Source organism: Ancylobacter amanitiformis (assembly GCF_030814815.1).
Taxonomy (GTDB): Bacteria; Pseudomonadota; Alphaproteobacteria; order Rhizobiales; family Xanthobacteraceae; genus Ancylobacter; species Ancylobacter amanitiformis.
Genome location: NZ_JAUSVR010000001.1, coordinates 514792 through 572462 on the forward strand (window position 1 = coordinate 514792; position 57671 = coordinate 572462).

Below are 57671 nucleotides of genomic sequence, written 5' to 3' on the forward strand. Positions count from 1 at the left end.
CGGATTTCCTGCCCGTCGTGATGGGGCGCGAGACGATCGCCAGCCTGGAGGATGATGCCGGCGCACCGGACGGCATGGATGCCAGCGAGGCGGCTCCCGTGCAGCGCGATCTCGTCGCCGACGCCCTTCTGCCGCCCAGGCTGCAGGAGCGCTTTGCGCGCGGGATTTTCGCCGCGGAAGCTCATAGTCGCGATGCCTATGTGCTCGACAAGAATACCTATCTGGTGGTCGACCCCTCCCTCAAAACAGCCCTCGACCTCATCCGTCGAAAGCGCGCCGCGCCGAAGGCCGAACGGCTCGCCTTCCTGAAGAACCCGCGCGCCGCGATTTCCGAGGCCCTCGGCGACGGCCAGAGCGGCGAGGCCGCGCCTTCGCTGCTGGTGGAAACCTGGCAATATTCCGATCGCGTTCTCGGGCTCGGCATCTGGGAACCGCCGCCCATGCCGTGGCTGAAGAACCGGGCCGGCCAATGGCTGCCCGAGCACTTTCCCCTGCGCATCGGCACGGACATCGTCGAACTGAACCAGCCGCTTTTCCAGAGCCTCAGGGAAGACGTCGTCCGCGCCTGCGAGGAAAACCGCCCCGAGGTGGTGGTCGACGATCTCCGGCTGCGGGTGGAGGACGTGCAGGAAGCGTTCGGACAGCTCGGGCTGGATCAGTTCGGCAATCCTCCCGCAGTATCGGGCAACGAGGAGGCGGCACCACAGGACGCGGCGCTGGCGGACGCGACACCGGCGGACGCGGCTCCCGGGACCGCCGACGACGCCGGCGACGAGCGTCTGGTCATTCACCAGAACCTCGAGGGCGAGGAATTCTCCATCACCTATCAGCCGCGCGCGATCGCCATCGAGCCGCGCTTTCCCGGCCAGCCGCTGGTTGTCACCCCGCCCAAGCCGCATCAGATCATCGGTTTCGACTGGCTGGTCGCCTGCTATCGCAGCGGCTGGCCCGGCGCGCTGCTCGCCGACGACATGGGCCTTGGCAAGACGTTTCAGGCGCTGGCCTTCCTCGCCTGGGTGCGCCGGAACCGGGACGCTCTCGGCCTCGCGCGGGGCGCGCGCAACCGGCCCATCCTCATCGTCGCGCCCACCGCGCTCCTGCGCAACTGGGCGGAGGAGGCCGAACGGCATCTGGCGCCCGGAGCGCTTGGCACGCGGGTCGATGCCTTCGGCTCCTCCCTGCGCAAGCTCAAGATGGCGCGTGACGAGCATTGGTCGCCCGACACCGCCCTTGATGTGGCCCATCTGCGCGCGGCGGATTGGGTGCTGACCACCTATGAGACGCTTGCGGACAATCACCGCGCCTTTGCCCGCGTCGCCTTCAGCGTCGCCATCTTCGACGAGGCGCAGAAGATCAAGTCGCCGGGCGCCATCAACACCCAATCGGCAAAGGCCATGAATGCCGATTTCGTGCTCGGCCTGACCGGCACGCCGATCGAAAACCGGCTGGCCGATCTGTGGTGCATCATGGATCGCGTGGTGCCGGGCTATCTGGGAGACCTCAGGGCCTTCACGCGCACCTATGAGGATGGCGGCGAGGAGGAGTTGAAGCGCCTCAAGTCCCAGCTCGATGCGCCTCGGAACGACCAGTCGCCCCCTGTCCTGCTGCGCCGCATGAAAAGCGAGATTCTCGAAGGACTGCCCGCTCGCCAGATCCGTCGCGAGCGCGTCACCATGCCCGCGGAACAGGCGGAGGCCTATCATCAGGCGGTTCTGGGCGCGCAGACGGGAGGGCTTGGGCAGGCCGACATGCTGCGCGCGCTCCACGCGTTTCGCAGCATCTCGCTGCACCCGCGCGGCGCCAACGATTGCGATCCCCTCGACCGTGGCTCGGTCGACGCCTGGCTCGCCCAGTCGGCACGCCTGATCTATGCGGTGGATGTGCTCCAGACTATCCAGTCGCGCGGCGAGAAGGCGCTGGTCTTCATCGAGGATCTCGCCGTGCAGGCGCTGTTCGCGACCGCGATCGCCACGCGGTTCGGGCTCGACCGCCAACCCGCCATCATAAATGGCAGCATTGCCGGCGAGCGGCGGCTGGAAATCGTCGAGCGCTTCCAGTCATCGTCCCGACCCTTCGATCTTCTCGTGCTCTCGCCCAAGGCGGCGGGAATCGGCCTGACGATCACCGCGGCCAATCATGTCCTGCACCTGTCGCGCTGGTGGAATCCCGCCGTCGAGGACCAGTGCAACGACCGATGCTATCGGATCGGCCAGCACAAGCCCGTCACCGTGCACAACCCCATCGCGGTCCACCCCGACTATGGCGACGCCTCCTTCGACGTGCGCCTCGATGCGTTGCTGGAGAGCAAGCGCAAGCTGTCGCGCGACATGCTGCTGCCGCCCGTGGGGGACGGCGACGTGTCGTCGCTTTTCGGGCAGACCGTTCGCGAGGGCCCCGGCGCCTGAAGGGGCGGCGCGCGCGCTCAGGGAAGAGCGGCTTCGGCCAGGAAGGGCGAGGGGATCGTCACCTGGTCGCCGATGCGGTGCGACGATGTCAGGATCAAGCGCTTCTTCGCCCGGGTCATGGCGACGTAAAACAGCCGCCGCTCGCCCTCGATCGCCCGTTCGGATTTGGCGGCCCGCAGCGGCCAGATGCCGTCGACCACGTCGAGCATGGCGACGGTGTCGAATTCGCGCCCCTTGGCCCGCAATGCCGTCATGAGATGAACCGGCTTCTTCCACAACGCGTCCGCGCTGTCATCGGCATCCATGCCGGGCAGCTTCACCAGCGTATCCTTGGCCTTTTCCAGATCCTCGACGAAACCCTGAAAATCCTGTCCGTAGCTCTCGGAGAACTCCGCGAGATAGGCAAAGGGCGGATCGGCCAGAAAGATATCTTCGACGCCGCGCCCGTAATCCTTCTTGAAGCCGGAATAGAGCGTCTGCAGGGCTTCGATGGCGGCACGCACGGAGGGCGCGTGAATGAGCCGCCGCAGCTTGCTGGCGAAATCGGCGGCGGTCGCGCCCTCGTCCACCTGCCCGCGAATGGTTCCGTCATAGGTCTCCAGCCGGTCGATGGCCGCGTCATAGGATTTCGGCCGCGCGGAGCGGATATGCCGCGCCATGGCATCGGCCTCCACCTTGCGCAGCGGAAAGCGCTGTACCGAATGGCATAGCGCCATCACGTCATCGACAATGGTGGGCACCGCCACGCCGAGCCCCGCCATGGTCCGCGTTCGCAGCGCGCCCAGCAGGCGATCGAACGTGTCCGACAGGAACAGATGCAGGTCTTCCGCCGCGCAGAAGGGAATGTCCTCGCGCGCCAGCAGGATCTGGTAGGGAATGAGTTGCGCCCGTTTGCGCGACAGCAGCGCCATGCGCGCACCGGGCGTCTTTCTTTCGACGAAATGGCGAATTTCGGCCAGCACGTTCTGCACCGAATCCAGAAAGGTGGCGCCGGGATAGATCGCGATCTCCGCATCGACCGTGGAGACGGGATGCATCGCCTTGTCGACGCGGCGGATATTGTGGCCGATCAGCCGCGCGGATTTCTGCACGATATTGCGCGGGCAGCGGTAGTTCTTCTCCAGAACATAGGTGGCAAAGCGACGCCCCAGATGGCGATCCGGCTCAAGGATGAAGTCCGGCGCGGCGCCGCGCCACTCGAAGATCGCCTGGTCGTCGTCGCCGACAATCGTGAGCGCGGACTGGTTGAGCTGGGCGACCTGCAGGATCAGCGCGAGGTCGAGCGGATTGATGTCCTGGAACTCGTCGACCAGGATATCGGTGATCCTGTCCGCGCCCGGGGACGGAGCACCGGCCGCGGATTGCCGCCGCTGATCGAGCCAGGCGGCGTATTTCTGATCCTCGAGCGTGAACGAACCGGTGGCGAATTGCTGGGCGCAGGCCGCGTTGAAGAAGGGCAGCGCAACTTCGAGGAACGGCTCCCACCGGCGGTTGGCCAGCACGTCGAGCTGGTGAAGGCGCAGCATGAAGTCTTCGAGCAGCGGCAACAGACCCAGTTGCTCCAGCATTTCCAGCCGGTCGTCCGCCATTCCCAGGGAGCCGTCCTCGTGATCGAAGCCCAGCGTCTTCATCATGTCGAGCAGCCCGGCCAGAAGCTGGGGCAGCTTGAAGGGCTGGCGCTTCATGCCCGTTTCCAGAGCCGGAATCGCCGACCAGGCGGGCGCGAGAATGGACTTCACCATTGTCGCGCGCTCGAACTCGGAAACATGGAGGCGGGGCTGCGCATGCATCGCCTTCAGGCGACGGTGGCCCCAGCCATTGAGCGTGACGACATCCGCCCGCGCCGCGAAGCCGGCGAAGGCGTCGTCGGTCAGCCGCGCCCGCAATTCGTCGCGCGCGGCGCGCGTGAACGACACGATGAGGAAGGACGCCTTGTCTCCGGAGCGACGATCAAGCTCGGCGCAGCGATACAGGAGCGACATGGTCTTGCCGCTCCCCGCAGGTGCCAGCAGGCGGATATCCCTCTCCGCGGCGTTGATGAACGCCAGTTGCGTTTCGTCCATCCTGCGCGCGCCGGAAATCCGCCCCTCCCCTTCCAAGCCAAGGCTCCCGTCCGTCATCTGCATCCGACGTCAACCTGTCGTCGAAGCCGGATGCTAGAGGATCCCGCGCCCGTTGCGTAAGCAAAACGCCGCCTTTGCCCACATCTCCACCGCGAACGCGCGCGGCTCAGGGCTTCACGGGTTGGCCCGCCCTCTCGCCCGGCCCCAAGCGTGCGGACCATTCGGCGAAGGTCGGTGTCGGCATGTCGAAGCGATCGCGTATCGTCGCGCAGGTGCTGCCGCCGAGGCGGGCAATGGCGTCGAGCCTGGCCGGATCCACCCGCAATCGCTGCGGGTCCACGACATCGGCGCGATAATGCGCATAGAGAATCTCGCCAAGCACAATCTGGCGCGACTTGCCGAGTTCCAGCGTCATATGGCGCCGGCATTCGAAGGCGGCGGGCGCCTCGCGGATCCACGGCGACGCGACCTTGACGCCCGGCGCCGCCGTGAACCCCGCGGCCGCCAGTTCGTCCTCCCCGGGTGGAAAGTCGGCGGCGCACAGATGCATGCCCTCGGCGAGGGCGTGCGAGACGATGTTGACCGTGAAGACCTCGGTCAGGCGGATATTCGACGCGGTGTCCTTGAAGGACATGTCCGCGTGGTTCTCGACCCCCAGCGCCAGGATCGGCGGATCGGCCGAGAGGCAATTGAAGAAGCTGAACGGCGCGGCATTCACCCGCCCCTGCGGGTCGACCGTCGTCACCAGCGCGATGGGACGCGGCACGATGGTGCCGATCATCAGCTTGTAGCGCTCGCGCTCGCCAAGCTCGCGGAAATCGAAGGCGACGGAACCGGTATCCGGCTCAAGGATGCGGCTCATGATCCGAGCCCCCTTATGCGCGCGGCATAGGGCGCGAGCACATCGCGAATGTCGCGTTCGGCCTTCTCCTGCAGCAGCGCGCGGCTGGCGACGGCGGCGAGATGATGATCCATCAGTTCGCAGGCCCGGCCGGCATTGCCGGCGATCAGCGCATCGACGATCTCGCCATGCTCGCTCACGCCGCAATCGGAGGAGTGCGGGCGGCCATACATGGCGAGGATCAGCGAACAGCGCGACACGACCTCGGTCACGTAGCGCACCAGCACCTGATTGCCGGTGAGGCGCGCGAGCAGCAGGTGGAACTCTCCCGCAAGGCGGATGGATTCGACCTCGTTATGGCCGGAAACGGCCAGCTCGCGGGCGACATGGTCGCGCAGCACCGCGATCTCGCCGGGCTTGAGCCGGCCAGCCAGGCACTCGGTCACGATCCGCTCGAGCCCGCGGCGGACGACGAACACGTCGCGCCCCTCGTCGAGGGTCGGGTTGGCGACGAAGGCGCCACGATTGGGTTTCAATTCGACCAGTCCTTCCACCGCGAGGCGGCCGAGCGCTTCGCGCGCGATGGTGCGGCTGGTGCCGAAGGCGTCGCCGATCGCGTCCTCGGGAAGCTTCGCCCCAGGCTGCAGTCGCTGCTCGATGATGGCCTGCCGAAGCGCGTCCTGCACCGCCTCGGTACGGGAGATGGTGGCGGCTTCCCCGCTCGCGGGCGGACCCTTGCCCTTCGCGGTCGGGTCGTTGACCGAGCGCGAGGCTCCGCTTTTGGCGCGTGAAATGTTCATGCGAAGTCTCTTTCTTTCGTATGCACTGAATCAGCCGCCCGAGGCGGTGGCAGACTTGCGCGCTTTGACCCAGCTGTCGAGGATGGCCACGGCATCCGCGTCCATCGCCTGCTGCGAGGGCATGGCGCGGTCTTCGATGCGGGCGCCGGCGGCCGCACGCACGGCATCGACGTCGATCGGATGCCGCTCGCTGGCCGTCAGCGAGGCAAAGGCGGCGCCCGCCTGCTCCATCGAAGCGGCGTAGTACAGCTTCGAGATGCCCGCCACTTCCATGGTCGCCACGCACATCGCGCACGGCTCGCACGAGGTGTAGAGTTCGCAGCCGGTGAGGTCGACGCATTCCAGCCGGCGGCAGGCATCGCGGATCGCCTCCACCTCGCCATGCGAGGTCGGGTCGAAATGCGCGCGGGAATGGTTCAATCCCTCGCCGACGATCGCCCCGTCCCTGACGATGACGCAGCCGAACGGCTCGGTTCCCGGCAGATCGAGCGCCTGCCGCGAAATCTCGACGGCGCGGCGCATGAAATATTCCTGATACATGTCGTCCTCCTCCTGAAAAGCCTCATCCCGCAAAGACCGCATGCCGCAAAAGCCTTACGCCGCCTGCGGCAGCAGCCAGGCGTGGCGCGGATCCCAGCTGAGCGTGACCCGCCGGCCCGGCACCAGGTCCAGCGCCTCGATCTCGTGTTGCTGCTTCTGCACGCGGAACTCCGCGCCCCCCTCGGTCTCGATGAAGACGGTCTGCGTCGAGCCGACGAATTCGAGCCCGAGTACCGTGCCGGAAATGCCGGGCCCGTCCGCGCCGCGGGCAAGGGTGATCCGATCCGCGGCGATGACGAAATCGCCGCGGGCGCCTGCGGGAAGCGGCGTTTCGGCCGGCACCTGAAACGTGCCCAGCGCGCTGCCGATCTCCAGCAGCCCGCCGGAGCCACCCCTCACCTCGCCACGGACCAGGTTGTTCATGCCCATGAATTCGGCGACGAAGGCGTTGGCGGGCGCGCGGTAGACATCCTGCGGGCGCCCGACCTGCTGGATGCGCCCCTCGCTCATGATGACGATGCGGTCGGCGAGGGCGAAGGCCTCGGACTGCGCGTGGGTGACATAGACGAAGGTGATGCCGAGCTCGCGATGCAGCCGCGACAGTTCGGTCTGCATGCGCACGCGCAGATGCGCGTCGAGCGCGGAAAGCGGTTCGTCGAGCAGCAGCACGGATGGCTCCGTCACCAGCGCGCGGGCGATCGCCACCCGCTGGCGCTGGCCGCCGGAGAGCTGCGCGATGTTGCGCTCCGCCATGCCGGCGAGGCCCAGCCGGTCGAGCCATTCCAGCGCGCGCGCGCGGCGCCGGGCGGCACCCACCTTCTGCATGCGCAGAGGGAAGGCGACATTCTCGACGACGCTGAGGAAGGGGAACAGCGCCAGGCTCTGCCACACCATCGGCGTGTTGCGCTGGAAGGCGGGCACGCCGCGCATGCTGTCGCCGCCGATGCGGATATCGCCGCCGGTCGGCGCGTCCAGCCCGGCGATGAGACGCAGCGTCGTCGACTTGCCGCAGCCGGACGGGCCCATGATGGCGATGAACTCGCCGGCTTCGATATCGAGATCGATGGACTTCACGGCGTGATGATCGGAATAGCGCTTGTCGAGCTTGTCGAGCGCGATGAAGGGCGTCGGCATGTCACTCTCCGGAACGGGGTTTGGGGCGACGTCCGGCGCGCACGCCGGTGAAGCGCTGGGCGAGCAGCACCAGTGCCACGCTGATCACCAGCACCACCGTGCCGATGGCATTGATCTTCGGATTCACCTGCCCCTGCAGCAGGTTGAGGATGCGCACCGGCAGCGTCTCATGCACGCCACCGACAAACCAGGCGATCAGGAACTCATCGAACGACACCGCCGCCGACAGGAAGAAGGAGGCGATCAGCGCCGGCCGGCAGAAGGGAATGACCACATGCAGCAGCGCGGACAGGGGCGAGGCCCCGAGGTTCCACGCGGCGGGTTCGAGATCGCGGCTGAGATCGTTCAGCCGCAGCCGGATGATCGCCATGGCGAAGGAGGTGGCGATGGCGACATGGCAGGCCATCACCGTCTCCAGCCGGCCGAACAGGCCGATGCGGGAGAGGAAGGCGAGCATCGCCATGCCCAGGATGGTGGCCGGCACGGCGGGCGGCACCGCCACCAGCAGGATGAAGGGCAGCTTGAAGCGAAAGCGGTGGCGGAAGTCGAGATAGGCCGCGGCAAAGCCGAGCGCGGTGGCCAGCGCCGCCGTGCCAAGGCCAACCAGCACGCTGTTGAGAAAGGCGTCCCGGATCATCGGGTCGGCGAGGATGGCACGGTGCCATTCCAGACTGAAGCCGCCCCAGGGAATGGTGGGGAAGCGGTTGGCATCGAAGGAGAACACCACGATCACCAGCATGGGCGTGGCGAGGAAGACAAAGAGCGCGCCGAGCAGACCGTATTGGGCGAGGCGCGACAGGCGGGTGGCGAGCGTGCCGTTCATCGCGCGGCCTCCTTGCGCGCCGCGCGGCCGCGCGACAGCCATTGGCCGAGGCCCAGAACCAGCGCCAGCATCAGCAGCATCGACACGCCAATGACCGAGGCGCGCGGCCATTGCGAACCGGATTTCACCGTGTCGACGATCAGGATGGAGAGCGTCGGCGGCTTGGAGCCGGTCATGAAGAGCGGGCTGATATAATCGCCGAAGGCGAGCAGGAAGCTCGTCGTCGCCGTCAATGCGATGGCCGGCCGCAGCGAGGGGAGGATGACATGCGCGATCACCCGCGCGCGCCGGCAGCCGAGATTTTCCGCCGCCTCGATGAGCGTGCGGTCGATGCCGGCCATGGCGAAAACCAGGATCAGCACCGCGATCGGCAGGGTGAGGGTGAGGAGCCCGACCTGCAGCGAGACGGCGCCGCCCAGCAGTGGCAGCGGGCCGATGCCGACGGCCCCGACCACGGCGTTGATGATGCCTTCGGGGCTCAGCACGATCTGCCACGCATAGATGCGCAGCATGTAGCTGGAGAAAACCGGCACCACGAGGAAGGCGACGGCGAGGTCCCGCGCCCGCGCGCTCAGGCGGAAGGCAATGGTGTAGGCAGCGGGAAAAGCGAAGGCGGTGGCCAGCAATGTCGTCGTGCCGGCCACCGCGATCGTATGCACAAGCGCCCGCTGGAAGGTCGTGGAGAACAGGATGCGGCTCCAGTTGTCCAGCACGAAGGCCGGTTCCAGCCGGAACGCCTTCACCTGCCAGAACGTCACGATGACAAGGAAGACCAGCGGCGCCGCGAAGAACACCGCCTGCCACAGCAGCACGGGCAGGCCGAGAACCGCCGGCAGCACCTTGGGCGAACCCGCCATGCGCGCGCGCGGCATCTCCAACCAGCGCCGCCGGGCGCTGGCACGCGTCGTCACAGAGGCAGCCGTCATGGCGTGGCTCCTTGGTTCGCGGGGGATCAGAGGCTCTTGAATTCGCTCCAGGCGTCGTTCCAGTCGGCGATGTCCTGCTGCTTGGGCAGCTGGCGGAACTGGATCTTCTTCGCCTTGTACTCGTCCATCACATTCGGGCCGGTCAGCGTCATGCGCAGGATCTCGGCTTCCTTCGGCATGGTCTCGTTCAGGAGCTTCCAGCCGGGAATCGAGGGGATCGACTTCTTGTTGTCGACCTTCGTGGCCATCTTCACCTGCCCCTCGGGTGAAGTGGTGTACTGGATGAACTTGCGGGCGAGGTCACGCTTGGGGGTGCCCTTCACGATGGAGAGCGACTCCGTCCACTGCAGGCCGCCTTCCTCCGGAATGATCGTATCCACCGGCACGCCGTTCATGCGCAGGCCGAGCGTGATCCACTCGCCGATGCCGGGCACCAGCTGCGCGCGGCCATTGGTGAGCGAGGAGAAGATATCGGCAATGGTGTAGAAGCCCGAGGCCTGTGGCTTCAGCGAAAACATCTTCTCCTTGACGGCGGCGAAATGCGCCGCGTCGATGTCGAAGGGCGGCCGGTTGCCGTTGGACAGGCTGATCGAGCCCATGGACGGCAGGTACCAGTCGAAGAAGCCGACCTTTCCCCTGGCCTTGTCGCTCCACATCGCGGCATAGGAGGCAACCTCCTTGGGCGTGAATTCCTTGGTGTTATAGGACAGGCCGAGATAGCCGAAATCCGTCATCACCCCATAGAGCTTGCCGTCGAACCAGTGCAGCGGGAATTTCTGGAACTCCGGCCAGTAGTCCTTCAGAGGATAGTCGGCCGGGTCGAGTTCCTCGATGAAATCGGCCTCGTGCAGCAGATGCATGTACTCGGCATCCGCGAGGACCACGTCGAAGGAGCCGGGCGGCGACTGGTTGATCACGGCCAGCATCTGATCGCCGCCGACATATTCCTTGATGCGGATCTTGACGCCGTTTTCCTTCTCGAACCGCTCGACCAGATAGGGGTCGGCATTGCCGGGCCAGGAAAGATAGTTCAGCACCTTGGGATCGTCCGCCTGCGCGGCGGACCAGCGGGACGTGGCGGCGAGGGCACCGGCGGCAATGCCGGCCTTCAGCAAGGAGCGGCGACTGACGTCGCCTGCGAAATCGGGAGTGCGCATCGAGGTCTGTTCCTGCATCTGGATTGTTATCGTATGCATCAAGTGCATGCGATAACAAAAGCAAGGCGCATGCCAAACCTTCCCGTCGCTGCTTCTTCTGGTTTATCAATGACTTGGCAAAAAGTGGGGCGAGGCGGCCGAACGGGCCGCTGCTGACTCCGGAAGCTCCGTGACTATTTTGCGTGCACTAAGTGCGTGCAATGCTGAGCGGAAATGTCGGGAAAAGCTCCGTGTCGGGCCGCCGCGTTCGGATGCAGGGACGGCTCGCCATCCATGCCCGCGATGGAGTGCTGAAGGCAGGGCCATCCGGAGCGCCCAACCTGCTCGTCAACGCCCTATGTGCCGACCTGGCGGAAAGACCTGTGGATGGCGGACGCAATGACGGACGCAGCACCGCCATCGCACGCTGAAATTGTACAGGCATAATACATTATATACACCAAGCAAGTCACAACGCCTTGCGAAACATCCTGCGTTTCCTGACGCCTTGACTGCCGATTTTTGAATTATCCATCAATCAATATTGGATCTTTTCACCGAGGTCGATGCGACACAACGCTACAGTGATTTAATACGGCAGGCCTCCACCCTCCGCCGCCGCGGAAACTTTTAGGGGCACGCGCCCGCACCTTGACAAGAGCTTGCAAACGCGCGCGCTGCATAACGGATGAGCACACTGCGACGGTATTATGAACTTGGATGGCAGCCCGCGAATCACCGAAGCTCCCACCATGAAACCGCTTCAGATCGTTAGAAAAAGACTTGTCAGGCACGGCGATGCCTGGCGTGTCGCGCCGGATGATGGCCCGCCGGCGACGAGCGTATGGCCGGGAACGTTCGTCTACATTCCCGGCCCGCTTCGGGAAACGCGCGCCCGGATCGATGCCGTGCGCACCTTTGGCACCGCGGCCCTGTATCCTGCGGAGGGTGGCGCGTGGGTTCAGGCACCGATGCCCGACCTGGAACGCATCGTCCGCGCCATCACGCCTGCCTGACGCCTCTACCAGCCTCGATCGAAGGCCTGCCCTCGCGCCCAAAACCCCCGCGCCCTGCCCTCGCGCCCAAAGATTGCGGATTCAGGACACGGCCGATGCCGCGTTCCGCTGCGGAATATCGCATATCCGAAACCTCCCGTTCTTCGAAAGACCGAGACGCTCAAGCGCTTTCGAGCGAAGTGGCTTCCGGTTCGCGTGAAGAAAGCGCGCCGATCCAAGAACCTGAAGCATTTCCGGTGAAGCGGAATTCACTGGACGTGCTCCAGGGAAGGTTCGACGTCATCCGACCCCCGGCCCGGTTTTTCCGTGGCATCGGATGCATCTTGCCACCACGCGACAGACCATCCGGACCGATCGCGCAAAGCTTTGCCGGATATGTTTTTCCGCCAATGCGCCGTCGCAGGCCGTGGCGAGCCCCCGTGATCGTTGACACCGGCTCCAGCCGGCGCGAACGGCGCGCGCAACTATTTTTGGATTCTTTCGCTGCGTGAGCAAATCTGCTCAGAACTCATCCCGCGAAGTCCATAGCATCTCATCTACGGGATGCACTCTATTCCCTTGAGCGTTTGCTCCATGTCCACCGTAACCCCTCAGGTTCCGCTCGCGAACCCGTGTCCTTGACGCGGTGCGACAGCTTTTGCCGAAGCTTTCCAACATCCACATCACGAAAGGTACGTTGATATGAGCGACGAATTCTTCAGAGCGTCCGGAATCGATACGAACGAGGGCGCGAATAGCGTGTTCGTCTGGTGTCGCCTCAACGGCCAGGACAGCCACGTCCTCGTGGGCTCCGGCCATGTCGTCCCCGCGGGCAGCATCTTCCCGCCGGGCATCAAGGCCGGCCAGTTTTCCGTGGTCTTTCCGCTGCCGTTCGACAGTTCCAGCGCGACCATCATCGTCACCGACGACAAGGACGGCAAGAACCGCCTGCCGGGGGTGAGCATCACGCCCTGCGTCATCCGCGCCGGCTCCGGGCAGGCCATGGCCGCCGCACCCGCCGTCCTGGCGGTTCAAGCGTCCCGCAATAACGGCCACCGACCGAACTAAGCAGACACTTCAAGGGCTGGACAGGGCGAAACGCACACAACAGGAGAAGAAACCATGAGCCAACTAGCAACAGTCATAGGTCGGGACATCGCCGGAACGACGATGTTCATCTACTATAACGACGGCGTTAATTTCACGCTTCTGGCCAGCGCCTCCAATACCACGGCCGCGAATGACGCCCAGGACGGCATCAATGTCGGCTTGGCGTCCTATGCCGCGCTGGTCTACCTGCCGGACGGGTATGATATCGGCAATGTCGTCGTCTACAATCAGGCGGGCACCATTCAGATACCGGGTACCAACCCGCCCGCCAGCGGCTCCTTCACCATCGCCGCCGTTGCGCCCATCGGGGCGACCGGCGCGACAGGAGCGACCGGCGAAACGGGGGCGACCGGCGCGACGGGCGAAACCGGTGCGACCGGCGCTTCCGGCGCAACCGGGCAGGATGGCGCAACCGGGGCAACGGGCGCCACAGGGCAGGCCGGCGCTACGGGCGCGACCGGCGCCAGCGGAGCGACCGGTCAGTCCGGCGCGACCGGCGCGACCGGTGCCAGCGGAGCGACCGGTCAGAATGGCGCGACCGGCGCCAGCGGCGCCTCAGGCCAGGCCGGCGCGACGGGTGCCACCGGCGCGAGCGGAGCGACCGGGCAGGACGGCGCCACGGGGGCCAGCGGCGCGACCGGCGCCAGCGGTGCCTCAGGCCAGGCCGGCGCGACAGGCGCAACGGGCGCCAGTGGAGCGACCGGGCAGGACGGCGCCACAGGTGCCAGCGGTGCGACCGGCGCCAGCGGTGCCTCAGGCCAGGCCGGCGCGACAGGCGCCACCGGCGCCAGTGGAGCGACCGGGCAGGACGGCGCCACGGGGGCCAGCGGCGCGACCGGCGCCACCGGCGCTTCGGGTCAGGACGGCGCCACGGGAGCGACAGGTGCCGCCGGCGCAACGGGTGCCAGTGGAGCGACCGGGCAGGACGGTGCCACGGGGGCGACAGGTGCCGCCGGCGCAACAGGCGCTACTGGCGCGACCGGCGAAGCCGGTGCAACGGGCGCCACCGGGTCGACCGGAGAAACCGGTGCAACGGGCGCTTCTGGCGCCACCGGTGCAACGGGCGCGACCGGCACTTCTGGCGCAACGGGCGAAACCGGTGCCACGGGCGCGACCGGCGCGACCGGCGAAGGGTCGACCGGCGCAACTGGACCGACCGGACCGACCGGACCGACCGGCGCCACCGGGCCAACCGGTCCGTCGGGCGCCCTGGGCAACCCGGGGAACGGCCACGGCAACGGCAACGGTCACGGTCACGGTCACGGTCACGGTCACGGTCACGGTCACGGTCACGGCAATGGCAATCACCACGCCCCGTCGGGCTGGAACCGCCATGTCTGCCAGAACGACCGCATGACCTTCCGCTCCGGCTCGTCCAACAATGATCATGGGCGCACGGGGCCGAGGGGCGGCGGCGGCCATGAAGGGTTTGACGGCTCCTACCGCAACGTCCTCAAGACCTTGGGCTCGACCCTGACAGCCCACGACATTGGCGGGCGCGGCCTGGCTTCGCTGGGTGCGGCCAACAACAACCATCGCCCGTCTGGCGCTGGCGCTCCGGTCAACACGGGGAACAACTCGGGCTCGATCGCTCCGAGCTTCGAGAACCACGGGCACATGATGAATCTCCCCAAGCATTGGTGAGCTTCTGAACAGGTGGAGACCGGCCGGGCGGTCGGTCTCCACCGACGTCTATTTCATGAACGCGTGTCCGCCTTTCGCGAGCGCTGGCCCGCCCATCGAGGATCCGACACATGGAACATCGCTGGGGCATTTTCATCGCCGGCTTCTTCTCCTCGGCGCTCAATGTCTTCTTCCCCGCCGTGCTGGTCGTCTTCTTCCTGATGTCCGAACTGGGAATCGCCCGGGAGGGCATGGGGCCACTGGTCGCGCTGGCCTGTGCGCTGGCGGCGGCCCTCGGCCTGCAAGAGCTATTGGAGCGGGGTGGCAGGATCTTCGCAGGGTCACCCCGGGGGGGCGGGCGGGAAGCGCCGCGACAGGCGCCGTCCGCGCCGCGCTCGCCGCCCGCACCCGTCGCCCGCGCCGCCGGTGGGGGCCGCGCGCCGGTCGTCCCTGATGAGGTGGATTGGCAGGCCGAGATCGACGCCTGCGCCGCCTCGATGAATGCCCACACCATCGTGCAGGCCAGTGGCCAGCTTCCGGCCCGGCTGGCCGCGGCCACGGCGGTCGCCCGCTATCACGGTGTTGATCCCGATCCGCGCGAGGCCAGGGCCGATGCGGCGGGAGCGGCGCCCACCGCCCGCCTTCTGGTGGAATGGTTCCGCCGCTCCGGCCTGTGGGCGCAGAGCGTGAAGCTCAGCTTTCGCCAGTTGATGAAGATCGACAGCCCGGCGCCGATCCTGCTGCTGCTGACCAACGGGGACGCCGCGCTGGTGGTTGGCCGTGATCGCGAGCACGGCGTGCTGCTGGTGCGCGATCCGCTCGCGCCGGCCCACGAGCCGCCGATGGCGGTGACGGAACTGCGCCTGAAGCAGGTGTGGGATGGCGAGACCGTGCTGGTGCGCGCGTCGCGCGCGGGCAACACGGACGAAGAGCCGTTCGATCTCGGCCTGCTGACCCGGCTGGTCTGGGGCGAGAAATCGATCCTGCGCGACGTCGCGATCGGTTCGATCACCATCACCATCCTGAGCGTGCTTCCCGTGCTCATGATCATGACGACGCTCAATACCGTCGTCATCTACAAGAGTTTCAACACACTGACGCTGATCGTGGTCGTGCTGGTCATCGCGCTCATCTTCGAGATGCTGATCACCTGGTCGCGGCGCATGCTGCTGGTGGTCCTCGCCTGCCGCCTGGATACACGACTGAACCTCGCCATCTTCGACCGGCTGATGACGCTGCCGATCGATTTCTTCGAGCGTAACCAGGCCGGCGAACTCTCCTACAAGATCGCCCAGTTCTACCGCGTCCGCGATTTCCTCACCGGCCGGCTGATGACCACGTTCATCGACGTCGCCATGGTCGCATTGCTGCTGCCCGTGCTGTTCTACATGGAGGCGACGCTCGCCTGGACGGTGCTGGTCGCCGCCGGCTGCATCACGCTGGTCATCGCCGCCTTCCTCCGGCCGCTGGCGCGCATGACGGCGAAGCTGGTTCAGGCGGAATCCAACAAGGGTTCGACGCTGGTCGAGAGCATCTACGGCATTCGCACCATCAAGTCGCTCGGGCTTGAGCCCACCCGTGCGGCGGAATGGGACCAGCGCGTGGCCGAACTCGGCGCGCTCAACCTGCAGATGGGCAAGCTGAGCAACTGGCCCATGGTGCTGGTGATGCCCTTCGAGAAATATACCGTGGCCGGGGTTCTGGCGCTCGGCGCCTTCATCGCGCTGAACTCCGACAACCCGCTCTCGCTCGGCGGCCTGATCGGCTTCATGATGCTGGGCGGGCGCGTCGCCGGCCCGCTGGTCAGCCTCGCCCGGCTGCTGCAGGACGTTCAGGAAGCGCGTCAGGCGCTCTCGCAGGTCGGGTGGGTGCTCAACCGGCCGACGGAGAAACGGGCGCTCACAAACGGGCTGCGGCCGCGCTTCTACGGCGCCATCAGCTTCGAGGACGTGACCTTCACCTATGAAGGCACCAAGCAACCGGCGCTCGACAAGGTCAGCTTCGCCATCGAGCCGGGCTCGATGCTCGGTCTGGTCGGCCGCTCCGGGTCCGGCAAGTCGACCATCACGCGGCTGCTGATGGGCATCAACCGCGACTATTCGGGCTCGGTGAAGATCGACGGCACGGATCTGCGCGAGATCAACCTGCGTTATCTGCGCCAGAGCTTCGGCGTCGTCTTGCAGGACAATTTCCTGTTCCGCGGCACGGTGAAGGACAACATTCTCGCCGGCCGTCCCGGCCTGACCTTCGAGGACGTGGTGCGCGCGGCGCGGCTGGCGGGCGCCGAGGAATTCATCGAGCGGCTGCCGCAGGGCTACGAGACCCTCATCCAGGAGGGCTCACCCAACCTTTCCGGCGGTCAGCGCCAGCGGCTCGCCATTGCCCGTGCGCTGATCGTCGACCCCCGGCTGCTGATCCTCGACGAAGCGACCTCCTCGCTCGATCCCGAGAGCGAGGCGCTGATCAACGCCAATCTCCAGCGCATGGCCGCCGGGCGCACGATGGTGATCGTCTCGCATCGCCTTTCGTCGCTGGTCGATTGCGACCAGACGCTCGTGCTCGATCGCGGCAAGGTCGTCGATATCGGGCGGCATCGAGAACTGGTCGAGCGCTGCGCCGTCTATCGCCATCTCTGGATGCAGCAGAACCGTCATATGGACCCGCAAGGAAAAGCTCATGTTGCGCCTGCTCCGAAGCTCAGCCAGAGGGGCTGACGACGAGGCGGCGGGCGGCAACGCCCTTCCGCCGGCCGTTCTCGAATTCGGCAGCCCGTCGGCCGCGATCATCGCGACCCGTGTGCCGACAATGTCGCGGGCGATCAACCTGTTCGTCTTCCTGCTCGTCGCCTCGATGCTGGCGGCCAGCGGTCTGATCCACATCGACAAGGTCGTCTCGGCCACCGGCAAGCTGGTTTCCGACGCGCCGAACATTCTCCTGCAGTCCTTCGACCAGACCATCGTCGAGAGCATCGATACGCGAAAGGGCGACATCGTCCGCAAGGGCCAGGTGCTCGCCCGCCTCAACCCGACCTTCAGCTCCGCCGACCTGATCTCCATGAAGGACCAGGTCGATCTGCTGAGCGCCAAGGCGGCGCGGCTGCTGGCGGAGAGTGACGGCGCCGTCTATCTCGCCGACGCGGCCAACCCGCATGCCGCCTTGCAGGCCTCGATCTTCCAGCAGCGTTCCAGCGAGCACGGTTTCGCGCTGCTGAATTTCGACCAGAAGATCAACCAGCTGAAGACCCAGATCGCCGGCAACGATGCGCAGGCGTCCTATTATGTCGAGCGCCTCGAACTGGCCTCCAAGGTCGAGACCATGCGCCAGAAGCTGCAGGACGTGCAGGCCGGCAGCCTGCTCAACACGCTGCTGGCCAAGGACGCGCGCCTCACCATGGCGGCCTCGCTTTCCCAGGCGCAGTCGGAAGGCGCCGAGGCGGGCCGCAAGGCCGCCGCGCTGGAGGCCGAGCGAGAGACCTTCGTCCAGCGGCGCAACAGCGAAACCTCCCAGGAACTGGCCGATACCCGCCGCCGCCTCGTGCAGGCGCAGCAGGATTTGACCAAGGCGGACCTGCACAACGAGCTGGTCGTGCTGACCGCGCCGCGCGACGCGGTGGTGCTCTCGGTCGCCAAGATCTCGGTCGGCTCGGTCGTCACCAGCGCCGAACCGCTGATCTACCTCGTGCCGCTCGATGCGCCGCTCTCGGTGGAAGCGGATATTTCCGGCATGGATAGCGGCTATGTCCGCCCGGGCGACGAGGTCACGATCAAGTTCGACACGCTGCCCTACCTGCAATATGGCAGCGCCCGCGGCACGGTGCGCGGCATCAGTCCGGACAGTTTCAGCCCGGAAACCACGGCGCAGGAAGGCGGCTCGGCCATGCCGAACCGGCCGCGCTCGCTCTACTACAAGGGCGACATCGTGCTCGACGAGATGATGATGCACGACACCCCGCCCGGCTTTCGGCTGGTGCCGGGCATGCCGGTCGTCGCCGACGTCAAGGTCGGCACCCGCTCCATCCTTTCCTACTTCATCACCAAGATCCTTCCCGTCGCCTATAGCAGCATGCAGGAGCCCTGAGCCGTGGCCCACATGACCCTGCCGGGCTTCCTCGCCATGCGGCTGGACCGCCTGGCCTCGAGTTCCCCCACGCGGGCGCGGCAGCGCGCGGAACGCCTGTTCGCACGGTCGCCGGAGCGCTCGCTCGCCCTGTTCGCGGCGGCGGCCGAGGCGGGCGATGCCGAGGCGTCTTTCCGGGTCGGTGAATGCCTGCTTGAGGGAGGCGGCACGGCCAGCCACCCCTCGGAAGCCGCGCGCTGGTATCACCGGGCCGCCATGGCCGGCCATGTGCGCGCGCAATGCCGGCTGGCGCAGCTCCACCTGTTCGGGTTGCCGCGGCCGGAGGCGGGTCCGCGCACCGGCCTGTTCGAGCCGGTCGCCACCGAGCGCGCCGATTTTCGCGCGGCGGCCGTCTGGGCCCGACGTGCGGCCGAAGCGGGCGCGGCCGACGCCCAGGCCATGCTGGCCTATATCTTCACCGCCGGGCCGGACGACATACGCCATCCCGAGGCGGCGTTCGAGTGGTATCGCAAATCCGCCGAGCAGGGCTGCCCGCAGGGCCAGCTCGGCTATGCCACCGCGCTGATGGCGAGCGCCCATACCACTGAGGAAGTCGCGGCCGCGCGCTGGCACATTGTCCATGCCGCCAAGGCCGGCCTGCCGACGGCGCATTTCCTGCTCGGCCTCGGCGCCGAGCACGCGATCGGCGTGACGCGGGACGAAGCCGAGGCGCGCCGACACTACGCTTTCGCGGCCAAGGCGGGCATGGCCAAGGCGCAGGCCCGCCTTGGCCTGCTGCTTCTGGAGGGGCGTGGCGGTCCGGTCGACCTGCTGAACGGCGAAAGCTGGCTGCGGCGCGCGGCCCTTGGCGGCGATGCCGACGCCGCCGCCCGGCTCGGCGACATCTATGCCCAGGGCGGCGAGTTGCCGCCCAACTTCGCCGAGGCCGCCCATTGGTTTCGATCGGCGGCGGAGGGCGGACACAGCGCGGCGGCGCGCTCGCTCGGCATGCTCTATCTCACGGGCGCCGGTGTGATCCGCGACCCGGACGAGGCGGCCATCTGGTTCCAGCAGGCCGCCCGCGCCGGCGACGCCCCGGCACAGGCGGATCTCGCGGCGCTGTGGCAGGCGGGTTCGGCCGCGCGGCTCACGCAGGATCCCCCGCCGGTGCATGTGTGGTTCGAGCAGGCGGCCGCGCAGGGCGACCTCGCCGGCGCGTTCAACTACGCCGTCTGCCTGGCCGAGGGCATCGGCGTAGCGCGCGATGACGAGAGGGCCGCCTTCTGGCTCCGGCGGGCGGCCGAGGATGTGGTTGACGCGCAATACTGGTACGGCCGCTTGCTCGCGGAAGGGCGCGGCGTGGCACGGGATGAGGCCGAAGCCGTGCTCTGGTTCTCCCGTGCCGCCGCGGCGGGGCAGGCCGATGCGCAGGTCGCGCTGGCCGAGATGCAGGTCGAGGGGCGCGGCACCGCGCGCGATCCTCCCGCCGCGCAGGCCCTGTTCCTGCGCGCAGCCTCGGCGGGGCATGCCGGCGCCATGTTCGCTCTTGGCGCGCTGCAGGGCGGCGGACACGACATCGAACCCGACCCGCGGGAAGCCCGGCGCTGGTTCGCGCTCGCCGCCGAGGCCGGCCACCCGATGGCCGCCCTCATGCTGGCGCGCTACGCCGCGCACGGCATTGGCGGTCCCCGCGACAGCGAGGCCGGCGCCTACTGGTACGCGCAGGCCGCCGCGCGCGGCCTTGCCGGAGCCGCCGACGAAGGGGCGGCGCTTGGACCTCAACCGACGCTGGCCCGGCAGGCCGAAACGCCGGGGGAACCGCTCGCCCTGCTGGCCGACGCGGTGGAGCGCTGACCCATGCCGCGCGCCACCCGCCCCGTCAGCCTCGCCGGCCCCGGCCACCTCGCCGACCCCGGCCCCGGCCCGGTACAATCGCCCCTCCGCCCCGTGAAGGCGAGAATGACGCGTTCCACGCCTTCGCCCCGCGCCGGCCGTTCATCCCGCAGCGAGAAGCTGCCGGATCCGGCGCGGCAATCGGCCGGGTGCGTTCACCTGCGCGCAGCTCTCCTCCCAGCGGTCGAGATAGTCCGGCAGCGCAATGCCGCTCCGTTCCGGCCAGCGGTTGAGCGCGCCCAGATCGGCGATGGATGCCGGATCCTCCACCAGCACGCCGAACAGGGTCGAGACCGCGCCCTTGGCGTCGACGAGACCGCCATGCGCCTCGAAGAACGCCTCGTGCGCCGCGAACCACGAACCAAAGCCTGCCGCCATGCCCTGTTCCTGCGCGGTGGCGCGATAGCCGGCGAGCAGGGTATCCCGGTAGCTTCGGATGGAATCGGCATAGGGGCCATCACCGGGAAACGGCGGGGAGCGGCCCCACCCGTGCGCAAGGCGCCCGAGCCCATGCAGGGAGAACGCCTCCACCAGAGCTTCCTCGACCCACTGGCAGGGCGTGCGCGGCGCGGCATTCGGCTTCCAGCTGTTGCACAGGACGTGACCCAGTTCATGGCCGAACTGGTAGGCGAGATTGCACCAGTCGCGCGGGCCGACGATCACCGTGACCCAGGCCGTGGCCGGATCCTCCGAATGCAACCAAACCGAGGGGTAGCCGCCCGGCTTGTCATCGACGCGCAGCCTTTCGGGCTGCTGGTCGGAGACGAGCGCCACCCCCGCCAGGCAGGCGAGGCGCATGCGGCCGATCACGGCGGCGGCATCCGCCTTCGCCGAGCCGCCCCAGTCGCCACCCAGTTGCAGCGGCGCCGTGAGCAGGGTGAAGCGGGCCTCGGTTCGAGCCGCATCGGCGCGTGCCGGTGCCCGGCGGAACGGCAGCAGCAGGCAACCGCCAAACAGGGACAGGAGGCACCGTCGGCTCATCATCGCACGGCGACGGTCATGGCCATCCCTTTCATCGGGACCGGGCGCATCACCGCCCCCGCGCACGGAGGCACAAGACGATGAACGCTTCAGGTCAGATGGTCTGTCTGAACATGATCGTCAAGAACGAGGCCGACGTCATTCGCCGCTGTCTCGACAGCGTACGGCCGATCATCGACGGCTGGGTGATCGTCGACACCGGCTCCACCGACGGCACGCAGGACATCATCCGCGACTATCTGCGCGGCGTGCCGGGCGAGCTGCACGAGCGCCCGTGGCGGGACTTCGCGCATAACCGCTCCGAGGCGCTGCAACTGGCGCGCACCAGGGCGCACGGCCCGGGCGACTACACGCTGATCATCGACGCCGACGACGCGCTGCAGATCCGCGCGGGGGATGGGCTTCCCACCCTCACCGCCGATTCCTACATGGTGACGATCCACGACACATCCCTCGTGTACCAACGCCCGCAACTGGTGCGCAGCGCGCTGGCGTGGCGCTATGAAGGCGTGCTGCACGAATATCTCACCTGCGAGGGCGCCGCGCCGCACGGGCAGATCCCCGCCATCAGCATGCGGCGCAACCATGACGGCGCCCGGCGGAAGGACCCGACCACCTATCGCCGCGACGCGGACGTGCTGGAGGCCGCGCTGCGGACCGAGAGCAACCCGTTCCTCATCGCCCGCTACCGCTTCTATCTCGCGCAAAGCTATCGCGACTGTCGGAACTGGGAGAAGGCGCTGGAGAATTATCGGCTGCGGGCGGATCTCGGCTTCTGGCAGGAGGAGGTGTTCATCAGCCTCTATTGCGCGGCGCAGATGATGGAAACACTCGGCCACACCGAGCGGCAGGTGATCGACGCCTGCCTGCGCGCCAGCGACGCCCTGCCCACGCGCGCCGAGGCGCTGCATCGCGCGAGCCGCCTGTGCCGGCAGAAGGGGCTCTATGAGGAAGGCTACGCGATCGCCCGGCGCGGGCTGGCCATTCCCCGGCCCGAAGGGGCCCTGTTCGTCGAGCCATGGATCTATCAGACCGGCCTGCTCGATGAATTCTCGCTCAATGCCTATGGCTGCGGGCGCAAGCGGGACTGCCTCGACGCGACCCTGAAGCTGCTGGCCACCGGCTACTTGCCGCCCGCCGATGTGGCGCGGGTGCTCGCCAATGCCCGGCTCGCCAGCGAAGGGCTGCCGCGCGATCTCGCCCCGGCGGGGCCGGATGGGTTGAGCCGTGCCACGCGGCACGCCCTCGCACCCGCGCGCGCGCTCCACTCTCGCCTCAAGGGCGCACCACGGGTCTTCGTCACCCTCATTGCCAGCCAGCAGGAAGCCCTGGTGCCGCTGTTTCTGGAGCGCCTTGAGGCACTCGACTATCCAAAATCCGCCATCACCCTGTCGATCCGCGCGCCCGACAGCACGGACGGCACCGCGACGCGCCTGCACGCATGGATCGCGCTCAAGGGCGCGCTCTATGCCGGGGTGGAGTTCGAGGCCGACGACGCGTGCGCGCCGCCCGCCGCCTCCATGGTGCCGCGGCGCGACGGCGCCCGTCCCCCCCGCCTCGGGCGTCTGCGCGACGCCGGACTGCGACGAGCCGTGGAGGCGGGCTGCGATTTCTGCTTCGTGACGGAAATCGGCCACGTCCTGCGGCCGGGCACGCTCCGGGAACTGGTGGCGCTGGATCTGCCGATCGTCGCGCCGCTGCTGCGGGCGATCGGGCCGGCCGATCCCTATTCCAACTACCATTCAGACATTGATGTGAACGGATACTACAAGGAATTCGGTCTGTATTCGCTCATTCTCAATCACGACATCTGCGGCATTCTGGAACAGCCGGTCGTCAATGGCAGCTATCTCATCCGCGCCGACATGCTGGATAAGCTATCCTATCAGGACACGACGCTTCGCGATGACTACGTTGTTTTTTCGGAAAGCGCCCGCAAGCAGGGGATAGGGCAATATCTCGATAATCGGCAGATTTATGGATACATGGTCGGGCGCGACAGCCAGACATCAAATCTCTCCGACGAGATTGCTCGTGCGAGAGACCTGCTGAAGGATGATCCCGGCATCACGGACACCGGGCAACACATGATGGCGTCCATCGAGGAGGAAGGACGGCGGCACGCATCCCTCATGCTGGAGACAGCCAGATAGCCGCCGCCCGCGCCCGACATCGCGCGGCGCGGCCGCATCACTCCTCGGAAAGTTCCTCCTTGAAGGAATGGTCGCGTATGCGCGGCTGGTCCAGCAGGACGACATTCAGCAAGGAACTATGGACCTCTATCCGCCCATTATAGTCGATGAACCCGAGACGGCGAAACTTGTTCATGAAGAAGCTTACGCGGGACCGCGTCGTTCCGATCATCTCCGCCAGCGTTTCATGGCTAATCTTCATGATGATCGGTTCCGGCTTTCCTTCCTTGCCAAAATTGGCCAGAAGGAGGAGAAGCCGCGCCAGCCTCTTCTCGCTCGAATTGAACAATTGATCGACGAGATCCTCCTCCACGCGGATATTGCGTGACAGGAGATGCGCGATGAACAGATCCGAAAATTCCGGCTCGTCATGCAGGACGCCGAGGATGGTCGCCTTCTCAAGCCGTGAAATCACCGAGTCCGCCAGCGCCGTGACGGTGGCCATGCGCAGGACCTGCCCGGCAAGGCACCCCTCGCCGAAAAAATTGCCCACCCCGAGAATGGCGACGATGGCCTCCCGCCCATGCTCCGACACGACGGCAATCTTCGCCTTGCCGCTCTGTATGTAAAAAACAGCGTCAGCGGGGGATCCTTGTGAGAATATAATGTCTGATTTTTGGTAGGTTATTATACTGCGTCCGTCGCCGACCCTGGCGAGGAATGCTTTCGGATCGAATGAATGCGATCGATCTCGGGGCATGAAATATCGCTCACCTTTCCCCCATATGGAATTATTTTATTTTTTTATCGAACAGAATATATGAAAATTCATTCATATTCCGGACATGAATACCATTACGATGAAAGCGTCGAGAAATTCATAAATAATAACTTGTATTTATTGTTCAAGAAATTCTCATTCATATTTCTGCGAGTTCATCTATCTATAAACTATACATTCACCGAAAATGTTCCGCGAATATAGAAATTTTCTACGATGGTTCTCCGGCGATCCCTGCATTAACAGGACACCATCGCCCGGCTGGGCAGCTGCGGCGGCGATCTCCAGGTTGCACCCGACGCGATGCCGCAGCACCGCGCGCCGTCGCCGGCCGGACCGGACCGGTCAGACATGATGATCGCGATCACACGCGCGGCAGATAGGCCTCGACCAGTTCGGTCCAGAACGCCGCGCCGACCGGCAGCAGGTCGTCGTTGAAATTATAGCCGGGATGGTGAAGCGGACGATCCGCGTCCGACATGCGCGCGCCGAGGAAGAAATAGCTGCCCGGACGCTCCCGCAGCATATAGGCGAAATCCTCGCTGCCCATGCTGGGGCGGGCCATGTCCCTCACCTGCCCGGCCCCGGCGAAGCGGATGGCGAGATCGCGCACGAAATCGGTCTCGGCCTTGTGGTTGATGGTGGCGTCGTAGCTGCGCTGGTAATCGACCATGGCACTCATGCCATAGCTCGCCGCCTGCCCCTGCGCGACCAGCCGGATGCGCCGCTCCAGCTCGTCGCGCACGGCGGGATCGAAGGAGCGGATGCCGATCACCAGTTCGGCGCGCTCGGGGATGACGTTGCTGGCGGCTCCCGCATGGAAGGCGCCGACGGTGATCACGGTCGGGTCCATCGGGTGGATGTTGCGGGAAATGATGGTCTGCAGCGCCATGACGATGGAGGCGCCGGCGACGATCGGGTCGGCCGTCGCCTGCGGCTCGGCGCCATGCCCGCCGAGGCCGTTGACGGTGATGCGGCACTCATCCACCGCCGCCATGATCGGTCCCTCCCTGACCGCGAAATGACCGAAGGCAAGATCGGGGTCATTATGCAGCGCGAACACCGCGTCGCAGGGAAAACGGTCGAACAGCCCCTCCTCCACCATGATTTTCGCGCCGCCGAAATTCTCCTCCGCCGGCTGGAAGATGAGATGCGCGGTGCCGTCGAAATTGCCCCGCTCGGCGATCGCCCGCGCCGCGCCCAGCAGCATGGCGGTGTGGCCGTCATGGCCGCAGGCATGCATCAGCCCCGGCGTCCGGCTGGCATAGGGAAGGCCGGTCTCCTCGAGGATCGGCAGCGCGTCGATATCGGCGCGGATGCCGATCGAGCGTCCGCTCGTGCCGCTGGACAGCGTGGCGACAAGGCCGGTTTTGGCGAGCCCCCGCGTCACCGCGTAGCCGAGCGCGGCAAGCTCGCGGGCGATGATGTCGGAGGTGCGCACTTCCTCAAGCCCGAGTTCGGGGTGTGCATGCAGGTCGCGGCGCAGCGCGACGAGTTCCGGGAGCGCGTTGGTAAGCGCTGCGCACACGTTCATGTCAGGCACTCCTGCATCTCAGACGCTTCGGGTCGGGATCTTGTTCTCGAAATAGCGGAAGGCCAGCACCAGAAGGGCGGTGAGCAGCAGGTAGATCAACGCCAGCAGCAGCAACGGCTCATAGGTGAGATAGGTCACCTGCCGGATCTTGGACACCACGGCATAGACGTCGATCACCGTGATGGTGGCCACCAGCGGCGTCGACTTGAGCTGAAGCACCGTTTCGCCATTGAGCGTCGGCAGCGCCCGATGCACGGCACGCGGCAGCCAGATGCGCCAGAACAGCTTCCAGCGGCTCATGCCGAAGGCGCGGGCGGCTTCCAGTTCGCCCCGCGGCACGCCGGCGAAGGCCCCGCGCATCACCTCGCCTTCATAGGCGGCGAAGGAGAAGGTCAGCGCGGCGACGCCATAGGGCCAGGCCTCGCGCAGATAGGGCCAGAGAAACGATTGCCGGATCGCCGGAAATTGCGGGAACAGCGAGCCCAGCCCGTAATAGAGCAGCCAGAGCTGCAGCAGCAGCGGCGTGCCGCGAATGATGGTGCAGAACCCTTGCGCCAGCGCTTTCAGCGGCCACGGCCCGGTCACCTGCACCAGCCCGATCGGCACGGCGATGGCGAAGCCGAGGATCGAGGTGCTGGCCAGCAACAGCAGCGAAACACCCACGCCCCAGGCCAGCGCCCCGGCATATTGCGGCAGCCAGTCCCAGCGCAGGAACCAGATCGCGCAGAACACGAGCCCGCCCGCGACGGCCATCAGCACGATCCGGTGCGGCTTGAAAAAGCCTCGCGCGCTCGGCAGGTGGGTCAGTGCCGTGGCCTCGACGGTTGTCTCCTCGGGCGGCAGTTCGACCAGCAAGGCGGCCTCGCGCGCCCTCTCCTCCGCTCTCATGACGGCGCCGCCCATCCGCGCCGGGCGCGGGCTTCGATGAAGCGGATGATGAGATTGGAGACGAGCGTGAGGATGAGGTAGAGCGCCCCGGCGGCGCAGAAGAACAGCATATAGGCCTTGGTGGCGCCGGCGGCCTGCCGCGTCACCAGCGTCAGTTCGCTGAAGCCGACGACGGCCAGCAGCGCCGTATCCTTGGTCGAGATCAGCCACAGGTTGGAAAGGCCGGGAATGGCATGCGGCAGCATGGCCGGCAGCGTGACCCGCCGAAGCGTGAGCAGCGGCGACATGCCATAGGCGCGCGCCGCCTCGATCTGCCCGGCCGGCACGGCGAGGATCGCCCCGCGCAGCACCTCGGTCGCATAGGCGCCCTGCACGACGCCGATGACGAAGATGCCGGCCGCCAGCCCGCTGATATTGACCGTGCCATAGCCGAGCGCGGCGGCGGCGCGGTTCAGCAGATCCGTACCGGCATAGTAGAGCAGCAGGATCAGAACCAGTTCGGGCACGGCGCGTACCAGCGTCGTGTAGATCTCCATCAGGTCCTTCACGACAGGTCCGCCATAGAGCTTGCCGCAGGCGCCGCCCGTGCCGAGCACGAGGCCGAGCGAATAGCCGCCAAGGGCGATCTTGATCGAGTTGAACAGGCCGGCCAGCAGCACGCCGCCCCAGCCCGGCGGCTCCAGCGCCAAAAGGCCCCAGTTGATCACGTCTGCCGTCATGGCGTTCCCTCGCCCTGGAGGAAGGGGCCGGCGCGCGCGGCCGGCCCGCCCCGGGTGGATCAGCCGCCGTAGACGTCGAAGTCGAAATACTTCTTCGAGAAGGCGTCATAGGTGCCGTCGGCGCGGATCGCCTTGATCGCCGCGTTGACCTTGCCCTTCAGCTCGGTGTCGCCCTTGCGCAGGCCCACGCCCACGCCCGCGCCGAGAACAGCCGGATCATCCTTCACGTTGCCCTTCAGCTCGCAGCACTGCTTGCCCTGGTCGGTCTTCAGGAAATCGGTGAGCGCGATGGCATCCGCCTGCACGGCGTCGAGACGGCCGGCGGCGAGATCGTTATTGGCCTCGTCCTGCGTCTGGTATTCCTTCACCGTGGCGCCGGCGGGCGCGAAATACTTGTTGGCATAGTCCTGGTGGATCGTGGCGACCTGCACGCCGATGGTCTTGCCCTTGAGGCCCGCCGGCGTCGCGTCGAACGCCTCGCTCTTGGGCCCGATCACGCCGGTGGGTGTGTTGTAGTACTTGTCGGAGAAATCGATCGTCTTCAGCCGCTCCGGCGTGATCGACATCGAACCGACGATCATGTCGATCTTCTTGGTCGTCAGCGCCGGGATGATGCCGTCCCAGGCCACCGGGGTGATGACGCAGTCGAGCTTGGCCTGCTTGCAGATCGCCTGCGCGAACTCGATTTCCCACCCCTCCCACTTGCCGGAGGCGTCGGGCGAGGCGAAGGGCGGATAGGGCTCGGCGGCGACACCCACCTTGACCGGCTCGGCGGCCGCCGCGCAGACGCCGGCGAGACCGAGGATGGCGGCGGCGGCGATCGTCTTGAAGGTATGCTTCATCATATTCCCTCTGGTTCTTGAGCTTTTCAGTGAACGGAGCTGATGAACTTCCTCAGCCGCTCCGATCGGGGGTCGCCGAAGATCTGCTCCGGCGGCCCCTGTTCCTCGATCACCCCCTGAGCGAGGAACACGATGTGGCTGGCGACGTTGCGGGCGAATTTCATCTCGTGCGTCACGAGGATCATCGTCCGCTTCTCCTTCGCGAGATCGCCGATCACGCCGAGCACCTCGCCGACCAGTTCGGGGTCGAGTGCCGAGGTCGGCTCGTCGAACAGCATGGCGTGCGGCTGCACGGCCAGCGCCCGGGCGATCGCCGCCCGCTGCTGCTGGCCGCCCGAGAGGAAGGAGGGGTAGACGTCGCGCTTCTCGAACAGGCCGACCCGCCGCAGCAGCGCCTCGCCCCGCTCCATGGCCTCGGCCCTGGGCACGCCGAGCACGTGCACCGGCGCCTCGATGACGTTCTGGATGATGGTCATGTGCTGCCAGAGGTTGAAGCTCTGGAACACCATGCCGAGCCGGGCGCGCAGCCGCTGCACCTGCCGGCGGTTGGACGGCGCGAGGCCGCCATGGCCGTCGCCCTTGAGGGCGATGGCCTCGCCGCGGATCGCCACCGAGCCACTGCTCGGGGTTTCCAGCATGTTGATGCAGCGCAGGAATGTGGATTTGCCGGAGCCGGAGCCGCCGATGATGGCGATGACGTCTCCTTCATGCGCGGTGAGCGAGATTCCCCTGAGGACCTCCAGCGCGCCGAAGCGCTTGCGAAGATCCCGGACGGCGATGGCCTCGGCGCGCTCCGTCATCGCGGGCGTTTCGCCGCCGAGCTTTGGGACATCTCGCGCATGCCACACCTTTCGCTGCTGGGACCCGGTTCCCGGCGGAGCAGGCGACACCGGGATCGCCTGACGATCCACCGGCTCCCGCGTCCTTCCGACACCCTCAGGTTGCCCTGTGTGAACCAGTTATTCAAGCGTACAACAAGATTCGCGGTGTATTTTTGTGCAGAACGACAAAAGCCTCTTTTGCAATCAATGGGATGGGTGCTGACGTCCGTCACGCGATGCGCCGCGCGCGGCGGGCCGCGGCGGTATCCCCGGCGGAGCCGGCAAGAAAGGCCAGCAAGCAAGACCCGCAGGCAAGTCCCGCAGGCAAGGCCTGTTCCTGCCCTTGCCAGCCGCAACCCCGGCAGGAAAGGCCGGAATCAAAGCTGTCGCGTTGCCGCCGCGGCATGGGCTAGTATGCGCGGGAGGGATCGGTTCCGCGTCTCGGAGTTCACCAATGACGCCAGCACGCGAGATCACGTCGCGATCGAGCTCGCTGTCAGGCGAACGCCTGCAGGTGACGGCCCTTTTCTATGACATCGTCGGCTCGGTGCAGTTGCTCAACCGCCTTGATCCCGAAGAGTTCGGGGGAATGCAGCGGAGGCTGCACAACGCGGCCGCCGATGCCATCCAGCATTTCGGCGGCACGGTTCAGCAATTGCAGGGCGATGGGGGATGCGCCTATTTCGGCCTCCCGGTTCCCCTGGAGGATGCGGCGGAGGCCGCTGTCGGCGCCGCCCTCGACCTGATCGCGCGTTGCGAAAGACAGCAGCGCGAGCAGGGCACGCCCTTGATGATCCGCATCGGCATCGCCACCAGCATGGTGGTTGTGGCCGCCACCAAGGGCACCGGGCTGCCGGGACAGGCGGAAATCATCGGCATCGCCCCCGCGCTGGCCGCCCGCATCCAGGCGGATGCCGCGCCCAATTGTGTCGTCGTCGCCGATTCCACCTATCGCCTCGCCGCCGGGGCGTTCGACTTCGAGCCGCTCGGCGAGCGGTTGCCCAGCGGCTTTTCCGAGCCGATCAGCATCTGGCGCGCCCGCACGCGGCGGCCGACGCCGGATCGCTTCACCGCAAGCCGCCGCGTGGGCGCGCCGCTCATCGGCCGCGAGGAAGAGCTGGAGGCCTGCCGGCGCCACTGGGCGCTGGCGCGCGCGGGCAAGGGGCAGTTGCTGGTGCTGCATGGCGAGGCCGGCATCGGCAAGTCGCGGCTGGTGGCGGAACTGCGCGCCGAACTGGGCGAGGCGGGCCATGCCGTCACCCTGCTGCAATGCCGGCCGCGCGGCGACACGCGCCCTCTCCACCCGTTTCTCGATCTGCTGGAGCCGGGCCTCGGATCGACCGCCGACGGCGTGCTTTCGGCGGCTCAGGTGCGCGCCGGCCTGCACGGCCGGAATCTCGAGATTTCCGACGACGATGCCGCGATCATCGCCTTTCTCTGCGGGCAGCAGGCCGGCCACCATCCGCCCGCGCCGCACCCCCGGGTCACGCCATCATCCGGCGCGCACGGGCTGGACCTGACGGCGGAGGAAATACGCGCCCGCGGACAGGATGCCGTGCTGCGGCTTCTGTGCGGGCAGCCGGGCCCGTGCCTCATCGTCATCGAGGATTTCCACTGGGCGGACAGTCTGACCGAGGCGGTGGTGGCGCGGCTGCCGCAGGTCATCGCCGGCCTGCCCGTGCTGGTGCTCGTCACCGCCCGCGACCGCGCGACCTGCGATGCGCTTGCCGGCCCCAATGTGTCCTCGCTGGCCCTGTCGCGCCTCGAAGCCGAGGAAACCTCGCAACTGCTGGAAACGATCTGGAACGCGGCGCGGACAGCCGGGGATCTCCCCGCCGGATCGCCGCTGGCCGAATTGCCGCCGGCGGGCTCCCTGCCCCCGGGGCTTGCCGCCTTCGTGCATGGGCGCTGCGATGGCGTGCCGCTCTTTGCCGAGCAGCTCACCTCGCTGCTCAAGGAGACGATGGAGAAGCAGCCGGCCGAGGACCGTTCCCTGCCGACCGACTGGAACGACGCGCTGCCGGGCGGCGCCGTGCTCACGCTGCAGGACCTCATCGCCGCCCGCCTGTCGGCGCTGGGCCCGCTGCGCCGGCTGGCGCAGGTCGCCGCCGTGATCGGCCGCGCCTTCACCCTCGACCTGCTGACCCGCCTCCTCGATGGGCCCGCGCTGCCGGTCTTGCCGGAGGAGGCGGTGCGCGAACTGGTGCGGGCCGGCATTTTCGAAGCCCAGCCCTCCGGGAGCACGCCCCCCTCCGGCGCCACGGAAGCCTGCCGTTTCCGCCACGTGCTGATCCAGGAAGCGGCCTATGACAGTCTGCTGAAGGCTGAGCGGCGCCTTTTGCACGCCCGCATCATCGATCTCGTCAGCACCGGCGCGGTGCCCCCGCTCGCCGATGATGCACTCGCCTGGCACTATGAGCAGGCCGACCGGCCGCTCGATGCGGCCCGCTGCGCGATCAACGCCGCCATGGCATGCATTGCCCGCTCGGCCATGCTGGAGGCCGATCGGCTGCTGAATGTCGCCCAGCGCCAACTGGCCGACATGGCGGCGGAACGGACCCGCGACCTGCGGCTCGAACTGCTCTCCGCGCGCGGTCCCGTCGCGGCGGCGCTGTTCGGGCGCGGCTCGCCGCAGGCCAGCACGGTCTATGATGAAGGCGTGGCGCTGTGCAGCGCCTCGACCACGCGCGACCGGGCGCAGTGGTTTCCGCTCTACTGGGGCTGGTGGTTCACCGCGCCGAATTACGAGGCGCAGAAGGCGCGCTCGGATATCGTGGTGCGCGACCTTGAGACGACGGCCGATCCCGAGGTACGGCTGCAATCCTTTCACTGCGCCTGGGCGACAAATTTCGATGCCGGGCGCCATGCCTATTGTCTCGATTGCGTCGAGGCCGGGCTGGCGCTCTATGACGAGCCGCGCGCCCGGCTCAGCCGCGTGCGCTATGGCGGGCATGATGCGCGGGTGTGCGGCCTCGGCGAGCGGGCGCTCTCCTCCTGGTTCACCGGCAACGAGGTCGGCTCGACGGACGCCATGGCCGAGGCGCTGGACTGGGCCGAGCGGATCGACCATCCCGACAGCCTGTTCCACGCGCTCGACTACGCGGTCGGCCTCGCCCGCTTCACCAATGATTTTCCCCGCGTGATCGCGGTTGCCGCGCGCATGAACGCCATCGCGCAGGAGCGGACCCTGCCGGGCGGCCGGGCCAAGGCAAGGCTGTTCGGCGGCTGGGCACAGGCGCAGCTTGGCGCGCTGGACGCGGGCGTCGCCGAATTCAACGAGGGCTTCGCGCTGCAGCGGGAGATCGGCACGGAGGAGAACCTGCCCATCTATCGCGACATGGAAGCCGAATTGCTGGCGCAGTCCGGCCGATATGACGAAGCCTGCGCCATCGTCGAGGAGGCGATCGCCAGCAGCAGCCGCAGCGGGCAGGTATTCTGGCTTCCCGAACTCTACCGACGGCGTGCCCTGCTGCGGCGCCATCTGGGTGCGGGCGCCGACGAGACCCTGCTCGATCTTCACCGCGCCGTGGCACTGGCTGAGAGCCAGGGCGCGGTGGCGCTGGTCCGGCGCGCCCATGCCGATATCGATGCGCTCGGCGGATCGCCCGGCCCCATGACGGGGCCCGCGCCGTGATGACGGCCGACCCGCTCTCCCCCCTCGGCGTGAGCGGCACCTTGGCCGACGAGTGCCGGCAACGCGCGCCGGCAGCGGAGGAGGCCCATGCTCGAATGAGAGCGCTGGTGAGCGGCCTGCTCGCCCGGCGGCGCCAGTTCGGCATCACACGCCTCGGCTCCATCACCCGGCTCGACCGCGTCGGTATCACGGTCACGCAGGTGGTTCGCCCCCTCGCCCTGTCCAATGCCGTCTGCCAGGGCAAGGGGCTCGATCCCCTGCGGGCGGCGGCCTCCGGGCTGATGGAGGCGCTGGAAAGCTGGTCGAGCGAGACCATCGCGCCGGCGCGGCTCACCAGCCGGGCGGCCATCGACATGGAGAGCGAATTGCGCACGCTCTATGCCGGCAGCCTGCTGAACCGCGGCGATCCCGGCTGGGACCGCATCGCGCTCGGCTGGATCGACGGCTGGGACCTGTTCACCGGCCGGAGCCGGCCGGTGCCGGCGGCGCTGGTCGATACGATCTACACCTACCCGTCGCCGCACCCCGTCGCCTTTCCCCGCACCACGACCGGGCTGGCGGCGGGGGGCACGCTGCACGCGGCGATCCTGCATGCCGGCCTGGAGGTGCTGGAACGCGCCAGCATTGCCGATGCCGCGCGCCGGCCTGGCTTCTTCGCCCGCTCGCAGCTGGACGGCGCGGCGATCGGCTGGCCGCTCTCCGCCTTCCTCCTCGGACGGATCCACGCGGCGGGGCTGGTGGCCGGCATCTGGCGGGTGGAGACGGATCACGGCCTTCCCGTCTACTGGTGCCATGTGCTGGAAAACAGGGGTACCGCCGAACTTGCCCCGCTGCCGGGCGAGGGCTTCGGCTGCGATTTCACTCATGACGGGGCGCTGGCCAAGGCGTTGCTGGAGGCCTGCCAGGCGCGCGCCACCGCCATTGCCGGCACGCGGGAGGACATCACGCGCAGCTTCTACCCCGCGCAGCACGACCGCGCCGGCCTGGAAGCGTGGCGCCGCCGCATCGTGAAGGTCGCCCGCCCCTGCCCGCCCCCGCGCGAGGTGGCCGCGCCCGATGGCCCCTCGCCGGCGCTGGAGCCGTTGCTGCGGGCGTTGCAAAAGGCCGGCGCGAAGGCGGCGTTGGTCGTGCCGCTGCTGCGCCTCGACGAGCCGCGCGTGCAGGTGATCCGCCTCGTGGTGCCGCCGCTGCGCCACGTCCCGGTACCGGTGACGTCATGAGCGCCACGGGCGACATCATCGTCTTCCTCGGCCCCACACTGCCGCGCGAGGAGGCGGCGGCCTGCCTCGATGCCACCTACCTGCCGCCCGCCGAGCAGGGCGCATTGGCGCAAGCCGTGCGCGACTACAGGCCGCGCGCGGTGGTGCTGATCGACGGTTCCTTCGCGCGGGTGCCGGCGGTGCGGCACAAGGAAATCCTCTGGGCCCTCGCGCAGGGCATTCCGGTATTCGGCGCGGCGAGCATGGGCGCGCTGCGGGCGGCGGAACTGGGCGCGGTCGGCATGCAGGGCCATGGCTTCATATATCGCTGGTATGCGCTCACGCCGTTCGCCGATGACGACGAGGTGGCGGTGGCGATGATGCCGGCCGAACTCGGCGCGGGCGCGCTGAGCGAGGCGCTAATCAACATCCGCCTGACCCTGCGCGCCGCCCGCCGCGCCGGCATCGTCTCGCGCGAGCAGCAGCGGGCGCTGGAGGCGGCGGCACGCGCCACCTATTTCATCGATCGCCAGTACCCGGCGATCATCGCGCACGCCCGCCTCGCCCTGACAGGTCCGGCAAGGGCGGGGCTCGATCGGTTCGCGGAGTGGTGGCCGGACAATAGCGTCGACCAGAAGCGCACGGATGCGCGCGGATTGCTGCGCCGGCTGGCGACCGCGCCCGACCTGCTGCGCCCTCTCGCCCACCGCCCGGTCTTCCGCATGACGGAAGCCTTCGCGCATGACCTGGATGCCGCCGGCCTGCGGCCCGACGACTTCCTCCGGTAGAGCCGGTTCGCCAGTTGCGGGCTCCCACGCCAAGCCTCGCGCGGCACCCACTTTACGCAAAGTGAAGTCGCATCGTGACACCGGCGCCATTGCTGTGCAAGATTGCGCAGCGCGGGGTGGAGGCCACCGATGTACGGCGAGAACGCAGTGCGTTCGAACAGGCAGGCCGACATCGCCCGGCTCGGCACGCGTTTCCTCATTTTTCCGCAGCCTCCCTTCATTCCCGGCTATGAACGGCCGGAGACGGTGTGGCTCTCGACACCGCTGGGCGGCGTGACGACCGGGCCGGCGGACCGGCGCATGTATGTGGTCGATCCTGTCGGCGCCAAGACGCCCTATCTCTACCCCTATCTCCCGCCCTTTTCCGGCGGGCTCCATCCGCCCGCCAGTGCCGGGCCGGACGGGCATTTCGACCATCTCGCCATCGGCACGCGGGAGTTTCAGGCGGCGCATGTCTTCGCCTGCGTGCGGCGCGTGCTCGACATCTGCGAGAGCTATTGGGGCGAGGAAATTCCCTGGTTCTTCCAGCCGACCTATCCGCGGCTGGAAATCGTGCCGCGGCTGAGCTGGGGCAATGCGCAATCGGGCTTCGGCTTTCTCGAACTCGGCGAGGATGCCTCGCGCGGCGAGCCGCAGCCCTTCGCGCTCAATTTCGACGCGGTGGCGCACGAGATCGGCCATCTCGTGCTGTTCGGCACGATGGGCCTGCCGAGCCGCAACCCGCCGCACGAATATTACGCCTATCACGAGGCGGTCTCGGACTTCATCGCGCTGATCGGCCTGCTGCATTTCGACACCTCGCTGGACCTGATCCTGCGGCGCACGCGCGGCAACCTCTTGCTGACCAACGAACTCGACCGCTTCGCCGAATTGAGCGACGAGCAGCAGGTGCGCCGCTTCAACCACTCGCTGACCATGGCCGATGTCGGCCGCGAGGTGCACGACCTCTCCAAACCCTTTGCCGGCGCCCTGTTCGACGCGCTGATCGAGATCTACCAGGTGCTGCTCTTCGAGCGCGGCCTGAGCAATCTCGATCCGCGCGCGTTCTGGAACCTGCGCAACGAATTGTCGGAGGAGCGGCTGGAGGAAGAACTGTCGGCCTCGCTCAGCGACTATGAGCGGCGCCATTTCGCGGTGAAATCCATTCTGGAGGAAGCGCGCGACATTCTCGGCGAGGTGCTGGCGGGCTCGTGGCGCGTGCTCGATCCCGCCCGGCTGACCTATGCGCAGGCGGCGCAGGCGATGATCGATGTCGCCGACGCCCGCGCCACGCGGCGCTTCGCCGATCGTTTCGAAGCCTGCTTCGCCTGGCGCGGCATTCTCTAGGCGCCGGAGGGAGCTGCGGTCTCACGCCTTTGAGGGGGAACGGACCGCAGGTCCGTGCGGAAACAACGGAGGAACGACCACCATGCCATCCGAGATGATACCCGCGCCGTCAGGGGCGCCCGTGTACAAGCCGAACGAGATCCTGCTTTACGGGGTGAAGCTCAACGACAAGCATGATTTCGCCGAGATCCCGTTCGATTCCGAGGTCACGGTGCAGCAATCCACCATCGCGCTGCGCCTTCTGGTGCAGAAGACCGGCGACGCGCTGGGCACCAAGCCGGTGGAGCGCGACCGGGTTTCGATCATCGTCGCCTATGGCTATGCCTATGAGGGCGGCTGCTACCGCTTCGACAAGCCGCGCCTCCTGCTGTTCGCGCCGGCCAGCGAGGAGGCCAACGCGCAGGGCTGCGGCTTCGAGGGCTTCAATCCGCCCTACAAGATGTGGCGCATCACCGCCAAGACCATGCTGCTCGAAGTGGCAACCTCCGTCGGACTGGCCGAGGATCTGGTGCTGACGGCCAACCTGCCGGCCAACCGGCCGCCCAATACCTATGGCAACCACATGGAACTGGCCCATCGCGGCGGGAAGCTCAACCGCGGCGGCGGCTGAACGTGCCGATGGCGCGTTGTCTCCGGCGACGCGCCATCGGATTTGTCACCGGGAAGCATTATCCCGGGGCAGCGTCGGGGACTGTGCCGCCGTCACATGCTCGTCTTGGCGTCGGGTTTTCCCTCGCGCGGCACGAAGCCATCATCGATCGCAACGGGCCGGCCATCGTCGAGGATAGGCAGCTCCGTTTCCTTCCAGCCATTGCCGTCCACCGGCCTGGGGCCGGATTGCCATCGGGCGGCGCGGAGGCGCAGCCGTCCCTTCAGCACCCCGCCGAGACCTCCCTCTTCCCGGACGGTGAAGGAAACCTCACCTGAGCCGGCAAGGTCTCCATCGTATTTTTCCACCGGGTCGAGAAACTGCGCGATGTCGTGAACGATCACCCATTTGGGCGAGCCCGCCGCGATCAGCTTGACGCTCACCGTCATCGAAGCCTCCTCCGTGCCGCGAGCCGCGTCACGCGCGCCATGATTGCACGGACCGAGCATGCCGCCGCCTGCCGGTTCTGTAAAGCGGCCGCGAACGCTGCGGGGCGGCAGACTTCCCTTGCGGCAGATACACACTCGCGCCTCGCCGCCGCTTTCGCTGCCATGCATCGCGTTCATCTGATATCCTGCGCCGGTAAAGCCGCGCGGGACGGAAGATGCACCGTGGAGCGTTTGCAAGGCCTTCCGCTGGAGAGCCGACTGCCGGGACGGCGCATCGCCCGCCGGTCAGCCCGCCGCTGTTCATCCCGGCCGGCGCCCGTGGCTGCCTGACGAAACAATAGAGATATGATCAATATTTTTGGTTATATCTGGAAGAACAGCAGGCGCGAGCAGGTCAAGATACTCGCCGTCGTTCTTCTCTCTCTTCCCTTCTACTATTTATCTCTCGACCTCCCGAAATACATCATCGCCGATGCGCTGCAGGGGCGCGCCTTCCCGGACGGCCAGTCCATCGCCCGGCTTTTCCATGTCGCGATACACCTGCCCGCCGCGCTGGGCGGTCCGCGTACGCTGTTCGAGGGGGTGTGGCTGGACAGGCTGTCCTATCTGTTCGCGCTGTCCGGCCTGTTCCTGCTGCTGGTGCTGATCAACGGGCTGTTCAAATATGTCGTGAACATGCGCAAGGGAGCGCTGGGCGAGCGGTTGCTGCAGCGCCTGCGCTTCGACCTGTTCTCCGCCCTGCTGAGTTTCAAGCCCGAGACGCTCCAGCGCATCAAGCCGTCCGAGGCGGCCACCGTCATCAAGGACGAAGTGGAGCCGATCGGCGGCTTTGTCGGTGACGCTTTCGTGCAGCCGGTGTTTCTCGGTGGGCAGGCGGTGACCGCGCTGGTCTTCATCCTGGTGCAGAACGTGCCGCTCGGGGTGATCGCCGCCAGCATGATCCTCGTGCAGGGCCTGATCATCCCGCGGCTGCGGCGCGAGCAGATCCGGCTGGGCAAGCAGCGCCAGATCGTCTCGCGCGCCTTTGCCGGCAAGATCGGCGAGGTGGTGGAGAGCATCGGCGAGATCGCCAATCACGGGACGGCGGCAGTCGAGAAGGGACAGGTGGCGCAGCGGCTGGAGCAGCTCTTCGGCATCCGCTACCGGCTGTATGAGCGCAAATTCGCGGTCAAGATGCTCAACAACCTGCTGGCGCAGATCACCCCCTTCCTGTTCTACGCGGTCGGGGGCTATTTCGCGCTGACCGGGCATCTGGACCTCGGCCAGCTCATCGCCGTCATCGCCGCCTATCGCGACCTGCCCTCGCCGATCAAGGAACTCATCGACTGGGACCAGCAGCGGCTGGATGTCGAGGTGAAGTTTCATCAGGTGGTCGAGCATTTCGGCCTGCAGGGCGACGATTTCCCCGGCGATGGCGCGAGCGGCGAGGAGGCCGCCGGGATGCAGGCTGCCGGGATGCAGGCTGTCATGGGACAGGCCGCGGGGGGGCCATTGCTGGGTATGCCGGTCGCGGGAAAGATCGCCGCGCGCGGGCTCACCGTCGTCAATCCGGCCGGCGACTGCGTGCTGGATCGCATCTCGCTGTCGCTGCCGATGCAGAAGCATATCGCCCTGCGCGGCGAGGCGAGCGAGGGGGCGGGCGTCCTCGCGCAGCTGCTGGGCGGGGGCCTGAGCGCGAGCGAGGGCACGCTGACCCTTGCCGGCGTCGCGCTTTCGAGCCTGTCGCGCACCGCGCGCGGGCGGCTGATCGCCTATGTCGGGCCCGAGCCGGTGGTGCTCGACGGCACGCTGCGCGACAACATCCTCTACAGCCTGCGGCGGGCGGAGACCGGCGGCGCCCACCCGCTCGGCTGGTCGATCGATCCATCCCGCGCGCAGGCCGCCGACGAGGCCGAACTCGCGCGCAAGCTGCTTGATGCGCTGCGCATCGTCGGTCTGGCCGACCCGGTGTTCCGCCTCGGCCTCGCCCGCAAGCTGGATGTCGATGCGGCGGCCGAACTGGTGGCACGCACCCCCGAAATCCGCGACCGCATTCGCGCGAAGCTTGCCGCACGCGGCGCCGGGGCGGCGATCGAGCCGTATGATCCCGCGCGCTATGCGCGCAACGCCAGCATAGCCGAGAACATCCTGTTCGGCGTGCCGAACGATCCCGCGCTGATCGGCGAGCGCCTTGCCGATCACGCACCGCTGCGCTCCGTGCTCGCCAGCCTCGATCTCGTCGAGCCGCTGGTCGGAATCGGCCGGCGCATGGCGGCGACGATTCTGGAAATCTTCCGCGACCTCTCGCCCGGCCATGTGCTGTTCGAGCGGTTTTCCTTCATCGCGGCGGAAGACCTGCAGGGCTACCGGGAGTTGCTCGCACGTTTCGAGGCCGGCGCCGCCGCCGAGGCCGACCACACGCGACTGATCGGGCTGGCCTTCCTCTATATCGAGCCGCGCCACCGCCTCGGCCTGCTGGATGGCGCCATCGAGGGCCGGCTGCTGGCGGCGCGGGCCGCCTTCCGCGAACGGATCGCCGCGGAGCCCGAGCCGTCGATCGTCTTCTACGATCCCCAGCGCTATTGCGCCGCCGCGCCGCTGCGCGACAACCTGCTGTTCGGGCTGCTGGCGCATGAGACGGCCGACGAGGCGATCCGCGACACGCTGGAAGAGTTCGGCCTCGACGCCGATGTCTATCGCTTCGGCCTCGACCAGCCGGCCGGCTATGGCGGGCGCCTGCTCTTTCCCGCCATGAAGGCCCAGCTGGCGCTGGCGCGCGGCCTCATCAAGCAGCCCGAACTGCTCATCCTCAACAATGCCCTCAATGCCTTCAGTCGCATGGAGGCGCGGCAGATCCTCGATCGCATCCGGGTCGCGATGGCCGGCCGGACGCTGATCGTCGCCGGTGGCGATATCGGCCCGGAGCATGGCTACGACCTGACCGTGGCGTTCGCGGGCGCGCGGCTCGCCGGGGTGCAGGACGCGGCCGGGGCCGTGCTGCCGCAGGAGGCGCCGGCTCCTGCGGCGAGCGGATCGACGGAGCCGGGCGTGACGCCCGATCGCGAGGAGGAAATCCGCGCCCTGCGATCCGTCACCATCTTCGCCGATCTCGACATCGCGCAACTCAAGCTGCTCGCCTTCACCAGCGAGCGCGTCACCTTCGCCGAAGGCGAGGTGCTGTTCCGGCAGGGCGACGAGGCCGATGCCGCCTATGTCCTGCTGTCGGGCACGGCCGATGTGCTGATCGAGACCGATGGCCGACCGCCGGTCCGTGCCTCGCGCGTCGTGCCGCACGCCATCATCGGCGAGATGGGCCTCGTCACCGGCGACCCCCGCTCGGCGACCATTCTTGCCACCGCGCCGATCGAGGCCCTGGAACTGCGCAAGGACGTGTTTCTGGCGCTGCTCACCGAATTCCCGCCCATGGCGCTGTCGGTCATGCGCCTCATGGCGCGACGCCTGCAGGACAATCTCGCCACCGTCCGCCGACAGGGGCGTGACGGCTGACGGTTGACGGCTGACAGCTGACGGCTCGGCCGCGCGCGTTTCGGCGTCGCCACAACCGCCCCGCCCGCCCACCTGCGCCGCCTCGCCCGCTGACAAAGGTCCCCGTCCTTGTCCGGGCGCCTCTCGTTGCCATTGCAGGCCGCATCCACGCATCCACGCATCCGGGCGGGGCGAATATCCCGCCGGGTGTCGAAGCCACCCGGAAGCTTGCTCCAAATGGCTGGCAAGGCGCATCATCGGCAGGCTGGCGGGCACCCGAGCCGAAGGATCACGCGCATGAGCGACAGCGTTCTCATCGTCGGCGCAGGCCCCGTGGGGCTGACCCTGGCGCTCGAACTGGCGCGCTACCGCGTACCCGTGCGCCTGGTTGACAGGATGACCGCGCGCGAAACCACCTCGCGGGCCGTCGCGCTATGGCCGCGCACGCTGGAACTGCTGGAACGGGCGGGCGGCGGCCTCTCGGAGGAACTGGTCCGGCTCGGAAACAGGGTGGAGGTCGCCAACATCTTCGCCGGGCGCCAGCCGATCGCCCGCATCGCCTTCGCCGAGATCGCCACCCCCTATCCCTTCGTGCTGATGCTGCCGCAGAGCGAGACCGAGCGCGTGCTGGTGCAGCGGCTGGAGGCGCTGGGGGTGCGGGCGGAGCTGGGAGTGGGGCTGGAACATGTGGCGCCGGATGATGACGGCGTCACCGCGACGCTGCGCCATGCCGATGGCCGGGCGGAATCCGCGCGCTTTGGCTGGCTGATCGCCTGCGACGGCGCGCATAGCGTGATCCGCCACGCTCTCGGCCTGTCCTTCGAAGGCGATACGCTGGGCAATGACTGGGCGCAGGGCGATTTCCACATGACGGGCGTGCCCTTCCCGCCCAATGAATTCGCCACCTGGTGGCACGGGGAGGGCCCGGCCGTGCTGTTCCCGCTGGGCGGCGGCCGCTACCGGCTCATCCTCGGCCTCGGGCCCTCAGGCCCGGAAGTGCCCCCGCCCCCGGCGCCGGCCGCGTTTCAGACCCTGCTCAACCGGAGGGGCGCGAACGACATCGTGCTGACCGACACGCTGTGGACCACCTCCTTCCGCATCAATGAGCGGCAGGTGAACCGCTACCGCGCGGGTCGCGTCTTCCTTGCCGGCGATGCCGCCCATGTGCACAGCCCGGCCGGCGGCCAGGGCATGAATACCGGCATGCAGGATGCGATGAACCTCGCGTGGAAGCTCGCGCTCATCGCCCGCGGCCTGTCCCGCGCGCGCGTCCTGCTCGACAGCTACGATCCCGAGCGGCGCGCCGTGGGGGCGGAGGTGATCGCCTCGTCCGGCCGGCTCACCCGGCTCGCCACGCTGCAGAGCCCCGTGGCCCGCCACATCCGCAATGCGGTGCTGCCCTTCGTGCTCGGCCTGCCGCCGGTGCAGCACACGCTCGAGGGCACGCTGACCGAGACCTCGACGCATTACGCGCAGAGCCCGCTCAACGGCGTCTCATGGCAAGCCGGCGCGCAGGCGGGCGCGCGCATGGTTCCGCTGGCCGGCGAGCCCCCCTATGGCGCGGGCGACACACCCCGCTTCACGCTGCGCGCCTCCCCCTCCGCCGGGCCCCCGCCGCCGGGCCTGCTCGATGCGCTGATCGATCCCGTGCTGCGGCCCAACCCGGTCAGCGGCGGCATCGAATTGGTGCGGCCCGACGGCTATCTCGCCATGGCCGTCGCCGATGGCGAGTGGGAGCCGGTCGCGGCCTATCTCGACGCCATTTCACCGCGCCCGCCCGCCGATTCCATTCCGGCATCGTTCATCTGAGCCGGCGGCCCGCCGATGCCAAACCTGAGGGAAGCCCTGGAATGAGCCTGAGCTTCCCGCATTCGAAGGGGACTGAACTCCCCGTCCGGATCCCGGCCATCGGGCTCGATCTGTTCGTGCGCCTGCCGCCCGCCACGAGCGGGGGCGAGTTCTGGCTGATCGAGACGATCAACGCCCCGGGCGCCGGCCCGCGGGCGACGTGGTCTGCATTCCGGGCGGGGGAGCACGGCTTCGTCAATGTGACGGACGCGCCCGCCCGGCAGCTCATCCTCATGACCCCCGCCCTCGACGCCGCCGCCTTCTTCACCGAGCTTGCCGCCATCATGCATGACGGCATCCCCGACCGCGAGGCGCTGAACGCCTTCGGCATCAAGTGGCCGGGTGAATTCCTCGCCCCCCCGGTGAGCCGCAGCGAGCAGCCCACCGGCTAGGCTCGCCCGTCTCACGCGGCACAGACCAAGGGAGAATGGTGGGCCGGGCAGAGGCCGCGCCGCTCGACCGGCCAGCGATCCCGCATGCAGGGCATTCACCGGGAACGGGATCTTTCGCTGGCGGCATGGTGGCCGATCCATGCGCCACCCGCCGCCCCGCCCGCCGGCTCCGGGGCGATATCACGCGGGCGCGTGCACCTCGCGCACCAGCGCCAGCCAGGCCTTCGCCGCCTCGGAAAGGAAGGCCCCGCGCCGCCAGCACATGGCCATGATCCATTCGGTGCCGGGTTCGTCGAGCAGCACCTGCCGCACCGCCGGGTCAGGCCGCTGCGCGGCGATCAGACGCGGCAGGAAGGCGACGCCGAGCCCGGCGGCGACGAGTTGCACCATGAAGTCGATCTGGCTGCTGCGCGCCACGATGTCGGGCTCGAAGCCGGCGCGGCGCGTCGCGTCGAGGATGATGCGGTTCAGCGTGAAGCCGCTGTCGAACAGGATGAGCGGCGTCTGCCGGAGGTCCGCGAGGGTGAGACGGCTCTCGACGCTGAGCGGGTTGCCGGCCGGAACGAGGGCGACGAGCGGCTCATGCCGCACTTCCTGCCACTCGAACTCCGCCGATGTCGGCAGCAGCGCCCCGGCAAAGTCAATTTCGCCCGCACGCAGGCGCTCTTCCAGTTCATCGCTGCCATATTCGGCGAGCCGCACCTCGATGCCGGGATAGTGGCGGCGATAGACGGCGAAGAGCGGGGCGAACAGCGTCGCGCTGCCCACCGGCGGCAGGCCGAGCTTGAGCACGCCACGCTTCAGCCCGCGAATCTCGTCCAGCTCGGCGACGAGGTCGTCGCGATCGGCCAGCAGCCGGACGCCACGGCGGTACACGACCTCGCCCACCGGCGTCAGCAGGCTGCGATGGCCGATGCGGTCGAGCAGCGGCGCGCCGATCTCCTCCTCCAGCTGCTTCACCGCCTTGCTGACGGTGGACTGGGTGGCGAAGACGGCCTTGGCGGCCTGGCTGAAGCCGCCCTGCCGCACGACCTCGACAAAGGCACGCAGGGTCCTGAAATCCATGTCTATTCCATATCAGAATGGTCATTAGTCAGACAATTCATTTTCATCATGCTGCGCTGCGACATATAGAGGGACCAGGAGCCTTGCCATGTCGCACCACACACCCTTCAATTCAGCTGCCCGCATCGTCCGTCACAGCGCGCTGTGGCAGGCCGCCGTCGTTGGCGGCTTCTGGCTTGCGGGAGAAGCGGCGGTTCGCGTGCTGGGCATTCCACTGCCCGGCGGCATTGTCGGACTGGCGCTGGTGCTGGGGCTGCTCGCCACCCGCCGCGTGCGCCTGCGCAGCGTGCGGCGCGGGGCCAATCTGCTGCTCGCCGACATGCTGCTGTTCTTCGTGCCAGCCGTGCTGGCCGTGCTCGACCATCACGAACTGATCGGCCTGCTCGGCCTCAAGATCCTGTTCGTCATCCTGCTCAGCACGGCGGCGGTGATGTTCGTCACCGCGTTCACCGTGGACCTCTGCTATCGCTGGAGGGCCGACCATGCCCATAACCATGCCGAGCCCCTGGCTCGCTGACGCGGCCGGCCGCGTCCTCCTCTGGTCGCTGGTCACCATCGGCTTCTACTGGGGCGCCAAGCGCCTCTACCGGCGTTGGCCGCGCTGGTGGCTGTCGCCGCTTCTGGTGACGCCGCTGCTCATCGGCGCCATCGTTCTCGCGCTGCATGCCAGCTATCGCGACTATATTGGCGGCACGCGCTGGCTGATCCTGCTGCTCGGCCCGGCGACGGTCGCCTTCGCCATTCCGATCTATGAACAGCGCGGACTGATACGCCGGCACTGGCCGGTGCTGCTCGTCGGCATGGTGGCCGGCAGCCTGACCGCCATGCTCACCAGCTGGGGCCTGGCGACGCTGGTCGGGCTCGACGGCGCGCTGCGGCTCAGCCTGCTGCCGCGCTCGATGAGCACGCCCTTCGCGATGGAAGTGGCCGGCGACATCGGGGGCATCCCCGATCTGACCGCGGTCTTCGTCGTCATGACCGGCATTGCCGGCGCGGCGATCGGCGATCTGATTCTGGCGCGGCTGTCGCTCCGTTCGGCACTCGCCCGCGGCGCGTTGTTCGGCGTCGGCGCGCATGGCGCCGGCACCGCCCGCGCGCACCAGATCGGCGCGACAGAAGGCGCGGTGGCGGGCCTGGTCATGGTGCTGGTCGGCCTCATCAACGTGCTCTGCGCGCCCCTGCTCGCGGCCCTGCTGCGGTAAGGTCGCGCCACGGCGCTACAGCACCAGCGGCGCCGTGGCGCGGATCAGCAGCGCCATCAGGTCCACCTGCCGGTTGGTGCGGGTCTTCTGGAACAGGTTCTGCAGGTGGAAGGTGACGGTGGTCGGCTTGATGCCGAACGCCTCACCAATTTCCTCCAGCCGCTTGCCGGCCGCCAGCGCCGCCGCGATGCGCGCCTCCGTCGCGGTGCAGCCGAACAGCGTCATCAGCGTTTCGGGAGGAACCTCGGGCTGCCGGTCCGGGTCGACCACGAGCACGAGCACGTGCCGCGCATTGCCGCCGGGCACCGCCACCATGGACAGTTGCAACACCAGCGGCCGCCCCTCCTCGCGCTCGATGGGGACGAGCCGCGCGCCCTCCCCGGCCTGCCGCAGATCGGCGATCGCGCCCCTGAGCTGGCGCGCCGAGGCGGGCGCGCGCGCGGCGAGGCCGGCGGTTGACAAGACCAGCCCGTCGCGGCTCTCCGCCAGCGCCCGCCCGGCTTCGTTCACCAGCCGCACGGCGCTGGCCTCGTCGATCAGGAACAGGCCGACGGCCACCCGGTCGAAGGCCGCCGCCAGCGCGGCCAGCGTGCCCTCGCCCTCGCGCAGCGCCTTGTCGATGAGCCGCCGCTTCTCGGCCTCCAGCTCGGCCAGAAGCCCCGCGCGCACCCGCTCGACGAAGCGCAGCCGCGCCCCGATGGTCGCCAGCAGATCGTCGAAATCGACCGGCTTGACCAGATAATCGTCCGCCCCGGCGCGCTTGCCGTGCAGCACCTCGGTGCGGTCGGCCAGCGCGGTGAGGAAGATGAACGGCACTTCCGCAAGGTCGGGCCGCTCGGCGCGCAGCTGCGCCATGAACGCGTAGCCCCCGAGCCCGGGCATGGTGATGTCGCACAGGATGAGGTCGGGCCGCGCGGTGGCGAGCATGGCCATCGCCTCGCGCCCGTTGCCCGCCTCGATCACCCGGTAGCCGGCGGACATGAGCTCCTCGGCGATGTCGCTGCGCAGGTCGACCTCGTCCTCCACGCACAGGATGGTGGCGAAGGGCTGGACAGGATCGTTCCCGGCCGTCTTGTCCAATGCCGTCATGCCGCCAGGGCCTCGCGCGGGATGGAGAGGGTGAAGGTCGAGCCGCCGCCCTCGCGCGGCGCGGCATCGACATCCCCGCCATGCATGCGGGCAATGGTGCGCGCCACATGCAGGCCGATGCCGGTGCCCTCGATGCCGGCCGAGGTGGTGGCGCGGAAGAAGCGCTCGAACAGCTGGTCGCGCTCGTCCGGAGGAATGCCGACGCCGCGGTCGCACACCGAAAGGCGGATCCATTCGCCCTCGACCGCCGCCCGCACCTCGATGGGATCGGGCACCGTGGAATATTTGACCGCGTTGGACAGGAGGTTGGAGACGATCTGGTCCATCAGCAGGGGGTCGCACATCACACTCTCGGGCAACGCCTCCAGCGACAGCTCGAAATGGCGGTCGGAGGCGGTCTCCTTCTGCCGCTCGCAGGCTTCCTGCACCAGTTTGGCGAGGTCGCAGCGGCGTATGCTGACATCGATCTGGCCGGCATCCAGCTTGGCCGCGTTGAGCGTGTTGGTGACGAGACGGGTGAGGCGCAAGGCCGCCGCGCGGATCTTGCCGGCGCGCTCGCGAATCTCCTCGCCGCTCATCTCCGCGCCGCGCCGAATCATGCGCTGGGCGCCGGAATCGACGATGGAGAGCGGGGTGCGGAACTGGTGCGAGACCATGGCGACGAAGCCCTTGTAGAGTTCGCGCAGCCCCGTCTCGCGCGTCAGGGCATCTTCCAGGTCCTTGGTGCGGCTGTGCACCAGCGCCTCCAGCCGGTCGCGATGCTCAAGCACTTCCAGCTTGGCAAGATGAGCCTCGGTGACGTCACGGACGAAGGCGATACCGCCGATGATGGCATCCTCCGCCTTCACGGGATAGCCGGCCATCTCGATATAGCGGTCGCCGCCCGGCAGCTGCCGGGCGGCGAGGAAGCTGGTGCGCCCGGCCAGCGTGTCGCGCATCAGGCCCATCCCCACATGTTCGGGTGGCAGGCCGAAAGCGTCGGGAAGGTTGCGCCCGACCAGGCTCACGCCGTCCGCGCCGGGAAGCAGCGAGCCCATCGCCGTGTTCCAGTGCGTACACCGCATGTCGCGGTCGAAGGCGACAATGCCGTCGCCGCTCGATTCCAGCAGCAGGCGGGAGAAGTCGCGCTCGCGCCGCATCGCCGCCTCGGCCCGCGCGGCGGCGTGCGCATGCGCCCAGAGCCGCGCGACGATGAAGGCGCCGCAGGCAATGGTGATGGCGACCGCCACCGTCACCTCCAGCAGCGCCCGGCGATAGGCGTCGCGCTGGGCCGCCAGATTGTAGCGCTCCGTCAGCAGCAGCTTGTTGCTGGCCGTGCGCAGTTCGGCGACGTCGCGCAGAACAGGCTCTACCGCCTGCGGGGCGATCGGCGCCTGGTCGGCCAGCGCCGCCTGCAGCCGCTCGTCGAGCGCGGCAAGGCGCGCGCGCGGCCCGGTAATGACGTCGCCGCCGATCTTGGCCGCCAGTTCGCGGCTGAACGGGCCGTCCGCCAGCAGCTGGAAGCGGCTATAGGCGAGATCAGCCCGCAGCCGCAGCTGGTCCGCGTCCGCCGGGCTCCGCGCGCCGGCGTTCCAGTCCTGCACGGCGATCACCAGCGCCTGGTTTTCATACTGCGCCTGGGTGAGCGCCCACATCAGGCTCTCGCCAAAACCGCCCGACATCTCCTTCTCGACCTGGAGCAGCCGCTGGACGGCGAAGGACAGCAGCGCGGCGCAGGCGACAACCGCCAGAAAGGTAAGCGCGATGGTGACGCCCCTGCCGCGCTCCCCTGTCATCGGATATCGAGGCCGTTCAGCTGCCAGACCCAGCGGGAATCATAGCGCTCGTCCTGGATGCGGGGCACGCTGTCGCGCGGATAGACGATCCAGATCGGCCCCTTGTCGCGCCGGGAGAGCGGCTTGCCGTCCATGCGCAGCGCCAGCAGCATGTCGAATTCGCGCGCGTCGGAGGCGGGGATGTCGATGCTGTAATCGTTGAGCGCCCGTGCCTTGAGCGTCACGGCCGCGCCGGCGCCAACCTGGTCCAGCACGTCCTCCAGCCGCACGCCCTCGAAAACCTTCCGCCCGTCCGTCCACGGCGTCGTTGTTTCGATGCGATGCCGGGGAAGCGCGAGCAGCATGGCCTCGTCGAACAGGGCGGCGTCGTTCTGGTTGGTGCGCGCGATCTTGCCAGTCACGGTCAGCAGCACCGGCCCGGTCGGCGCGGGCAGATCCTGCGCGCGGACCGGCTGTGCGTGCGCCTCCTGCGCGCGGGCTTGCGGCGCCGTCAGGCCGCTCCCGAGACCCAGACCCAGCGCCAGACCCAGCGCCACCAGCAGCGCCGGCACCGCGCGCGCCGCGCGCTTCCATGTCTGCGACCTGGTCTGCCACCTGGTCTGCCACCTGGTCTGCCACCGGCGCTCCCATCGGGCGCAGACCCGCGAACGCCGTGTCGCCACCCACCCCATGCCGGCTGGGCCGGCTGCCCTGTCCTGTTTCATGATCCGCCCCCGCGAAAGAAACTGTCACATGCCAACGCCAAAAAACCATCCGGGTTTGCGAAAGCCGCCCGCTCGGCTGAATTTCTTGCCGTTCCCCTCCAATCATAGGGGGCAGAACGGGCTCCAGTTCAACTAGCACTTGGACACAGCAATCGATCGATCTCGGCTTGGCCGACGACCGCCGCACGCTGGAAGACCGTCATGAGTTTCACCGTTCTCCGCTTGATCTGGACCACACTCAGGGGCCGCTCCCGGCGGGCGGCCCCTTTTTTCCGCCTGCCGACCCCGACGCGGGAGGCCGGTCGTTCCCTTCGCGCCGCGCGCGATGCCGCGCGGCGCGAAGCGGTGGCCAATGATTGGGACCGCTGCGTGGGGGCGGTGGTGTGAGCGCGCCCGGTCGCTTCATCGCCTCCGGGCCGCTGCGGCGGCTGGCGCACACGCTCCCGCTCGCCGGTCTGCTGGCGGGGATGGTTGCCCTGCCCGCGCTCGCGCTCGACACGCGGCAGGCGGAGCGCGTCGTCGCGGTGCTCGAAGAACTGCACGAGGAGACCGGCGACACGGTCTATTTCGACGAGCAGGCGGCACTCGAATGGTATGAGCGCGACGAGCGATCCTCGCGGCACATCGCGGCGGCGGGCTTCGACCGGCAGAGCTGGAAGGAAGCCTTCGACGAGACGCTGACGGGCTTCCTCGCCGCGGTGCCGCAGGCCGATATCGACCGGATGTTCGCGGCCTTCGAGGACCATCTGGCGGCAACACCACAGCTGACCGCACGGGAAAAGCGGCAGGCCGCCTCGATCTGGGAAGCCCAGCGCAGCAAGCTGCGCAGCATTCGCGCCGATGGCGCCCAGCATGCCACGCTGGTCGCGCCCTATGTCGGCCGCCTGAAACAGATCGCGGCGTCGCCGTGATCGGGATGGCCTGCCGTTGGATCCGGCAGGTCGGAGTGGCAGCCTTCCGCGCCGCCGGCCCCTCGGGGCCGGATTAAGGGGGGCGGTGCGGGAGGCTGCACTTCATCCGGTTCACGCCGCGGACGGGGGAGCGGTATTGCCGGGCCGCGCGCATCCCCGGCCATCCCCTCGTCCGCACCGACGGGCGCGCAGGTCCGACGGGCAGGTCCGACGGGCAGGTCCGACGCAAGTCCGGAACACAGGGCGGGAGTGGCGCGGAATGGCGCCATCCGCCGCCGCCTCATTCCGGCGCGCTCCCTTCATCCGCCAACACGGCCCCCCAGACCTCGTTTCCGTTCATCGATCCGGAAACGATCACGCCCTGCCTTGCGGACATCAAGCGGCAGGGCGCCCCGCTGCTGCCGTGGCGGCGCGATTGAGGTGCCGGCCCACCGCAACCGCGGCTGCGCCGGCACACCGAAGCGGCAGCGCGGGCAGAGCGCGGCTCACCTGCGGGCCCGCGATCACGAGGTGCCGACCGGCGGGGCGAAACGGTTGCGCCGCGCGGTCTCTGGGCGCATAAGCGCGGCAAAGATTTGGAGGAATTCCATGCCGGCCTATCGCTCTCGCACCACCACCCACGGCCGCAACATGGCCGGCGCGCGCGGCCTCTGGCGCGCCACCGGCATGAAGGACGGCGACTTCGGCAAGCCCATCATCGCGGTGGTGAACTCCTTCACCCAGTTCGTGCCCGGCCATGTCCACCTCAAGGATCTCGGCCAGCTGGTGGCGCGCGAGATCGAGGCGGCCGGCGGTGTCGCCAAGGAATTCAACACCATCGCGGTCGATGACGGCATCGCGATGGGCCATGACGGCATGCTCTATTCGCTGCCCTCGCGCGAACTCATCGCCGACAGCGTGGAATACATGGTCAACGCGCATTGCGCCGACGCCATGGTCTGCATCTCCAATTGCGACAAGATCACCCCCGGCATGCTGATGGCCTCGCTGCGCCTCAACATCCCGACCGTGTTCGTCTCCGGCGGCCCGATGGAAGCCGGCAAGGTGGTTCTGGGCGGCAAGACCAAGGCGCTGGACCTCGTCGACGCCATGGTCGCCGCCGCCGACGACCGTGTCTCGGATGAAGACGTGCAGGCCATCGAGCGCTCGGCCTGCCCGACCTGCGGCTCCTGCTCGGGCATGTTCACCGCCAATTCGATGAACTGCCTGACCGAGGCGCTCGGTCTCTCGCTGCCGGGCAATGGTTCGACGCTGGCGACCCATGCCGACCGCAAGCGGCTGTTCGTCGAGGCCGGCCACACCATCGTCGACCTCGCCCGCCGTTATTACGAGCAGGACGATTCCAGCATCCTGCCGCGCTCGGTGGCGAACTTTGCCGCCTTCGAGAACGCGATGACGCTGGACATCTCCATGGGCGGCTCCACCAACACGGTGCTGCATCTGCTCGCCGCCGCGCATGAGGGCGAGGTGCCCTTCACCATGGCCGACATCGACCGGCTGTCGCGCCGCGTGCCGGTGCTGTGCAAGGTCGCGCCCGCGGTCGGCGATGTTCACATGGAGGACGTCCACCGCGCCGGCGGCATCATGGGTATTCTGGGCGAACTCGACCGCGCCGGCCTGCTCGATACCTCGGTCGGCTCGGTCCACGCGCCGAGCCTTGCCGCCGCGCTCGACCACTGGGACGTCAAGCGCACCGCCAGCACGGCGGTGCACGAATTCTTCCGCGCCGGGCCGGGCGGCGTGCCGACGCAGGTCGCGTTCAGCCAGTCCGCCCGCTTCGACGATGTCGACACCAACCGCGAGACCGGCGTGATCCGCGACGCCGCGCACGCCTTTTCCAGGGATGGCGGCCTCGCCGTGCTCTACGGCAACCTCGCCGAGGATGGCTGCATCGTGAAGACGGCGGGCGTCGACGAGAGCATCCTGAAATTCAACGGCACCGCCCGCGTGTTCGAGAGCCAGGACGATGCCGTTTCCGCCATTCTCGGCAACCGGGTGAAGCCGGGCGACATCGTGCTGATCCGCTACGAGGGTCCGCGCGGCGGGCCGGGCATGCAGGAAATGCTCTATCCGACCAGCTATCTGAAGTCGAAGGGGCTCGGCAAGGCCTGCGCGCTCATCACCGACGGGCGCTTCTCCGGCGGCTCCTCGGGCCTGTCCATCGGCCATGTCTCGCCGGAAGCGGCGGAGGGCGGCGCGATCGGGCTGGTGCGCGAGGGCGACACGATCGAGATCGACATCCCCAACCGGCGCATCCATCTCGCCGTCAGCGACGCCGAACTCGCCGCCCGCCGCGAGGAGCAGGAGGCGCATGGCTGGAAGCCGGCGGCCCCGCGCAAGCGCAACGTCACCAACGCGCTCCGGGCCTATGCCGCCTTCGCCACCTCCGCCGCCAGGGGCGCGGTGCGGCTGATTCCCTGACGCAACCTCCGGGCGGGGCGCGCGCTCCGCTCGCCCACGCCTTCCGGCTGAAAAGCCCACCCCAAACGGAGGCCCGCATGGCCGACGGCGATGACGACTATGTCTATGACGAAGCCACTGGCGAGTGGCGCCCGGCCTCGGAAGTGGCGGCGCAGGCCGCGGCCGCGGGAAAGGTCGAGGTGCGCGACGCCTCGGGCAATGTGCTGGCGGACGGCGATTCCGTGGTCCTCGTCAAGGATCTCAAGGTGAAGGGCGCCGGCCAGACGCTGAAGCAGGGCACGGTCATCCGGAGCATTCGCCTCACCGACAACCCGGAAGAGATCGACTGCCGCTTCGAGGCCATCAAGGGCCTTGTCCTGCGCACCGAATTCGTGCGCAAGCGCTGACATCCCGGCAGGGCGGCGCGACGACGGCGCCCTCCGCCACGGTTGCGAACAAAACGGGAAACGTGCTCACTGGGGCCCCGTCGGTTCGCCAGAGATTCGTTCGTTGATGCAGCCCGCCGCCTATCTCGACAAGCTGAACCCCCAGCAGCGGCAGGCGGTCGAGCACGGCGTGAGCGGGCCCGGCGCGATCGATGCCGGCCCGCTGCTGGTCATCGCCGGCGCCGGATCGGGCAAGACCAACACGCTCGCCCACCGCGTCGCCCATCTCATCGTCAACGGTGCCGATCCACGCCGCATCCTGCTGCTCACCTTCTCGCGCCGGGCGGCGGCGGAAATGACGCGGCGCGTGGCGCGCATCGCCTCCCATGTGCTCGGCGCCAACGCGTCCGTGCTGACCGAGGGACTGAGCTGGGCGGGCACCTTCCACGGCATCGGCGCGCGCCTGCTGCGCGATTACGCCCCGCAGATCGGGCTCGATGCCAGCTTCACCATCCATGACCGGGAAGACAGCGCGGACCTGATGAACCTGGTCCGCCACGAACTCGGCTTCTCGCGCACCGAGAAGCGCTTTCCCACCAAGGGCACGCTGGTTTCCATCTATTCGCGCGCGGTCAATGCCGAACAGAAGCTGGAAGAGGTGATCGGCCGCTTCTTCCCCTGGGTGGCGGGGTGGAGCGACGAATTGAAGGCGCTGTTCGCCGGCTATGTCGCGGCCAAGCAGGCGCAGGGCGTGCTCGATTACGACGACCTTCTGCTCTACTGGGCGCAGATGATGGCGGAACCGAGCCTCGCTGCCGACATCTCCGCCCGCTTCGACCATGTGCTGATCGACGAATATCAGGACACCAACAAGCTGCAGGCCTCGATCCTCCTCGGCCTGAAGCCGGACGGGCGCGGGCTCACCGTGGTGGGGGACGACGCGCAGTCGATCTATTCGTTCCGCGCCGCCAGCATCCGCAACATCCTGGATTTTCCCGGCCATTTCAGCCCCCGCGCGGACACCATCATGCTGGAGCAGAATTACCGCTCCACCCAGCCCATTCTCGCCGCCGCCAATGCGGTGATCGACTTTGCCAGCGAGCGCTACGCCAAGAACCTGTGGTCCGAGCGCGCCTCCGCCGAGCGCCCGCTGCTGGTGAACGTGCGCGACGAGATCGAGCAGGCCAACTATGTCGCCACCCGCGTACTGGAATACCGCGAGGAGGGCATCGCGCTGAAATCACAGGCGGTGCTGTTCCGCGCCTCCCACCATTCGGGGCCGCTGGAAGTGGAGCTGACCCGCCGCAACATTCCGTTCGTGAAGTTCGGCGGGCTGAAATTCCTCGATTCCGCCCATGTGAAGGATGTGCTCGGCGTGCTGCGCTTCGCCGAGAATCCGCGCGACCGTGTCGCCGGCTTCCGCGTGCTCAAGCTGCTCAACGGCCTCGGCCCGGCCACCGCCGGGCGCGTGCTCGACACGGTGGGATCGAACGAGGCGCTGCTGCCCGCGCTGCAAGCCTTCACGCCCCCGCGCGCCGCGGCGCAGGACTGGCCGGGCTTCCTCGACCTGATGCGCGACCTGAAGTCCACGCGCGCCGGTTCGCCCGCCGGCTGGCCCGCCGAACTCGACCGCGTGCGGCAATGGTACGAGCCGGTGCTGGAGCGCCTGCACGAGGATGCGCAGAGCCGGCAGTCGGATCTCGTCCAGCTTGCCCAGATCGCGGCCACCTACCCCTCGCGGGCGCGTTTTCTCACCGAACTGACGCTCGACCCGCCGGACGCCACCAGCGACCATGCCGGCCCGCCCCATCTCGACGAGGATTATCTCATCCTCTCCACCATCCATTCCGCCAAGGGGCAGGAATGGAAGAAGGTGTTCGTGCTCAACGCCGTGGACGGGTGCATCCCGATCGACCTCGGGGTGGGTACCCGGGACGAGATCGAGGAGGAGCGCCGCCTGCTTTATGTCGCGATGACGCGCGCGCGCGACAGCCTGCACCTGATGCTGCCGCAGCGCTTCTTCACGCATGGCCAGTCGGCCCGCGGCGATCGCCACGTTTATGCCGCGCGCACCCGCTTCATCCCCCCGCGCATCCTCGCCCATTTTACCGCCACCGCCTGGCCCCCGGCCGAAGCCGCCGCGCCCGCGCCGCGCATGGCCGAGACCGCACGGATCGATATCGGCGCACGCATGCGCGCCATGTGGAGCCAGTGAAAGCCCGGCCGTGCCGCAGATCGACATATGGAGACGGCAAAGGCCTGCCAGTGTCAGCGGATACGAACGCCCGGTCCATGCTCGCCGGGCGGCAGCAGCATGATCCCCGCTTCCTGAAAGGTGCGAATGAGCTGCGATTCCGTGCCGCGATGCAGACCATGGCGATGGCGCTCGAAATCACGAACCGTGCTGCGCGACACACCGGCGCGCACGGCCAGCAATTCCTGCGTCCAGTTCAGCAGCCCGCGTGCGGCGCGGCATTGTTCGGGCGCCAATTCCATGAGTTCTGCCTTGCCTCAAGATGAACAAATCAACCATAATGGGCGAAATCGTGCAAGGTCTCGGCCATGCCAGCTTTTTGAGCCTTTTCCACTCGGGTGACGCCGCCTGAACGCCCGGGAAAGGCTCCCGCCGAACGAGCCCAATTCGCCACGATCGCGCCACAGGGAGGAACCCGATACCTATGTCCAATGACGCTCTCCTCCTCGCGGCCCTGGTTCTGCCCTTCGCGGGCAGCCTGCTGGCGGGGTTCCTCCCCACGCATGCCCGCAATCTCGCGGCGGCACTGGCGGGGAGCGTCGCGCTCATCGGCTGCGCCATCGTCGTCTGGCTCTATCGGAGCGTGGCTACCGACGTGCCGGTGCGCCTTCGCGCCGACTGGCTTCCCTCGCTCGGCCTTGATTTCACGCTGCGCATGGACGGTCTCTCCTGGCTGTTCGCGCTGCTCATCTTCGGCATCGGCGCGCTCGTGGTGCTCTATGCGCGCTATTACATGTCGGCCGAGGATCCGGTTCCGCGCTTTTTCTCCTTCCTTCTGGCCTTCATGGGCTCGATGGTCGGCATCGTCACCGCCGGCAACCTGATCCAGCTCGTGTTCTTCTGGGAACTGACGAGCCTGTTCTCGTTCCTGCTCATCGGCTACTGGCACCATTCCGCGCAGGCCCGCGACGGCGCGCGCATGGCGCTCACCATCACCGCGGCGGGCGGGCTGTGCCTGTTCGTCGGCGTGCTGCTGATTGGCCGCATCGTCGGCAGCTATGAACTGGACGAGGTGCTGGCCGCCCGCGACCTGCTCGACAACAGCAACCTCTATACCGTGGCGCTGGTGCTGATCCTGCTCGGCGCCTTCACCAAGAGCGCGCAGTTCCCGTTCCATTTCTGGCTGCCGCACGCCATGGCGGCGCCGACCCCGGTCTCGGCCTATCTGCACTCGGCGACCATGGTGAAGGCGGGCATCTTCCTGCTGATCCGGCTCTGGCCGGTCATGGCCGGCACGGATGCCTGGTTCTATCTCGTCGTGCCCGCCGGTCTGGTGACGCTGCTGCTCGGCGCCTATTCGGCGATCTTCCAGCAGGATCTCAAGGGCCTTCTCGCCTATTCCACCATCAGCCATCTCGGGCTGATCACGCTGCTTCTCGGCCTCGGCAGCCCGCTCGCCCTGGTCGCGGCCGTGTTCCACACCGTGAACCACGCCATCTTCAAGGCCTCGCTGTTCATGGCGGCGGGCATCATCGACCACGAGACCGGCACGCGCGACCTGCGCAAGCTGAGCGGCCTGTACAAATACATGCCCTTCACCGCGACGCTCGCCATGGTGGCCGCCGCCGCCATGGCCGGCGTGCCGCTGCTCAACGGCTTCATCTCCAAGGAAATGTTCTTCGCCGAGGCGGTGGCGGACCATACCGGCTCGCTGCTGGATGACAGCCTGCCCTACTGGGCGACGCTGGCGGGCGTCTTCAGCGTCACCTATTCGCTGCGCTTCATCCTTGGCGTTTTCTTCGGCCCGCCGCCCAAGGACCTGCCGCACATACCGCACGAGCCGGCGCACTGGATGCGCTTCCCCATCGAGTTCCTGGTGCTGATCTGCCTGCTCATCGGCATCGTGCCGAGCCTCACCGTCGGGCCGCTGCTGGCCACCGTGATGCGCTCCATCCTCGGCAGCGACATGCCCTATTACAGCCTCGCGCTGTGGCACGGCTTCACCCTGCCGCTGTTCATGAGCCTGATCGCCCTGGCCGGCGGCGTGCTGCTCTATTTCCTGCTGCGTCCCTATCTCGACAGCGGCATCGAGGGCCCCCCGCTGGTGCGCGTGCTCAAGGGCCAGCGCATTTTCGAGAAGATCCTCACCACCATCTCGCTGCAATGGGCGCGGCGGGGGGAAGTCCTGTTCGGCACGCGGCGCCTGCAGCCGCAGATGCGCATCGTCGTGCTGCTCGCCGTGCTGGCGGCGCTGTCGCCGATCGTGCTGCAGGGCCTGCCCGGCAATGGCGCGCTGGCCGGCACGCCGATCGAGCCCGGCTTCGCGCTGATGTGGCTGATCGGCATGGGTTGCGCGCTGGCCGCCGCCTATCAGGCCAAGTATCACCGCTTCGCCGCGCTGGTGCTGATGGGCGGAGCGGGCCTCGTGACCTGCGCCACCTTCGTGTGGCTGTCGGCTCCCGACCTCGCCGTCACGCAGTTGCTGGTGGAGATCGTCACCACCGTGCTGCTTCTGCTGGGCCTGCGCTGGCTACCCAAGCGGATCGAGGACGTGTACCCGACGCGCCCGCCGCTCTCCACGCTCATCCGCCGCTATGTCGATTTCGGCATTGCCAGCGCCTTCGGCGGCATCCTCGCCTTCCTGTCCTACAGCCTGATGACCCGCCCGCTGCCCGAGAGCGTCTCGCGCTTCTTCGTCGAGCGCGCCTACACGGAAGGCGGCGGCACCAACGTGGTCAACGTGATCCTGGTGGATTTCCGCGGCTTCGACACGATGGGCGAAATCGTGGTCCTGTGCCTCGCCGCGCTCACCGTGTTCGCGCTGCTGCGCCGCTTCCGCCCCGCGCCGGAAAGCGTGGGCAGCCCCGAGCAGCAGCGCATCCAGGACGCCTATGACGATGCCGAGCCCGACCGCAAGCCGGGCGACACGGTGACGGACTACATGCTCATCCCCCGCCTCGTGATGAACTGGATGTTCCCCGTCATCGCCACCTTCGCGGTCTATCTGTTCATGCGCGGCCACGACCTGCCGGGTGGCGGCTTCGCGGCCGGCATCACGCTCTCCATCGCCTTCGTGGTGCAGTACATGGCGAGCGGCACGCGCTGGGTGGAGGACCATCTGCGCGTGCTGCCGCTGCGCTGGATGGGCCTTGGCATCATCACCTCGGCATCCACCGGCATCGGCTCGTGGTGGTTCGGCTACCCGTTCCTCA

44 protein-coding genes (2 of these 44 only partly in view) are annotated in these 57671 nt (G+C 67.9%); 23 read left to right on the plus strand and 21 right to left on the minus strand.

The features are described 5' to 3' along the window. Nucleotides 1-2405: the 3' portion of a DEAD/DEAH box helicase gene (locus tag QOZ99_RS02260; RefSeq protein ID WP_306888251.1), read on the plus strand. It extends 631 nt beyond the left edge of the window; the window shows 2405 of its 3036 coding nt (coding positions 632-3036); its start codon lies beyond the left edge, outside the window; its stop codon occupies nt 2403-2405. A gap of 17 nt (nt 2406-2422) precedes the next feature. Here the strand turns inward: QOZ99_RS02260 and QOZ99_RS02265 are convergent, their stop codons facing one another. From QOZ99_RS02265 to QOZ99_RS02300, 8 genes are all read right to left on the minus strand, one after another. Next, entirely contained in the window at nt 2423-4468 is a 2046-nt protein-coding gene (locus QOZ99_RS02265; protein ID WP_306888252.1) for a 3'-5' exonuclease, read from the minus strand. 166 nt (nt 4469-4634) lie between these two features. Continuing rightward, nucleotides 4635-5330 carry a flavin reductase family protein gene (locus tag QOZ99_RS02270; protein WP_306888253.1) on the minus strand — a complete coding sequence of 232 codons (696 nt, stop codon included), beginning with the start codon at nt 5328-5330 and terminating at the stop codon, nt 4635-4637. Continuing rightward, on the minus strand, nt 5327-6109 hold the full coding sequence (locus tag QOZ99_RS02275) for a GntR family transcriptional regulator (RefSeq protein WP_306888254.1): 783 nt from the start codon (nt 6107-6109) through the stop codon (nt 5327-5329). Before QOZ99_RS02275 ends, QOZ99_RS02270 begins: the two co-directional genes overlap by 4 nt. 30 nt (nt 6110-6139) lie before the next feature. Next, complete coding sequence (locus tag QOZ99_RS02280) at nt 6140-6649, minus strand: nucleoside deaminase (RefSeq protein ID WP_306888255.1); 510 nt, start codon at nt 6647-6649, stop codon at nt 6140-6142. Between the two features lie 54 nt (nt 6650-6703). Next, entirely contained in the window at nt 6704-7783 is a 1080-nt protein-coding gene (locus QOZ99_RS02285; RefSeq protein WP_306888256.1) for an ABC transporter ATP-binding protein, read from the minus strand. Nucleotide 7784: 1 nt separating this feature from the next. Next, nucleotides 7785-8606, minus strand: a complete 822-nt coding sequence (locus QOZ99_RS02290) for an ABC transporter permease (protein WP_306888257.1) — start codon at nt 8604-8606, stop codon at nt 7785-7787. Then, nucleotides 8603-9532, minus strand: coding sequence for an ABC transporter permease (locus QOZ99_RS02295; RefSeq protein ID WP_306888258.1), 930 nt, complete (start codon nt 9530-9532; stop codon nt 8603-8605). The genes QOZ99_RS02290 and QOZ99_RS02295 overlap by 4 nt, the downstream gene beginning before the upstream one ends. Before the next feature lie 26 nt (nt 9533-9558). Beyond that, entirely contained in the window at nt 9559-10689 is a 1131-nt protein-coding gene (locus QOZ99_RS02300; RefSeq protein ID WP_306888260.1) for an ABC transporter substrate-binding protein, read from the minus strand. 731 nt (nt 10690-11420) lie between these two features. Between QOZ99_RS02300 and QOZ99_RS02305 the strand changes: the two genes are divergently transcribed. From QOZ99_RS02305 to QOZ99_RS02330, 6 genes are all read left to right on the plus strand, one after another. After that, the gene (locus QOZ99_RS02305) at nt 11421-11684 is read left to right on the plus strand and encodes a hypothetical protein (protein WP_306888261.1); all 264 of its coding nucleotides are present in this window, start codon (nt 11421-11423) and stop codon (nt 11682-11684) included. A gap of 681 nt (nt 11685-12365) precedes the next feature. Further along, the gene (locus tag QOZ99_RS02310) at nt 12366-12731 is read left to right on the plus strand and encodes a hypothetical protein (protein WP_306888262.1); all 366 of its coding nucleotides are present in this window, start codon (nt 12366-12368) and stop codon (nt 12729-12731) included. A 54-nt stretch (nt 12732-12785) separates the two neighbouring features. Beyond that, on the plus strand, nt 12786-14417 hold the full coding sequence (locus QOZ99_RS02315) for a collagen-like domain-containing protein (protein ID WP_306888263.1): 1632 nt from the start codon (nt 12786-12788) through the stop codon (nt 14415-14417). 110 nt (nt 14418-14527) lie between these two features. After that, nucleotides 14528-17110 (plus strand): peptidase domain-containing ABC transporter, encoded by a 2583-nt coding sequence (locus QOZ99_RS02320; RefSeq protein WP_306888265.1) that lies wholly within the window; start codon nt 14528-14530, stop codon nt 17108-17110. Beyond that, nucleotides 17073-18473 (plus strand): HlyD family type I secretion periplasmic adaptor subunit, encoded by a 1401-nt coding sequence (locus tag QOZ99_RS02325; protein ID WP_306888266.1) that lies wholly within the window; start codon nt 17073-17075, stop codon nt 18471-18473. Before QOZ99_RS02320 ends, QOZ99_RS02325 begins: the two co-directional genes overlap by 38 nt. 12 nt (nt 18474-18485) lie before the next feature. After that, on the plus strand, nt 18486-20306 hold the full coding sequence (locus QOZ99_RS02330; RefSeq protein ID WP_306888437.1) for a tetratricopeptide repeat protein: 1821 nt from the start codon (nt 18486-18488) through the stop codon (nt 20304-20306). Between the two features lie 141 nt (nt 20307-20447). On the opposite strand, the gene QOZ99_RS02335 is transcribed toward QOZ99_RS02330, so the two are convergent. Further along, nucleotides 20448-21329 carry a hypothetical protein gene (locus tag QOZ99_RS02335; protein WP_306888267.1) on the minus strand — a complete coding sequence of 294 codons (882 nt, stop codon included), beginning with the start codon at nt 21327-21329 and terminating at the stop codon, nt 20448-20450. A gap of 77 nt (nt 21330-21406) precedes the next feature. On the opposite strand from QOZ99_RS02335, the gene QOZ99_RS02340 reads away from it, so the two are divergent. Then, nucleotides 21407-23479: a glycosyltransferase family 2 protein gene (locus QOZ99_RS02340; RefSeq protein WP_306888268.1), complete on the plus strand. Its 2073-nt coding sequence runs from the start codon at nt 21407-21409 to the stop codon at nt 23477-23479. A gap of 37 nt (nt 23480-23516) precedes the next feature. On the opposite strand, the gene QOZ99_RS02345 is transcribed toward QOZ99_RS02340, so the two are convergent. The 6 genes from QOZ99_RS02345 to QOZ99_RS02370 all read right to left on the minus strand — a co-directional run bounded on the left by QOZ99_RS02345 (nt 23517) and on the right by QOZ99_RS02370 (nt 29022). Then, nucleotides 23517-24218 carry a Crp/Fnr family transcriptional regulator gene (locus tag QOZ99_RS02345; RefSeq protein WP_306888269.1) on the minus strand — a complete coding sequence of 234 codons (702 nt, stop codon included), beginning with the start codon at nt 24216-24218 and terminating at the stop codon, nt 23517-23519. 385 nt (nt 24219-24603) lie between these two features. Further along, nucleotides 24604-25773 (minus strand): M20 aminoacylase family protein, encoded by a 1170-nt coding sequence (locus QOZ99_RS02350; RefSeq protein ID WP_306888270.1) that lies wholly within the window; start codon nt 25771-25773, stop codon nt 24604-24606. A gap of 18 nt (nt 25774-25791) precedes the next feature. Beyond that, nucleotides 25792-26661, minus strand: a complete 870-nt coding sequence (locus tag QOZ99_RS02355; RefSeq protein WP_370876777.1) for an ABC transporter permease subunit — start codon at nt 26659-26661, stop codon at nt 25792-25794. Then, nucleotides 26658-27380 (minus strand): ABC transporter permease, encoded by a 723-nt coding sequence (locus tag QOZ99_RS02360; RefSeq protein ID WP_306888271.1) that lies wholly within the window; start codon nt 27378-27380, stop codon nt 26658-26660. The genes QOZ99_RS02355 and QOZ99_RS02360 overlap by 4 nt, the downstream gene beginning before the upstream one ends. A gap of 59 nt (nt 27381-27439) precedes the next feature. Beyond that, entirely contained in the window at nt 27440-28222 is a 783-nt protein-coding gene (locus QOZ99_RS02365) for a transporter substrate-binding domain-containing protein (protein ID WP_306888439.1), read from the minus strand. Nucleotides 28223-28248: 26 nt separating this feature from the next. Then, nucleotides 28249-29022, minus strand: coding sequence for an ABC transporter ATP-binding protein (locus tag QOZ99_RS02370; protein ID WP_306888272.1), 774 nt, complete (start codon nt 29020-29022; stop codon nt 28249-28251). Between the two features lie 475 nt (nt 29023-29497). Here QOZ99_RS02370 and QOZ99_RS02375 point away from each other — a divergent pair, with 475 nt between their 5' ends. The 5 genes from QOZ99_RS02375 to QOZ99_RS02395 all read left to right on the plus strand — a co-directional run bounded on the left by QOZ99_RS02375 (nt 29498) and on the right by QOZ99_RS02395 (nt 36600). Next, nucleotides 29498-32677 carry an ATP-binding protein gene (locus QOZ99_RS02375; RefSeq protein WP_306888273.1) on the plus strand — a complete coding sequence of 1060 codons (3180 nt, stop codon included), beginning with the start codon at nt 29498-29500 and terminating at the stop codon, nt 32675-32677. Nucleotides 32678-32772: 95 nt separating this feature from the next. Then, complete coding sequence (locus tag QOZ99_RS02380; protein WP_306888275.1) at nt 32773-33897, plus strand: YcaO-like family protein; 1125 nt, start codon at nt 32773-32775, stop codon at nt 33895-33897. Continuing rightward, the gene (locus tag QOZ99_RS02385; RefSeq protein WP_306888276.1) at nt 33894-34664 is read left to right on the plus strand and encodes a TfuA-like protein; all 771 of its coding nucleotides are present in this window, start codon (nt 33894-33896) and stop codon (nt 34662-34664) included. Before QOZ99_RS02380 ends, QOZ99_RS02385 begins: the two co-directional genes overlap by 4 nt. Before the next feature lie 147 nt (nt 34665-34811). Further along, the gene (locus tag QOZ99_RS02390) at nt 34812-35990 is read left to right on the plus strand and encodes a gluzincin family metallopeptidase (RefSeq protein ID WP_306888277.1); all 1179 of its coding nucleotides are present in this window, start codon (nt 34812-34814) and stop codon (nt 35988-35990) included. Nucleotides 35991-36072: 82 nt separating this feature from the next. Next, nucleotides 36073-36600, plus strand: a complete 528-nt coding sequence (locus QOZ99_RS02395) for a hypothetical protein (RefSeq protein WP_306888278.1) — start codon at nt 36073-36075, stop codon at nt 36598-36600. A gap of 92 nt (nt 36601-36692) precedes the next feature. Here the strand turns inward: QOZ99_RS02395 and QOZ99_RS02400 are convergent, their stop codons facing one another. Then, nucleotides 36693-37205: a hypothetical protein gene (locus QOZ99_RS02400; protein WP_306888280.1), complete on the minus strand. Its 513-nt coding sequence runs from the start codon at nt 37203-37205 to the stop codon at nt 36693-36695. A gap of 168 nt (nt 37206-37373) precedes the next feature. Here QOZ99_RS02400 and QOZ99_RS02405 point away from each other — a divergent pair, with 168 nt between their 5' ends. The 3 genes from QOZ99_RS02405 (at nt 37374) to QOZ99_RS02415 (ending at nt 42733) form a co-directional block, all read left to right on the plus strand. After that, nucleotides 37374-40514: a cyclic nucleotide-binding domain-containing protein gene (locus QOZ99_RS02405; protein WP_306888281.1), complete on the plus strand. Its 3141-nt coding sequence runs from the start codon at nt 37374-37376 to the stop codon at nt 40512-40514. 276 nt (nt 40515-40790) lie between these two features. Then, nucleotides 40791-42302 carry an FAD-dependent oxidoreductase gene (locus QOZ99_RS02410; RefSeq protein WP_306888282.1) on the plus strand — a complete coding sequence of 504 codons (1512 nt, stop codon included), beginning with the start codon at nt 40791-40793 and terminating at the stop codon, nt 42300-42302. Nucleotides 42303-42343: 41 nt separating this feature from the next. Continuing rightward, nucleotides 42344-42733, plus strand: coding sequence for a cupin domain-containing protein (locus QOZ99_RS02415; RefSeq protein ID WP_306888283.1), 390 nt, complete (start codon nt 42344-42346; stop codon nt 42731-42733). A gap of 180 nt (nt 42734-42913) precedes the next feature. On the opposite strand, the gene QOZ99_RS02420 is transcribed toward QOZ99_RS02415, so the two are convergent. Beyond that, entirely contained in the window at nt 42914-43798 is an 885-nt protein-coding gene (locus QOZ99_RS02420) for a LysR family transcriptional regulator (protein ID WP_306888284.1), read from the minus strand. Nucleotides 43799-43886: 88 nt separating this feature from the next. Here QOZ99_RS02420 and QOZ99_RS02425 point away from each other — a divergent pair, with 88 nt between their 5' ends. Both QOZ99_RS02425 and QOZ99_RS02430 read left to right on the plus strand, forming a co-directional pair. Then, on the plus strand, nt 43887-44315 hold the full coding sequence (locus tag QOZ99_RS02425) for a CidA/LrgA family protein (RefSeq protein WP_306888285.1): 429 nt from the start codon (nt 43887-43889) through the stop codon (nt 44313-44315). Then, the gene (locus tag QOZ99_RS02430; RefSeq protein WP_306888286.1) at nt 44281-45000 is read left to right on the plus strand and encodes an LrgB family protein; all 720 of its coding nucleotides are present in this window, start codon (nt 44281-44283) and stop codon (nt 44998-45000) included. Before QOZ99_RS02425 ends, QOZ99_RS02430 begins: the two co-directional genes overlap by 35 nt. A gap of 15 nt (nt 45001-45015) precedes the next feature. Here QOZ99_RS02430 and QOZ99_RS02435 read toward each other — a convergent pair whose 3' ends face one another. Genes QOZ99_RS02435 through QOZ99_RS02445 form a run of 3 tightly spaced genes read right to left on the minus strand, consistent with a single transcriptional unit; the run spans nt 45016 to nt 48415 of the window. Further along, nucleotides 45016-46089 carry a response regulator gene (locus QOZ99_RS02435; RefSeq protein ID WP_306888287.1) on the minus strand — a complete coding sequence of 358 codons (1074 nt, stop codon included), beginning with the start codon at nt 46087-46089 and terminating at the stop codon, nt 45016-45018. Further along, entirely contained in the window at nt 46086-47864 is a 1779-nt protein-coding gene (locus QOZ99_RS02440; protein WP_306888288.1) for a sensor histidine kinase, read from the minus strand. Before QOZ99_RS02440 ends, QOZ99_RS02435 begins: the two co-directional genes overlap by 4 nt. Then, the gene (locus tag QOZ99_RS02445) at nt 47861-48415 is read right to left on the minus strand and encodes a putative pterin-binding protein (protein WP_306888289.1); all 555 of its coding nucleotides are present in this window, start codon (nt 48413-48415) and stop codon (nt 47861-47863) included. Before QOZ99_RS02445 ends, QOZ99_RS02440 begins: the two co-directional genes overlap by 4 nt. Before the next feature lie 536 nt (nt 48416-48951). Here QOZ99_RS02445 and QOZ99_RS02450 point away from each other — a divergent pair. The 4 genes from QOZ99_RS02450 (at nt 48952) to QOZ99_RS02465 (ending at nt 54480) form a co-directional block, all read left to right on the plus strand. After that, nucleotides 48952-49479, plus strand: coding sequence for a hypothetical protein (locus QOZ99_RS02450; protein ID WP_306888291.1), 528 nt, complete (start codon nt 48952-48954; stop codon nt 49477-49479). Between the two features lie 588 nt (nt 49480-50067). Then, nucleotides 50068-51900 (plus strand): dihydroxy-acid dehydratase, encoded by a 1833-nt coding sequence (gene ilvD / locus QOZ99_RS02455; protein ID WP_306888292.1) that lies wholly within the window; start codon nt 50068-50070, stop codon nt 51898-51900. 77 nt (nt 51901-51977) lie between these two features. After that, nucleotides 51978-52286 (plus strand): alkylphosphonate utilization protein, encoded by a 309-nt coding sequence (locus QOZ99_RS02460; RefSeq protein ID WP_183190103.1) that lies wholly within the window; start codon nt 51978-51980, stop codon nt 52284-52286. 106 nt (nt 52287-52392) lie between these two features. Next, complete coding sequence (locus tag QOZ99_RS02465; RefSeq protein ID WP_306888440.1) at nt 52393-54480, plus strand: ATP-dependent helicase; 2088 nt, start codon at nt 52393-52395, stop codon at nt 54478-54480. Between the two features lie 53 nt (nt 54481-54533). Here QOZ99_RS02465 and QOZ99_RS02470 read toward each other — a convergent pair whose 3' ends face one another. Further along, on the minus strand, nt 54534-54761 hold the full coding sequence (locus QOZ99_RS02470; RefSeq protein ID WP_306888293.1) for a helix-turn-helix domain-containing protein: 228 nt from the start codon (nt 54759-54761) through the stop codon (nt 54534-54536). A 182-nt stretch (nt 54762-54943) separates the two neighbouring features. Between QOZ99_RS02470 and QOZ99_RS02475 the strand changes: the two genes are divergently transcribed. After that, nucleotides 54944-57671 carry the 5' portion of a monovalent cation/H+ antiporter subunit A gene (locus tag QOZ99_RS02475; protein ID WP_306888294.1) on the plus strand. Its footprint extends 191 nt past the window's final position, so only the first 2728 of its 2919 coding nucleotides appear in the window; the start codon lies at nt 54944-54946; its stop codon lies off the right edge, out of view.

Excerpts from the sequence above, each read along its gene's own strand:
- QOZ99_RS02355 (WP_370876777.1), bottom strand. The coding sequence starts at position 26,661 with ATGAGAGCGGAGGAGAGGGCGCGCGAGGCCGCCTTGCTGGTCGAACTG.
- QOZ99_RS02305 (WP_306888261.1), top strand. The coding sequence starts at position 11,421 with ATGAAACCGCTTCAGATCGTTAGAAAAAGACTTGTCAGGCACGGCGAT.
- QOZ99_RS02285 (WP_306888256.1), bottom strand. The coding sequence starts at position 7,783 with ATGCCGACGCCCTTCATCGCGCTCGACAAGCTCGACAAGCGCTATTCC.
- QOZ99_RS02350 (WP_306888270.1), bottom strand. The coding sequence starts at position 25,773 with ATGAACGTGTGCGCAGCGCTTACCAACGCGCTCCCGGAACTCGTCGCG.
- QOZ99_RS02345 (WP_306888269.1), bottom strand. The coding sequence starts at position 24,218 with ATGCCCCGAGATCGATCGCATTCATTCGATCCGAAAGCATTCCTCGCC.
- QOZ99_RS02470 (WP_306888293.1), bottom strand. The coding sequence starts at position 54,761 with ATGGAATTGGCGCCCGAACAATGCCGCGCCGCACGCGGGCTGCTGAAC.
- QOZ99_RS02410 (WP_306888282.1), top strand. The coding sequence starts at position 40,791 with ATGAGCGACAGCGTTCTCATCGTCGGCGCAGGCCCCGTGGGGCTGACC.
- QOZ99_RS02360 (WP_306888271.1), bottom strand. The coding sequence starts at position 27,380 with ATGACGGCAGACGTGATCAACTGGGGCCTTTTGGCGCTGGAGCCGCCG.
- QOZ99_RS02320 (WP_306888265.1), top strand. The coding sequence starts at position 14,528 with ATGGAACATCGCTGGGGCATTTTCATCGCCGGCTTCTTCTCCTCGGCG.
- QOZ99_RS02440 (WP_306888288.1), bottom strand. The coding sequence starts at position 47,864 with ATGACAGGGGAGCGCGGCAGGGGCGTCACCATCGCGCTTACCTTTCTG.
- QOZ99_RS02340 (WP_306888268.1), top strand. The coding sequence starts at position 21,407 with ATGAACGCTTCAGGTCAGATGGTCTGTCTGAACATGATCGTCAAGAAC.
- QOZ99_RS02405 (WP_306888281.1), top strand. The coding sequence starts at position 37,374 with ATGATCAATATTTTTGGTTATATCTGGAAGAACAGCAGGCGCGAGCAG.
- QOZ99_RS02415 (WP_306888283.1), top strand. The coding sequence starts at position 42,344 with ATGAGCCTGAGCTTCCCGCATTCGAAGGGGACTGAACTCCCCGTCCGG.
- QOZ99_RS02420 (WP_306888284.1), bottom strand. The coding sequence starts at position 43,798 with ATGGATTTCAGGACCCTGCGTGCCTTTGTCGAGGTCGTGCGGCAGGGC.
- QOZ99_RS02290 (WP_306888257.1), bottom strand. The coding sequence starts at position 8,606 with ATGAACGGCACGCTCGCCACCCGCCTGTCGCGCCTCGCCCAATACGGT.
- QOZ99_RS02425 (WP_306888285.1), top strand. The coding sequence starts at position 43,887 with ATGTCGCACCACACACCCTTCAATTCAGCTGCCCGCATCGTCCGTCAC.
- QOZ99_RS02325 (WP_306888266.1), top strand. The coding sequence starts at position 17,073 with ATGTTGCGCCTGCTCCGAAGCTCAGCCAGAGGGGCTGACGACGAGGCG.
- QOZ99_RS02270 (WP_306888253.1), bottom strand. The coding sequence starts at position 5,330 with ATGAGCCGCATCCTTGAGCCGGATACCGGTTCCGTCGCCTTCGATTTC.
- QOZ99_RS02370 (WP_306888272.1), bottom strand. The coding sequence starts at position 29,022 with ATGACGGAGCGCGCCGAGGCCATCGCCGTCCGGGATCTTCGCAAGCGC.
- QOZ99_RS02280 (WP_306888255.1), bottom strand. The coding sequence starts at position 6,649 with ATGTATCAGGAATATTTCATGCGCCGCGCCGTCGAGATTTCGCGGCAG.
- QOZ99_RS02330 (WP_306888437.1), top strand. The coding sequence starts at position 18,486 with ATGACCCTGCCGGGCTTCCTCGCCATGCGGCTGGACCGCCTGGCCTCG.
- QOZ99_RS02335 (WP_306888267.1), bottom strand. The coding sequence starts at position 21,329 with ATGATGAGCCGACGGTGCCTCCTGTCCCTGTTTGGCGGTTGCCTGCTG.
- QOZ99_RS02315 (WP_306888263.1), top strand. The coding sequence starts at position 12,786 with ATGAGCCAACTAGCAACAGTCATAGGTCGGGACATCGCCGGAACGACG.
- QOZ99_RS02275 (WP_306888254.1), bottom strand. The coding sequence starts at position 6,109 with ATGAACATTTCACGCGCCAAAAGCGGAGCCTCGCGCTCGGTCAACGAC.
- QOZ99_RS02365 (WP_306888439.1), bottom strand. The coding sequence starts at position 28,222 with ATGAAGCATACCTTCAAGACGATCGCCGCCGCCGCCATCCTCGGTCTC.
- ilvD (WP_306888292.1), top strand. The coding sequence starts at position 50,068 with ATGCCGGCCTATCGCTCTCGCACCACCACCCACGGCCGCAACATGGCC.
- QOZ99_RS02400 (WP_306888280.1), bottom strand. The coding sequence starts at position 37,205 with ATGAACGCGATGCATGGCAGCGAAAGCGGCGGCGAGGCGCGAGTGTGT.
- QOZ99_RS02385 (WP_306888276.1), top strand. The coding sequence starts at position 33,894 with ATGAGCGCCACGGGCGACATCATCGTCTTCCTCGGCCCCACACTGCCG.
- QOZ99_RS02265 (WP_306888252.1), bottom strand. The coding sequence starts at position 4,468 with ATGGACGAAACGCAACTGGCGTTCATCAACGCCGCGGAGAGGGATATC.
- QOZ99_RS02375 (WP_306888273.1), top strand. The coding sequence starts at position 29,498 with ATGACGCCAGCACGCGAGATCACGTCGCGATCGAGCTCGCTGTCAGGC.
- QOZ99_RS02460 (WP_183190103.1), top strand. The coding sequence starts at position 51,978 with ATGGCCGACGGCGATGACGACTATGTCTATGACGAAGCCACTGGCGAG.
- QOZ99_RS02310 (WP_306888262.1), top strand. The coding sequence starts at position 12,366 with ATGAGCGACGAATTCTTCAGAGCGTCCGGAATCGATACGAACGAGGGC.
- QOZ99_RS02380 (WP_306888275.1), top strand. The coding sequence starts at position 32,773 with ATGAGAGCGCTGGTGAGCGGCCTGCTCGCCCGGCGGCGCCAGTTCGGC.
- QOZ99_RS02395 (WP_306888278.1), top strand. The coding sequence starts at position 36,073 with ATGCCATCCGAGATGATACCCGCGCCGTCAGGGGCGCCCGTGTACAAG.
- QOZ99_RS02295 (WP_306888258.1), bottom strand. The coding sequence starts at position 9,532 with ATGACGGCTGCCTCTGTGACGACGCGTGCCAGCGCCCGGCGGCGCTGG.
- QOZ99_RS02300 (WP_306888260.1), bottom strand. The coding sequence starts at position 10,689 with ATGCGCACTCCCGATTTCGCAGGCGACGTCAGTCGCCGCTCCTTGCTG.
- QOZ99_RS02430 (WP_306888286.1), top strand. The coding sequence starts at position 44,281 with ATGCCCATAACCATGCCGAGCCCCTGGCTCGCTGACGCGGCCGGCCGC.
- QOZ99_RS02465 (WP_306888440.1), top strand. The coding sequence starts at position 52,393 with ATGCAGCCCGCCGCCTATCTCGACAAGCTGAACCCCCAGCAGCGGCAG.
- QOZ99_RS02435 (WP_306888287.1), bottom strand. The coding sequence starts at position 46,089 with ATGACGGCATTGGACAAGACGGCCGGGAACGATCCTGTCCAGCCCTTC.